Genomic DNA, 55,669 nt, shown 5'->3' with positions numbered 1-55,669 from the left:
GTTCTACGACATCGAGGCGGTGGAAGTGCTGCGCGGGCCGCAGGGCACGCTGAGCGGCCAGAACTCCACGGCCGGCGCGATCTACATGCGCACGCCCAAGCCGCGCTTCGAGGAGCTGTCGGGCTATATCGACCAGACCCTCGGCGATCATAACTGGCGGCGCACCATCGCGGCGGCCAACGTGCCGCTCTACGGCGAGATGGCGGCCCTGCGCATCGCCGGCGTCCGCGACCAGCGCGACAGCTACACCAACAACATCGGCGGCCCGGCCCATCCCGGCGACGTCAACTACACCGGCTACCGCGCCGACCTGCGGCTGAAGCCGCTGGAGCGGCTCGAGGCCGACCTCCGCTACGAGCACTTCCTGAGCGACACCGGGTTCAACGCGGTCAAGAACCGCGCCGACAAGGTGACCAGCGACCCCTTCACGATCGAGGAGGACGCCCTCGGCAACTCGCACATCAACGGCCACCGGGCGGACATCGAGGTCAACTACGACCTGACCGACGCCATGCGCCTGCGCTGGGTGTCGAGCGAGCAGAACTCGACGGTCACCGACCTCTCGGACGGCGACCGCTCGGCCACCGCCCTGCCACGGCCGCCGGCCAGCAACACCGGGCGCCTGGCCTACACCTACACCGGCATCAAGACCCTGACCCACGAGGTCAACCTGCTCTCCACCGGCGATGGTCCGGTGCAGTGGGTCGTGGGCGTCTTCTACATGCGGGATAAGCTTCCCGTGGTGCTCTACACCTACAACAACGACGTCATCACGCGGGCCCACCCGCCGACCTCGACCACCGGCATCGTCACCCACAACCGCTCGGAGTCGGTGTTCGGCCAGGTGAGCTGGCGCATCGATCCGCAATGGCAGATCGTCGCCGGCGCCCGCTATTCCAAGGACCGCCAGGAGTTCGACAAGTTCGCCGGCGTGCCGGCCGGCGTGGGCATCGAGACCTCCAAGGTCCCGACCGGCCGCGTCGCCCTGAACTACAATCCGACGACGAACACCCTGCTCTATGCCTCGGTGGCGCGCGGCTACAAGTCGGGCGGCAACAACCTCTTCCCCGGCGACCCGCCTTATCGGCCCGAGATCAACGTGGTGGAGGAGCTGGGCGCCAAGACGACCCTCCTCGACGGTCACCTGCGCCTGAACGGCGACGTCTTCGCCTCGCAGTACAAGGACCTGCAGCTCCAGACCCTGACGCCCACCCGCTTCCCCTCGACCCAGAACGTCGGCAAGTCGAAGATCTACGGCGCCGAGCTGGAAGGCATGGGCGCCTGGGGCGACCTGCGGCTGAACTTCGGCCTGGCCTATCTGAACGCCAAGACCGACGTCGACGCCAACCTGCTGGACGGAACGGTCTCGCCGTCCGTCCTGCGGCTGGTGACGAGCGGCGCACGCCTGCCGTTCTCGCCGGAGTGGACCGCCAACGCCGGGATCGAATACGACCTGCACCTGGCGGGGACGACCCTGACGCCGCGCCTGCAGTGGTCGCACACCGACACCCAGTACGCGTCGATCTTCCAGAGCTCGACGAGCATCATCCCCAAGCACGACCTGCTGGACGCGCGCCTGACCTGGGCGCCGACCGAGCGTTGGTCGCTCGAGGGCTTCGTCACCAACCTGACCGACAAGACCTATGTGGCCTCGCAGTTCTTCGGCAGCTCCAGCGCCGACGGCGGCACCATCTACGGCGCCCGCCGCCAGGTGGGGATGCGCGTGAAGGTCAACCTCGGCGGTCCGAACTAAGTCCTGGGGAGCGTCGCGGGCCCGCGCCGATCCGGCGCGGGCCTGTTTTCTTTTTGAGCGAGGGCGCCGATGGCGGCTGTGGCGGCGAGCGGGTCTGGAACGAGAGGCCTGGCGGCCTGGCCGATCGAGGCGGTGAGCGTCCTCTATCTCCTCGCCTACCTGCCCTACATGGTGATTACCCGGGCGCTGGCGACGACGCCGGACCATGCGCTGGGCCGCCCCCTCACGGGCCTCGAGACCCTGCCGGCGGTGATGATCATGGGCGGGGCGATGGTCGCCCTGTTCATCTGGCTGTCGGGCTGGTGGCGCGCCGCGCACCGCGCCGGCCGCGGCCTGCCCCGGCCCACCGCGTGGACCCTCCTGGCCGGGATCGGCACGGCCTTCCTGCTCTTCACCGTGCCGCTGTCGCTGACCTTCCCGGGCGTCTCGATCCCCTTCATGCAGCTTCTCATGCGCGGGGACGTGCTGCTGGTGGCGCCGCTCGTCGACCTGATCGCCGGCCGCAAGGTGCGCTGGTATTCGTGGACCGCGCTGGGACTGGTGGCGGTGGGCCTCGGGATCACGCTGAAGGCGCGCGGCGGGCTTCACCTGCCGCCCCTCGCGATCGCCACGGTCGTTGCCTACACCCTCGGCTACTTCGTGCGGCTGGCGGCCATGACCAAGGTCGCCAAGGACGGCTCCGAGCAGTCGCTGAGGGGCTACTTCGTCGAGGAGAAGCTGGTGGCGCTGCCGCTGTCGGTCCTCGCCCTGGCGCTGATCGGGATCTCGCCGCTGGCGGCGCAGGGCCAGCAGCTCGCCTGGGGGTTCCTGAAGGTGTGGACCAGCGACGCCATGCCCCTGCTGATCGCCCTGTCGGTCGCCTATTTCGCGGTGACCGTGTTCTCGGCCCTCATCCTGCTCAATCCGCGGGAGAACACCTTCTGCGTCCCGTTCGAGCGGGCGGCCAGCATCATCGCCGGCCTGCTCGCCGCCTACCTGCTGAGCGCGGCGGCCGGCCAGCCGGCGCCGACCGGGCCGGAGCTCGTCGGCGCCCTGCTGCTGATCGGCGCCATCGCCCTCCTGGCGCTCGCCCCGCGGCTCGGCCGCCGGGCGAGGGACGCGTGACGTGACCGCGCTCAGCCGCCGCATCGCCGAGCACGTGGCGGGTGCGCGATTCGAGGCGCTGCCGGCTGCGGCCGTGGAGGCGACCAAGCGCTCGCTGCTGGACGCCCTGGGCGTCACCCTCGGCGCGAGCCGCATGGGCGAGGGCTGCCAGGCCTTCGTCGACCTGGCGCGCTCGGCCGGGGCCGGCCGGCCGGAGAGCACCATCCTCGGCTTCGGCGACAAGGTGGCCGCGCCCCTGGCGGCGCTGGCCAACGGGGCCATGGCCCACGCCCTCGACTACGAGGACGCCTACGACGAGGCCCCGCTGCACCCCAACGCCATCGCCGTGCCGGCCGTGCTGGCCGAGGCCGAGGCGATGGGCGGGGTCCCCGGCGCGCGGCTGCTGACCGCCCTGGCGGTCGGCTGCGACCTCACCTGCCGGATGGGGCTGGCGCTCACCTCGGACCCCGCCGACTTCGGCTGGTATCCGCCGCCGATCCTCGGCGCCTATGGCGCGACCGCCGCGGTGGCGCACCTGCGCGGCCTGTCCGCCGACCAGGTGCTGGACGCCCTGTCGCTGACCCTCTGCCAGGCGACCACGCCGGGCGAGATCAAGTACAGCCCGGGGTCCACCGTGCGGGCCGTGCGCGACGCCTTCGGCGCTCAGGCGGCGGTGCAGTCGGTGCGGCTGGCGGCGGCGGGGATCAAGGGCTTCGAGGCGCCGCTGGAGGGCCGGGCCGGGTTCTTCGAGCTCTATGCGCGCGGCGGCTACGACCCGGCCGTGCTGACCGATGGCCTCGGCGAGCGGTTCCTGAGCGAGCGCGTGAGTTTCAAGGTCTGGCCGAGCTGCCGCGGCACCCATGCCTACATCGAGGCGGCGTTGGGGCTGATGGCGGCGCATGGCTTCGGCGCCGACGAGGTGGCGGCGGTGGATCTCGGCATCGGCCCGATCCAGCGCATGCTGGTCGAGCCGGCGGCGCAGAAGCGGGCGCCGGTCTCGCCGATCAATGCCAAGTTCAGCCTGCCCTACACGGTGGCCTGCGCCCTGGTGCGGGGGCGCGTGGGGCTGGACGACTTCGGACCGGAATCACTGGCCGACCCGGCGATCCTCGCCATGGCGGGACGGGTGAGCTGGCGCGAGGTCGAGGGCTGGGGCGCGGCCGAGGCCGCCTCGGGCGAACTGACGCTGCGGCTGACGAGCGGCCAGGCGCTGAAGGGGCGCATCGAGCGGGCGCGCGGCGCGCCGGACAATCCGGTGTCGCGCGAGGAGCTGATCGCCAAGTTCGAGGACTGCGCCGGCCGCGCGGTGAACCCGCTCAGCCGGTCGGAGGCCCGGGGCTGGGTGGAGGCCGTCTTCGCGCTGGAAGCGGCGCCCGACGCCGCCCGCGCGATCCTCGGCTAGGCCCGGACCAGCGTCACCGGCACCGAGAGCGCGCCGATCTCCGGCATGCGCGTCGGCCGGATGGGGCCGCAGACCTCGAAGGACGCGGTGCGGGCGAGCAGTTCCTCGAGCGCGATGCGGAGCTGAAGGCGGCCGAGCGCGGCGCCCGGGCAGTTGTGCGGCCCGCGCCCGAAGGCGAGGCTGTCGCCGAGGTTCGGCCGGTCGAGGATGAACTCGTCGGCGCGCTCGAACACCGACTCGTCGCGGTTGGCCGAGGCGTAGAGCAGGGCGATCGGCTCGTCCCTGGCGATGGTGCGGCCGCAGATCTCCACGTCGCGGTTGGCGGTGCGGGCGAAGCCCCGGTACGGCGTGTAGAGCCGCAGGAACTCCTCGACCGCAGGCGCGATCAGGGCCGGCTCGGCGCGCAGCTTGTGCTGCAGGTCCGGATGGCGGCTGAGATGAACCCCGATGGAGCCGATCACCACGGTCGGGGCGATGATGCCGACCACCAGCACCTGGCGCACGCAGCCGATGATCAGGTCGTCGGGCAGTGGCTGGCCCTCGTGGCGGGCGGCCAGGAGGGCGCTGGTCGGATCGACCTCCGGGTCCATGGGCTCGGCGCGGCGCAGGGCGATGAGGTCGCGGGCCATGGCGTAGAGCGCCAGGCTCGTCTCCTTGACCACCTCCTCGATGTTGGACTGGACGGCGACGTTGAAGGCGCGGCCCGCCTGGCGCAGCGGCTCGGCCATGTCCGGGGGGATGCGCATCCACTCAGCGAACACATGGACCGGCAGATGGCTGGAGAAGTCCTCGCAGAGGTCGCCCTGGCCGCGGGCGATCATCGGCTCCAGCAGCTCGCCGCAGATGCGGCGGATGGCCGGCTCCAGGGCCGCGACACGGCGCTCGGAGAGCAGGGGGTTGAGCGCGGCGCGGTAGGGCGTGTGCTCGGGCGGATCGAGGTGCAGCGGCGGCCGGCGGCCGGTGAAGGCGACCTTGGGCACCACGTTCTGCACGGAGTTGACGAAGGTCCTGTAGTCGGTGGCGGTGCGAGCGACGTCGGCGTGGCGGGCCAGCGCCCAAAAGCCGCCGAAGGCGCTGGTCCAGGCCACCGGGCACTCGGCGCGCAGGCGCTCATAGACCGGATAGGGGCTGTCGAAGGTTTCCGGCGCCAGGGGATCGAAGTCGTCGGAACGGGCCGCACGGGGGGCGTCGGCGCTGTGTTCGGTCATGGCGGACCTCAGGCGGGCAGGGGGACGACTTCGTCGCCCCGGACTTCGAAACGGGCGCCGAGGCCGGCCGCCCGGGTGATCTTGTCGAGATAGGCCAGCACCTCGCCGAAGCGCGGATCGTCGGCCGAAAGGATCGCCGGCTGGGCGTCCTTGTTGACGTAGGCCGGCAGCAGGCTGAGCGCGGCGACCTTGCCGTCCTCGATCACCGCCTTGGCGACCAGGGTCATCCGGCTGTCCTGCGGGAAATTGTAGAGGCTGTCGAAGTCGGGGATCCAGCTGGCGTTGAGCGTCTGGATCTCCTTGAAGGAGGCCGAATTGGCGTGCGCCTCGTCCATCCTCAGGTCGACCGCGAAGTTGCACAGGCTGTAGAGGATCGGCACGCCCTTGTAGATCTCGACGCCCTTCAGGATGTGGGCGTGATGGCCGAGGATCAGGTCGGCGCCGGCGTCGATCGCCGCATAGGCCACGTCGCGCTGGTAGTCGGCGATGGTCGCCTCGACGAAGTGGATGCCCCAATGCAGGGAGACGGCGACGACGTCGGCCTCCGCCTTGGCCTTGCGCACGTCCTCTTCGAGGGCCGCGAGGTCGCCGCGATGCGGGAAGGTGTGGATGCGCGCCGGGGTGCCCGGCTGATCGTGCTCGATCTGCTCGTAGAGGGTGTGGGCGCGCATGGGCGCGCAGCCCGGCCGCCGCTCATCGGCCCAGTAGCTCATCGGCAGGATTGAGCTGTAGGCGAGGAAGGCCACGCGGCAGCCGTTGGCCTCGACGAAGAGCGGCTTGCGGGCCTCCAGGATGTCGGCTCCGACCCCGACCACCCCGAGGTCCTGGGCCCTGAGGTTGTCGATGGTGTCGAAGAAGCCTTCCTGGCCCCAGTCCATGCAGTGATTGCCGGCGAAGGAGACGACGTTGAAGCCGGCGTCCTTGATGGCTGCGGCGATGGCCGGGGCGGCGCGGACCGTGTGGCGGGCCTGGGGCAGGCGGGAGCCGCGCTCGGTGAGGTTCACCTCGAGCTGGCAGAAGGCGATGTCGGCCTCGCGGATGCGGTCGCGGACGAGATCGAAGGACTGGCGCGGGTCCTCGCGGTCCGGGGCGATGTCGCCCACCGCATAGAGCACCGCCCGAGCCTTGCCGGCCGCCATCCGCGCCTCCTCCCGCATCGCCGCTGCGGGCGATCCTCGGAATCTGTTTTGGCGCAAATAGTACGTAATGCCAACGATTATCGGCGCGAACGCTAGAGGACCTCGAAGATCTCCAGGTGGACGCCGCGCTGCGCGCGGGCGCCGTACGCGACGGCGAGCATTCCGTTGAGGTGCGCCAGCTCCGGCGCCTGAGTGCGGAAGCGGATCGCGGTGCGGAAATAGTATCGGGAGGCGTCGACGCTCTCGCCCCGGGCGAGCTGGGCCAGCACCTCGGGCGAGCCGGTGCGCACGCCGTCGGAGTGGATCTCGACGAGGGCGCCGTCGATCTGGACGATGTAGTGGGCCGAGATGTCGAGCCGGCCGTCGGGCCAGACCACCTGCCAGTCGCCGCCGCCTTCGAGGACGCGTCCCGCGTAGCCGCCGCTGACCTCGCCGCCGGTGATCGGGATGAAGCGGCGGCCGTGGCCGGGAGTCGTGTCGACGTCCACCGGACGTCCGACCTGGACGTCGAAGACCATCAGGGGCTTGAGGCCGGCTTGCATCAGGCGTCCGCCTTTTCGGAATCGTTCGTCGCCGCCAGGGCTTCCTTGCTGAAGCCGGCGACCTGCTTGTAGCGGGCGGCGATGGCCTCGAGCTCGGCGCGGGGGATGACGTCCTCGATGTCGGCGAAGCCGTCGGGCGCGCGCTCGTGGGCGAGTTGCATGCACTGCTCCGGACCGTTGCCGCGGTTGGCGAGCACGATCGCGGCGGTGGGCGGGCGGCGCGCGGCGTCATAGGCGGCGAGCGCGGACCCGACATCGGCATCGGCTCGCAGCGCCTCGGCCAGGGCGCGGGCGTCGAGGATGCCCTGGCTCGCCCCGTTGGAGCCGATCGGATACATCGGGTGGGCGGCGTCGCCGACCAGGGTCACGCGGCCATGGGTCCAGCGCTCCAGCGGGTCGCGGTCCACCAGCGGATATTCGAACACCGACTGGGCGTCGCGGATCAGGGCCGCCGCGTCGAGCCAGCCGAAGTTCCAATCGGCGAACTGGGGCGCGAAGTCCTCCAGCCGGCCCGGCCGGTTCCAGTCCTCGCGGTTGGGCATCTGGGGCTCGGCCAGCTCGGCGATCCAGTTGATCGGCTGCAGGCCGTCGGCGCCGGGCGCCTCTAGGGGATAGCAAACGAACTTCTGGTTCTGGTGGCCGGCCATGATCATGGTCGCGCCGGTGAGGAAGGGCCGGGCGCGGGTCACGCCGCGCCACAGGATGCGCCCGCCGTAGACTGGCGGGCCTTCGGCCGGATTGAGGATCCGGCGGGCGGCCGAGTGGATGCCGTCGCAGGCCAGCAGCATGTCGCCGCGGACGCGGGTCTCGCCGCCGGCGGCGTCGGTGAAGGCGGCTTCGACCTCATCGCCCTCCTGGCGGAAGCCGGTCAGCCGGCGGTCGAGGCGGACGATGTCCGCGCCTAGACGCTCGCGGGCGGCCTCCAGAAGGGTCATCTGCAGGGCGCCGCGGTGAAGCGAGATCTGCGGCCAGGGATAGCCGGCGAAGCGCCCGCGCGGCTCGCCCCAGATGCGCTGTCCGAAGCGGTTGAAATAGACGAGCTCGCCGGTGGCGACGCCCTTGCCGAGCAGGCGGTCCTGCAGGCCGAGGTCGGCCAGGATGCGCACCGAGTGGGGCAGGAGGTTGATGCCGACGCCGAGCGGGCTGATCTCGGGCGCCGCCTCGTAGACCGCCACCTCCACCCCGATGCGCGACAGCTCCAGCGCCGTCGTCAGGCCGGCGATGCCGCCGCCCGCGATGATCGCTCTCATCGTTCCTCACCCCAACTGTTTGCGGGGCGTATAGCAGAGTGGGCCAACGAGGCCATGCGGCATCGTCATTCGTTCGTCGCGAAAATAGGTTGGCAGACAAACAATTTGTTGTAACATCGATTTGCGGTGGCGAACCGCGTAGGGCGCGCGAAACGAAAACGACGCGCCCTCGGGAGGGAGACTCGGGGATGACGATGAAGGTTCTGTTCGCGCGTGCGTCGGTTCTGGCGCTCGCCGGCGCCCTGGCCAGCGGCGCGAGCGCCATGGCCCAAACCAAGCCGGCCAGCGAGGCCAACAGCGTCGAAGAAGTGGTGGTCACGGGCACCAACATCCGCGGTGCGGCCCCGGTCGGCTCGACGGTGGTGAGCGTCAGCCGCGAGGACATCCAGGCCTCCGGCGCGGTGACCACGGCGCAGCTGCTGCAGGAGACCCCGCAGGTGTTCAACCTGGGCGTCTCGGAAACCTCGCGCGGCCAGTCCGGCGGCTCGGGCAACATCACCTACGGCACCAGCGTCAACCTGCGCGGCATCGGCCCCTACGCCACCCTGGCGATCGTCGACGGCCGGCGCGTGATCCCGCAGGGCACCAGCGGCCAGTCGGTCGATCCCTCGGTGCTGCCGACCATCATGCTCGAGCGGGTCGAGATCGTCGCCGACGGCGCCTCGGCCGTGTACGGCTCGGACGCCGTGGCCGGCGTCGTGAACATGATCCTGCGCCGCAACTTCGACGGCGTAGAGATGAGCGCCCGCTACGGCGCGGGCGACAACTACAATGAGCGCCAGATCGGCGTGATCGCCGGCCACAAGTGGGATGGCGGCCAGCTCACCATCGGCTACGAGAACGGCTACCACTCCGCGCTCAGCGGCCTCGACCGCGACTTCTACCGCGGCGACCTGTCGGCGGCCGGCGGCGGCGACTTCCGCGTCACCCAGTGCAACCCCGCGACCCTGACCATCAACGGCGTCAACTACGCCGTGCCGGCGACCGGCGTCACCAAGACGACCGCCGGCGGCCTCGTCGCGAACACCACCAACAAGTGCGACAACCTGAAGTACCAGGACCTGCTGCCCAAGCAGGAGCACGACAGCGTCGCCTTCACCCTCGACCAGCAGGTCGGCTCGGCGGTGCACCTGTTCGCCGACGGCTTCGCGGCGCGGCGCAAGTTCGCCCTGCGCTCGGCGCCGGCGACGGGCGCCTTCACCATCCGCAGCACCAGCCCTGACTTCGTGCTGCCGACGGGCGTCACCGCCACCTCCGAGACCGCCAACTATTCGTTCGCCGGCCAGCTGCCCCTGAACGTCTCGTCCGGCTACTCGAAGGCCTACAACTTCTCGGTCGGCGGCGACGTGAAGCTGCCGCGCGACTTCCGGCTGACGGCGACCTACGGCTACGGCCTCGACACCGACCTCAGCCTCAGCACCCAGGGCATCAACTCGACGGCGGTGAACAACGCCATCGCCAGCGGCGCCTTCAATCCGTTGATCCCCAACAACCCCGCCAGCAGCCTCGCGGGCTTCAGCAACGCGGTGTTCTTCGCGCCGGGCTGGACGATCCTGCAGACCTGGGACGCCAAGCTGGACGGGCCGCTGCTGCACCTCCCGGGCGGCGACCTGCGCGTCGCCGTGGGCTACGAGGGGCAGCGGTTCACCACCCAGATCGGCATCTTCCAGGGCAATCCGGCGGCCGACGGCAGCTACACCTCCAGCTACCGCCGCTTCGCGCGCAATGTGAACTCCGCCTACGCCGAGCTGCTGGTGCCGATCGTCGGCCCGGACAACGCCATGCCGGGGATCCAGAAGCTCGAGCTCGACCTCGCCGGCCGCTTCGACGAGTACAGCGACATCGGCGCCAAGACCCGCAACCCGAAGGTCGGGATCAACTGGCAGCCGATGGACGGGCTGATGCTGCGGGCGAGCTACGGCAAATCCTTCCGAGCCCCGGGCTTCGCCCAGATCTACGGCAACAGCTCGGCCCTGTTCGTGCAGAACTACCAGGACCCGACCTGCAACTGCACGATCACCGGAGTCGCCATGTCGGGCGGCAACCTGAACCTGCAGCCGGAGAAGGCGCGGACCTACACCTTCGGCGTCGACTACCAGCCCGCCTTCCTGCCGCGCACCAAGATCAGCCTCAGCTACTTCGACATCGACTACCGCAACCAGATCCTGGCGGTGCTGAGCGACCTGTCGCTGCTGGGCCGGGAGTCGCAGTATGCCGGCACCGGGATCATCGTGCGCAACCCGTCGGCGGCGTTTATCAATTCGCTGACCGCCGCGCCGCCGGCCGGCCTCGGCCTCGCCGTCCGCGGCGTGCTGCCGAACCCGGTGCCGCTGTTCGTCGACGGCCGCTCGCAGAACCTCGGGGTGACGCTGGCCAAGGGCGTCGACTTCCAGCTCAGCTATCTGCAGCCCACCGACCGCTACGGCGACTTCGGCTTCGGCCTGAACGGCACCTACTTCACCGAATACAAGGTGGGGGTGACGCCGAGCGCGCCGCTGGTGGAGCAGCGCAACACCATCTTCAATCCGCTGAAGCTGCGCGCCCGCGGCAGCGTCAACTGGCGCAAGGACGACTGGGCGGCCTACGTCTTCGTCAACTACGAGAACAGCTACACGAACACGGTGCCGAAGGTTCAGCAGAAGGTCGACGCCTACACCACGGTGGACGCCCACCTGGCCTACACCTTCTTCAAGGACGGCCCGAACACCTGGACCAAGGACCTGACGGTCGCCCTGGACGCCACCAACCTGTTCGACACCAAGCCGCCGTTCGTGAACATCGGCGAAAGCGTCAACGGCGGCGGCGGCTTCGATCCGACCACCACCAGCCCCGTGGGCCGCGTCGTGGCGATCTCGATCGACAAGCGCTGGTGATCCTCTGAGCCAGTTTCCTCCCCGGAACTGAAAAGGGCGTCGGCGTTCGCGTCGGCGCCTCCTTCTTGCGAGGCGAGTATGAGCGTACGGTCCAAGGTCCTGATGGTCGCGGCGGCGGCCTGGTCGCTCGCCGGGGCGGCCGGCGCGGCGGAGTTCGGGGCCTACAAGCCGGCGCCGCAGTACGACCAGGAGGTCGTCAGCTCGTTCTACCTGCCGATGCGCGACGGGGTGAAGATCGCCGTCGCCGTCCACCGCCCGGCCGTGAACGGACATGCGGCGGAGGGGCGGATGGCGGTGGTCTGGCAGGCGGGCCTGGCCATCGACAAGGCCGGAGTCGGCACGCCCAAGGGGATCAACGCCCTGACCCGCTACGGCTACGTGGTGGTGCAGACCGCGCGGCGCGGCAACGGCGCCTCGTTCGGCACGCGCCGCGGCTACGAGGACATGACGGAGTCCTTCGACTCCTACGAGATCACCGAATGGGCGGCGGCCCAGCCCTGGTCGGACGGCCAGGTCGGCATGTTCGGCTGCTCCAACACCGGCGAGGCGGTGATGCACGCGATCAGTGCGCGCCCGCCGCACCTGAAGGCCGCCTGGGCCGGCTGCTTCGCCTGGGACCGCTTCGACGGCCACACCCGCGGCGGCATCATCGCCCAGTTCGGCACCGGACCGACCCGCTCGATCGCCGAGGACATGAACACCCCGGCCGTCGAGGGCGACGAGACCAAGGCCGAGCTGCGTAAGGCGGTGGAGGAGCACCAGGCCTCCACCAACCTCTTCGACCTGATGAAGAGCATGCCCTATCGCGACAGCTGGTCGCCGCTGGTGATGAGCCGCTTCTGGTCCGAGGTTTCCATGGGCGGGGTGGCCGACCAGGTCCGCCGCTCTGGCGTCGCGCTCTACATCCAGGGCGGCTGGAGCGACGACTTCCGCACCCAGGGCCTGATCGCCCTGGCCAACCTGCCGGGCCAGGCGCGGATGCTGATCGGTCCCTGGCGGCACTGCCGCTACGGCGATTTCGACATCCTGTCCGAGCAGCTGCGCTTCTTCGACCATTACCTGAAGGGCGAGACGACCGGCATCGAGGACGACGCCCCGCTCCACTACTTCCGCATGGAAGGCCCGCACGGCGGGAGCTGGCAGGCGACGCGGGCCTGGCCATCCCCGGCGCAGAACACCGCCACCCGCTACCTGCGCGCCGGCCGGCTCGAAGCGAGGGCCGGGAACGGCAAGGGCGACAGCCTCACGGTCGACTATGGCGTGACCTGCCCACCGGATCCGGAGTCCTCCATCTCGCTCGCCCTGGCGGTCTCCTGCCATCCGACGACGGGAGCGAAGTCGTTCGCAGGGCCGGTGCTGACGCACGACCAGGAGATCACCGGCCACCCGCTGGCCGACCTCTGGATCACCTCCACCGCCCCCGAGGCCGACGTGTTCGCCTATCTGGAGGACGTGGCGCCGGACGGGACCGTGACCGTCATCACCGACGGCCGCCAGCGGGCCTCGCTGCGCAAGCTCGGCGACGCGCCGTGGAACAACCTCGGCCTGCCGTGGCGGCGCAGCTACGGCGAGGACGCCGAACCCCTGAAGCCGGGCGAGGCCGCGCGGGTGCGGTTCGACTTCCTGGCCTGCTCCTACGTTGTGAAGAAGGGCCATCGCCTTCAGGTGACCGTGGCCGGCTCGGACTATCGCCAGCGGGGCGCGCCGCGCGTCTCGCCCGCGCCGACCCTGACCGTCCTGGAAGACGCCGCTCACGCCTCTTCGGTCTCGCTGCCGCTCGTCGGCGGCGCGGGCTGAGGGCTCAAGGGGAAGGACAAGCCATGTTCATCCGCAATCGCTGGTACGTCGCGGCCTGGGACAAGGAGGTCGGCCGAAAGCCGCTCGCCCGGACGATCTGCGGCGAACAGGTGGTGCTCTACCGGCGGGCCGACGCCACGGCGGTCGCCCTGCACGACGCCTGCCCGCACCGCCTGCTGCCGCTCTCGATGGGCGCGGTGGAAGGCGATGGGATCCGCTGCAGCTATCACGGCCTGCTGGTCGGCGATGACGGACGGTGCCTGGAGATGCCGGGTCACGAGCCGGGCGCCCAGAAGCTGTCGGCCCGGGCCTATCCGGTGGTCGAGCGCTACCGCTTCGTCTGGGTGTGGATCGGGGAACCGGCCCTGGCGGACCCCGCCAAGGTTCCCGACCTGTGGTTCTGTGAGGATCCGGCCTGGACCTTCGACGGCGACCGCTACCACGTGGCCTGCGACTACCGGCTGCTTGTCGACAACCTGATGGACCTCAGCCACGAGACCTTCGTCCACCCCTCGTCGATCGGCCAGAAGGAGATCGTCGAGTCGCCGATCGAGACGCGGCTGGAGGGCGAGCAGGTGGTGGTCGAGCGCTGGATGCGCGGCATCGACGCGCCACCCTTCTGGCGCACCTTCCTGAAGCGGCCGGACCCCGTCGACCGCTGGCAGATCTGCCACTTCAGCCTGCCGGCCAACGTGATGATCGAGGTCGGGGTGGCGGTGGCGGGGACCGGCGCGCCGGAGGGCGACCGCTCGCAGGGCGTTCAGGGCGTGGTGGTTAACTGCATGACGCCGGAGACCGAGGACGCCTGCTGGTACTACTGGGGCATGGCCCGCGCCTTCGACATCGGCGACCTCGGTCTCAGCGAACGGATGAAGGCCAGCCAGGCCCAGGTGTTCGCCGAGGACACGGTGGTGCTGGAGGCCCAGCAGGAGTCGATCCGCCGCAATCCGGGGGCGCGCCTCATCACCCTGGGTATCGACGCCGGCGGCGCGCACGCGCGGCGGCTGATCGAGGCTGCGGTGCAGGCTTCGAGGTGACGAGGGGTTGACGCCCGCCCCAGTCTCTTGAACGAGAGGTCATGACGGGGGGCAGGATGGGGAAGCCACGCATGGCCAAGGCCGACGGCCCGGCGCAGGAGCCGGATCCCGACACGGGCGAGATCGACCTGGGCGTCCTGAAGGACGTCATCGGTTTCCGCATCCGGCGCATCCAGAACCATCTGTCGCGCGCGTTCGCCGAGCGGATCGACCGCAAAGACGTGCGGCCCGGCGTGTTCAGCGCCCTGGCGCTGATCTCGGCCAACCCGGGCCTGTCGCAGACGGCGCTGTCGCGGGAGGTGGGCTTCGACAAGGCGACGGTGGTGGCCATGCTCGACAGCCTCGAGCGGCTGGGCTGGGCCGAGCGGCGGCGATCCAAGCACGACCGGCGGCGCAGCGCCCTGCACATCACCGCGGACGGCAAGAAGGCGCTCAAGGGGCTGCGGGCGACGGCCGTTGCCAACGAGGCGGCGATCCACGCCGCTCTGACCGAGGACGAGCAGGCGCGCCTCTTCGAACTCCTCGACAAGGTCTACGCGGTCTGTTTCGCAGACCCGGAGTGATGCGGCCTCAGATCGCGCCGGCGTCTCTCAGGCCGGCGATCCGGTCGGCGGAATAGCCGAGCTCGGCGAGGATCGTCTCGGTGTGCTCTCCGAGCCGCGGGGGCGGTGGCACGCGGTCGCCTTCCGGACGGCCCAGGGCGAACCCCAGATTGAGCGTGGCGGCGGTGCGGTCGGTCCCCGGCAGGTCGAAGGCGGCCGAGAGCCCGCGCTGCGCGACGTGGGGGTGGTCGGTGATCTGGGGCACGGTGCGGACCGCCCCGGCCGGCACGTCGGCGGCGTTGAGCACCTGTTCCCATTCCTCCGCCGACCTCGCCGCGAACAGCGGCCGCAGCGCGGCGAGCAGGGGGGCGGCATTGTCGATGCGGGTGTCGGGATCGGCGAAGCGCGGGTCGGCCGCGAGCTGCGGCGCGCCGAGGGCGCGGCAGAGGTTCTCGAACTGCTTCTGGGTGTTGGCCCCGACCAGCAGCGGCCCGTCGGCGCAGGCGAAGGTGGCGGCCGTGGGACTGGCGTTGAAGCCGCGGTTGCCGACCCGCTGCGGCACGTCGCCGGCGATCAGATAGGGCCCGACCATCGAAATCATCAGCAGCAGGGAGGCGTCGAGCATGGAAAGGTCGATGCGCTGGCCGGGGCCCCCGAAGCGGGCCTGCTGCAGGACCGCCGAGACGCAGGCGAGCGCCCCGGCATAGCCGGTGAAGGTGTCGACCATCGGGAAGCCGACCTTGAAGGGCGGGCCGTCCGGATCGCCGGTCAGGGACATGACCCCGCAGACCGCCTGGATGATGTGGTCGTAGGCCGGGTTGTCGCGCAGCGGCCCGGCCTGGCCGAAGCCGGAGAGCGAGCAGTAGATGAGGCTGGGCTTCGCCGCCGCCAGGGCCTCGTAGCCGAGGCCGAGCTTGGCGAGTACGCCGGGACGGTAGTTCTCGACGAGGACGTCGGCGTCGCGGACGAGGTCCTTGACCACCTCGATGGCCTCCGGACGCTTCAGGTCGAGGGCGATGGACCGCTTGCCGACGTTGATCGCCTGGAACGAGGGAGCCATCTCGCGGAACTCGGGCCGGCGGTCGTAGTGGCGGAAGACGTCACCCTCGCCGCGGCGCTCCACCTTGATCACCTCGGCGCCCAGCATACCCAGCACATGGGTGCAGAACGGACCCGCCATCACGTGGGTCAGGTCGACCACCCTTATGCCCGTCAGAGGCCGCTGATTGCCCACGCCCAACTCCCTGGTTACTGCGCCCAAGCAGTAGGCAAAAATAGTTTATAAGACAAATCATTTTGAGTCCGAACGGATTGCCCCGACTGAAGGCGGTGGGGGCCGGTGAGGCGCGATTAGGGAGCGACACAAACAAACGTTTCACGTTTGACGCGACGCAGATATGCTGCGCTGCGACATGTCGAACACGGACACCCTTCCCAGCGGCGCGGCCGCCAGCACCGGCCGCTCGCTCGACCTCGGCGATCTCCGCACGCTCCTCGGCTTCCACCTGCGCATGGCGCATGTGGCGATGTACCGGGACTTCACCGCCAGCCTGGCCGAGCTCGACCTGACCCAGAAGCAGTGTGCGACGCTCGAGCTGATCGACACCAACAGGGGCGTCTCGCAGGTGGACCTGGCCAACACCCTGGGCACCGACCGGGCCACGATGATGGCCATGATCGACCGGCTGGAGAACCGCGACCTCGTCGAGCGTCGCCGCTCGCAGGAAGACCGCCGCCGCCAGGAGCTCTACCTGACGGACAAGGGCGACGACGTCCTGAAGAAGGCCAAGGCCGCAATCGCGGCGCACGAGAAGCGGTTCACCTCGCGCTTCTCCGACGCCGAGCTGAAGGCCCTGGTGAAGGCCCTGCGCCGGATCAACGAGCCCGCCTAAGCGGGCGTTTTCGGCGCCTCGAACGCGCGCCGCAGCACATCCTTCTGCAGCTTGCCCGAGGCCGTGCGCGGCAGGCTCGGCACGATGCGCACGTGCTGGGGCCGCTTGTAGCGGGCGAGGCGTTCGTCGCACCAGGCGAGGACCCGCGCGGTGTCGAGCTCGGCGCCCGGGCGCAGCACGAGGTAGGCGCAGCCGGTCTCCCCCCAGCGCGGATCGTCGACGCCGAACACCGCAGCCTCCGCAACGCCCTCGATCTGCAGCAGCACGTTCTCGACCTCGGCCGGGTAAACGTTCTCGCCGCCGGTGATGTACATGTCCTTCCAGCGGTCGACGATGAAGTAGAAGCCGTCGCTGTCGCGGCGGGCGGCGTCGCCGGTGCGGAACCAGCCATCCGAGAAGGCCTTGGCGTTCGCCTCGGGCTGGCCCCAGTAGCCGGGGGTGATGCTCGGGCCGCGCAGCCAGATCTCGCCGGTTTCGCCCTCCGCCACGTCGCGGCCGTCGGCGCCCACCAGGCGCACCTCGATCGCCGGGGCGGCGAGGCCGGCCGAGCCGACCTTGCGGCGGGCGGTGTCGAGGTCGAGGGGCACCCCGAGCACCGTGCCGTTCTCGCTCATACCGTAGCCGTTCGAGGCGCGGATCTGCTTGTCGAGAAGGGCCAGGGTCAGGCCCGCCGGCATCGGCGCGCCGCCGGTGAAGAGCTTCAGTCCGGCGAGGTCGGCGGCGGCGAACAGCGGATGGTCGGTGAGCGCCTGGGCCATCTGCGGCACGCAGAAATAGTGGCTGATGCGCAGCGCCGGATCGTTGAGGGCGGCGAGGGTCGCGTCCGGGCTGAAGCGATCGTTGAGGTGGACGGCGGCGCCGGCCAGCAGGCTGGCGTGGAGGATGGCGAGCAGGCCGACGACGTGGAACAGGGGCACGTCGCAGAGCTGGGCGTGCCCGGCGGTCAGCTCGCCGACGAAGGTGAAGTTGGTCGCGCCGAAGAAGGCGCTCTTCGGCGTCACGATCACACCCTTCGGCCGGCCCGTGGTGCCGGAGGTGTAGAGCAGCATCATCGGCGCGGTGACGTCGATGTCGGGGCAGGGCGCGGGCGCGCAGCCGGCGATCGCTCCGGCGAAGGCGTCGGTCTCGAGGACATGCCGCGGCTGGCCGGCGGCCATCGCTGTGCGGGCCTGGTCCTCGAATTCGGCGGCGTGGATCAGCACCTGCGGCTGGGCGTCTTCGAGCAGGACGGCGAGCTCGGGACCTGAGAGGCGCCAGTTGAGCGGCTGAAAGATCGCCCCGGCCCGGGCGCAGGCGTAGAACAGGATGGCGTGGGCCGAGCCGTTGCGCGCCAGGAGCGCCACCCGCGCGCCGCTCTCCAGCTTCAGGCCGCGCAGCCAGGCGGCGGCGCGGCGGATGTCGGCCTCCAGCTCGGCATAGGTCCAGCGGCGGCCGGTGGCGATTTCGTGCAGAGCGAGGTCGGCGGGACGGATCCCCGCCTGGCGCTCGACCACGTCGCGCCTCAGCCAGCCCAGGCTGTCAGCCTCTTCCATCGTGTCTCCACCCGAGCCGTCGTGCGTCCGGCGTTCCTCGTAGGGAACGGCGCATATTGTTTGTTGGACATACTACTTCGCTGCGGGCCGCACAACCGGACGGAAGCTGGGGGGCTTGTGGGTTTGGCCGCGCAATCGTACGACTCACTTACAAAACCGGGACCCATCCCGGTGTTCGGGAGGACAGGATGTCGGGGGACTCTCGCGGCCACGCCAAGGCGGGCCTCATCGTAGCCTTGTGCTTCGTCGTCGCGGCCCTCGAGGGTTACGACATCCAGGCGTTCGGCGTGGCGGCGCCGAAGCTCGCGCCGGCGCTCGGCCTGGCCGCGGCCCAGCAGGGATGGGCGGCCAGCGCGGCGATGATCGGCCTTGTCATCGGGGCCCTGTTCGGCGGCGCGGCGGCCGACCGCGTCGGCCGCAAGCCGGTGCTGATCGTCTCGGTCCTGTTGTTTGGCGCCTTCTCGGTCGTGACCGGCCTCGTCGCCAGCTATCCGATGCTGATGGCTGTGCGGATCGCCACGGGCCTCGGCCTCGGCGGCGCCATGCCCAACCTCATCGCCATCGCCACCGAGATCAGCCCGCCCAATCGCCGGGCGGCGACGGTGACCACCATGTTCTGCGGCATGCCGGCCGGCGGGGCGGTGGTCGCCCTGATGGCGCGGACCTTCGGACCGGCGCTCGGCTGGCGCGAGATCTTCGTGATCGGCGGCGTCCTGCCGCTGCTGATCGTGCCGGCGGTCGCCCTGCTGCTCGAAGAGACGCGGCCTGCCCAGGAAGAGGGCGTCCGTCCCAGCGCGCTGCCGGCCCTGTTCGGCGCGCCTCGACGGGCGGCGGCCACCTTGCTGCTGTGGACCGTCTTCATGCTGACGCTGGTGGTGCTCTACCTCATGCTGAACTGGCTGCCGACGCTGGTGGTCGCCAAGGGCCTGACGCCGGCCGACGGGGCGGCCGCGTCGCTGTCGTTCAACCTGACCAGCATCGTCGGCGCCCTGCTGCTGGGCGTGATCGCCGACCGCTTCGGGTTCCGCTGGCCGCTGCTCGTCACCTATGTGGCGCTGGGCGTTGCCATGGAGGGGCTGTCGAACGCCAGCGGCGTCGGGCCGATCCTCATCCTGTCGGGTCTCGCCGGCTTCCTGGTGATCGGCGCCCAGTACGCGCTCTACGCCCTCGCCCCGGTCTACTACGGCCCGCAGGTGCGCGCGGCGGGCGCCGGCGCGGCGGTGGGCGTCGGCCGGCTCGGCTCGATCGCCGGGCCGCTGATCGCCGGCCAGTTGCGGGCCTCGGGCGCCACGGCGGACCAGGTGCTGGCGGCAATGCTGCCGGTAGTGGTGGTGGCCGGCGCGGCGGCCTTCCTGCTGACCTTCGTCGGCCAGGCGCACGAGGACTGAGATGCGCCGCCGTCCCACCCTGGCGCTCGGCCTGGCGCTCGCCGCCGCGACGGTGGGGGCCGGCGCCCTGGCGGCGGCCAAGCGGAGCGCCATGCCCGGCCATGTGCCGGCCCAGCGCGCCCAGGCCCAGACCGCGCTGCGCCGCGAGGCGGACGAGGTCACGACCTCGCAGCGGGATGCGCTCTATGCCGCCGCCTCGACCTGGCGGGCGCCGGGGGACGAGACGCCGCTGCCGGCCTTCGCCGGCTTCGCCAACGCGGCGGGGAGCTTCGCCCTGGTCAACGCCGGCGGGCCGGTGGAGACCCGCGGCCACCCCTTTTTCCAGGCGATCGGCGCCAACGGCCGCGCCTGCGTGACCTGCCACCAGCCGGCCGACGGCATGAGCGTCTCGACCGCCAGCATCCAGGCGCGCTGGCAGGCGCTGGGCGCGAAGGACCCGCTGTTCGCCGCCATCGACGGCTCCAACTGCCCGAGCCTGCCGCAGGCGAAGGCGAGCTCGCATTCGCTGCTGCTGAACCGCGGCCTCTTCCGCATCTTCCTGCCCTGGCCGCCGCGGGCCAAGAACGGCACGAAGGTGGAGCCGGAGTTCACCATCGAGGTCGTCCGCGACCCGACCGGCTGCAACCTCGATGCGACCTATGGCCTGAAGAGCGCCAATCCGATGGTCTCGGTGTTCCGCCGGCCGCGGCCGGTGATGAACTTCAAGTACGTGACCTCGGTCGACGGCTTCGTGAACGTGAAGACGGGTATGCCCTTCGACCGCGATCCGGAGACCGGCCAGCGGGTCAGCATGGAGCTGATGGCTGACGCCCGCGAGCCCACGCTGAAGTCCCAGGCCATCGAGGCGGCGATCACCCACCTGCAGGCGCCGGCGCCGCCGAGCCCGGCCGAGCTGGCCGCCATCGTCGCCTTCGAGCAGGGCCTCTACGGCGCCCAGGGCGTCAGCACCGGCGCAGGCGTGCTCGACGAGGCGGGGCTCGACGGCCTCGGGCCGCATGCGCTGGAGAAGGCGCCGGCCGGCCGGCTCGGCGACAACACCCACGAGCCGGTGTTCGGCCGCTTCGAGGCCTGGCGCGACGGCGGGGCCGGTGGGACGGCGGCGCAGCGCGCGTTCCGCGCCTCGGTGGCCCGCGGCGCGGACATCTACATGAACCGCACGTTCTGGATTTCCGACGTCTCGAACCTCAATTCGGTCGGCCTCGGCAATCCGCTGAAGCGCACCTGCTCGACCTGCCACAACGCCGCGATGACCGGTATGGACCTGGCGCCGGGATGGATGGACCTGGGCGTCGCCAACAAGCCGTGGGCCGATCCCAGGCCCGACCTGCCGCTGTTCCGCATCGTCTGCCGGCCGGACGCCGACCCGCATCCCTATCTCGGCCGGGTGATCCTGACGCACGATCCGGGGCGGGCGCTGATCACCGGCAAGTGCGCCGACGTGGGCTCGATCACCATGCAGCAGATGCGCGGGCTTGCTGCGCGCGCGCCCTACTTCTCCAACGGCTCGGCGCGCTCGCTGGCCGAGCTGGTGGAGTTCTACAACCGCCGCTTCCAGATCCGCTTCACCGCCCGGGAGAAGCAGGACCTGGTCAACTTCCTGGGCGTGCTGTGATGCGAAGCCTGATCGTGGCCGGCCTCGCTGTTGCGCTCGTCGCGGCCAGCGCGCCGCCCAAACCCGGCGAGACGCTGAACGTCGTCGCCTGTCCCATCGTGCGCGACACCGAGCCGGCGCCCTGCTGGCTGGTGCGCTCGGGCGGGCGGCTGTTCTATCTCGGCACCCAGACGGACCTCAGCGGCAGCTTCTATCCGCCCCAGCAGGGCCACGAGGCGCTCGTCGAGGGCGTGGTCACCGAGCGCACGCGCTGCGGCGGGATCGTGCTGGATCCGGTGAAGGTCTCGGTGCTGAAGCCGCTGACGGGCGCCTGCCGCGAGCGGCTGCCGGCGGCGGGTTTCAGCACACCCTGGGTGGAGCGCGGCTCGGGCCCCTCGACGCGCAAGCCGGGGCCGCGGCCGCCGCAGGTGATGCCCGATCCGCCGCCGCCCTATGCGGCGCGGACTTTCAGCCTGGAGTTCGATTTCGACAGCGACTTCGTCGCGCTGCGGAGCGCCCTGGCGCTGGCGCAGGCGGCGGCCCTGGCGCGCGCCTCGCACGCCCATGTGAGCGTCGTGGGAAGCCGCTCGGCGACCCGGCTGTCGAATGGGCGGGAGATGGTCGAGAGCGCCGAGATGGCGCAGCGTCGGGCGCGGAAGGCGGTGCTGTTCCTGAAGGATCAAGGCGTCGCGCCCGCGGCGATCACGGTCAGTTGGCAGGGGACCGGGGCGAGGGCGGTCACCGTCGAGGTGACGCCCCCGCCCGGGCCTTAGTCACCGGCGGTAGGAGGACAGGCCGGGCTTGTAGCTCTTCTCGTCGATGAACTGGCGGATGCCTTCCTTGCGGCCTTCCGTCTTGTCGAGGAAGTTCGCCGCCTCCTGGCGGACCACCAGATAGTCCTCGGCGTTGTCGTAGGTCATGTCGATGACCCGCTTGAAGGCGTCCTTGGCGGCCTTCACGGTCACCGGGTTCTTCTCCAGCAGGACGTCGGCGATCTGGCGCACGCGGGTCTTCAGCTCGGCGAGCGGCACGGACTCGTTGACGAGGCCGAGCTCGGCGGCCTTCTTGCCGCCCATCATCTCGCCGGTGAGGATGTAGTACATCGCCTGGCGCTGGGTCATCAGCTGCTCGACGATCTTGGTCGCGCCGCCGCCCGGCAGGATGCCCCAGTTGATCTCGGAGAGGCCGAACTGGGCCTCGTCCGCGGCCACCGCGAGGTCGCAGGCGTAGAGCGGCGCGAAGGCGCCGCCGAAGCACCAGCCGTTGACCATGGCGATGGTCGGCTTCTCCAGCCAGCGCAGGCGCCGCCACCAGCCGTAGGAGTCGCGCTGGGCGCGGCGAACGGCGAGCGGGCCCTTGGCCTCGGTCTCGCGGAAGTACTCCTTCAGGTCCATGCCGGCGGAGAAGGCCGAGCCTTCCCCGGTCAGCACCACCACGCCGCAGCGGTCGTCGGCCTCGACCTCGTCCAGCGCGTCGTGCATGCGCGCGTTGAGGGTCGGGTTCATGCAGTTGCGCTTGTCGGGGCGGTTCAACGACAGCCAGGCGACGCCGTTGTCATACTCGATCTTGTACACGTCGTCGGACGCGCTGGTGGTCTGTTGGTCCATACTGGAAGGTTCCGTCTTGGGAGGTTTGCGAGAGTGGCTCAGATCGGGAAGTGGCCCGGCTGGGTCTCGATGGTGATCCAGCGCAGGTCGGTGAACTCGGCGATGCCGGCCTTGCCGCCGAAGCGGCCGTAGCCGGAGCCCTTGACCCCGCCGAACGGCATCTGGGCCTCGTCGTGAACGGTCGGGCCGTTGATGTGGCACATGCCCGACTGGATCTGCTGGGCGACGCGCAGGCCGCGGGCGATGTCCTTGGTGAAGACCGCCGCAGAGAGGCCGTACTCGGTGTCGTTGGCGACGCGGATCGCCTCGGCCTCGTCCTTGACGCGCAGCACGCCGACGACCGGGCCGAAGGACTCCTCGCCGTAGATGCGCATCTGCGGCTTCACGCCGTCGAGCACGGCGGCGGAGAGCAGCACGCCTTCGCCCTCGCCGCCGGCCGCGCAGATCGCGCCCTTGGCCACGGCGTCGTCGATCAGCGCCTTCACGTGGGCGGCGGAGGCCTGGTCGACCACGGCCCCGAGCGGGGTGGTCCCCTCGCGCGGATCGCCGGCCTTGAGCGTCGCGGCCTTGGCGGCGAAGCGCTTCACGAACTCGTCGGCCACCGCCTCGAGCACGATGATCCGCTCGGTCGACATGCAGATCTGGCCCTGGTTCATGAACGCGCCGAAGGCGGCGGCCTTCACCGCCTCGTCGAGGTCGGCGTCGTCGAGCACGATCAGCGGCGCCTTGCCGCCGAGTTCGAGCAGCACCGGCTTGAGCTGGCGGGCGGCGCGCTCGGCGATCACCTTGCCCACCCGGGTGGAGCCGGTGAAGTTGATGCGCTTCACCGCCGGATGGTCGATCAGGGCGCCGACCACCGCGCCGGCGTCGGACGGGGCGTTGGTGACGACGTTGACGACGCCCGGCGGCAGGCCGGCGTCCTGGAACGCCTGGCCGATCAGGAGGTGGGTGCGCGGGCAGGTCTCGGAGGCCTTCAGCACCACGGTGTTGCCGCACGCGAGCGGGGTGGCGACGGCGCGGACGCCGAGGATCACCGGCGCGTTCCAGGGGGCGATGCCCAGCACCACGCCGGCGGCCTGGCGCACGGCCAGGGCCATGCAGCCCGGCTTGTCGGAGGGGATGACCTCGCCGGCCACCTGGGTCGTGAGGGAGGCGGCCTCGCGGATCATGCCCACCGCCAGCATGATGTTGAACCGGGCCCAACCCTCGGTGGCCCCGATCTCTTCCTTCATGGCGGCGACCAGGTCTTCGCTGCGCGCGGCCAGGGCGTCGGCGGCCTTGGACAGGAATTCGCGCCGGGCGTTGGGGCCGAGCGCCGACCAGGCCGGGAAGGCGCGGGCGGCGGCGTCGGCCGCGGCGATTGCGTCCTTCTCCGTGGCGGCGGCGGCGCGGGTCGCCAGGTCGCCGGTCACCGGATTCTTACGTTCGAAGGTCCGCGCGCCTTCCGCGGGCGCGGCCTTTCCTTCGATCAGCATCTGCACGTCCATCAGGATCCTCCCACCGTCCGCGCCCCGTCTGAACTGTGAGCGCCAAACTGTTTGTAACACATACAACCTGAGCGCCAGGAACGCAATCGGCGCGGCGCCGGCTTGCCAAGATAGTATGTGAGACATACAAGATAGATGACAAACAAAAGGGAGGCCTCCCGTGCGGAGCCAGGTCGCGATCATCGGCGCGGGGCCATCGGGCCTGTTGCTGGCCCATCTGCTGCAGCAGGCGGGCGTGGATGCGGTGGTGCTGGAGCATCGCGACCGGGAGTACGTGGAAGGCCGCGTGCGGGCCGGCGTGCTGGAGCAGATCGCCGTCGACCTGATGGATCGCATCGGCCTGGGCGCGCGCATGCACCGCGAGGGGCTGGTGCACGAGGGCACCAACATCGCCCACGAGGGCGAGATGTTCCGCATCGACATGAAGGCGCTGACCGGCGGCTCGACGGTCATGGTCTATGGCCAGCAGGAGGTGATGAAGGACCTCTTCGACGCGGCCGAGGACCGGCAGCTGAAGATCGTCTTCGGCGCCGAGGACGTGCAACTGCACGACGTCACCGGCCCGCCCTATGTGACCTGGCGCTCGGGCGGCGAGGCGCATCGGCTGGACTGCGATTTCATCGCCGGCTGCGACGGCTACCACGGCGTCTCGCGCGGCAGCATCCCGGAGGATGTGCTGCGCCACTATGAGCGGGTGTATCCGTTCGGCTGGCTGGGCGTGCTCGCCGAGGTGCCGCCGGCCGCTCACGAGCTGATCTACTGCAACCACGAGCGCGGCTTTGCGCTCGCCAGCATGCGGTCGCAGACCCGCAGCCGCTACTACATCCAGTGCCGCCTCGACGACCGGATCGAGGACTGGAGCGACGAGCGATTCTGGGACGAGCTGTGCGTGCGGCTCGGCGACAAGGCCGCCGCCGGCGTGGTGCGCGGCCCCTCGTTCGAGAAGAGCATCGCGCCGCTGCGCTCGTTCGTGGCCGAGCCGATGCGCTACGGGAAACTGTTCCTGGCCGGCGACGCCGCCCACATCGTGCCGCCGACCGGGGCCAAGGGCCTGAACCTCGCCGTCTCCGACGTGATCTTCCTCTCCGAGGCGATCGAGGAGTTCTACCGCGAGCGCTCAACGGCCGGGATCGACCACTATTCGGCGCGGGCCCTGGCGCGGGTCTGGAAGGCCGAACGGTTCTCCTGGTGGTTCACCGGCCTGACTCACCGGTTCCCGGACACCGGGGCGATCGAGCGCCGCCTGCAGGTGGCCGAGCTCGACTACATCCGCGAGTCCAAGGCGGCGCAGACGGTGCTCGCCGAGAACTACGTCGGTCTTCCGATCTAGGGCGGGGAGCGCCGCGTCCTAGCGGCGCTTCGCCAGCACCTCGGCCTCGATGAAGTCGCCGACCCGGGCGCGGATGGCGTCCTCGTCCCAGGAGCGCGCATCGACGTTGTCGACGCCAAGGCTGAGGTAGGGGATGCCGGCGTCCTCGAACCCCTTGCGCAGCAGGTGGGTGTAGCCGAACACCTCGCGGCAGCCCTCGCCGCCTTCGCCCTCGCCGAGCGAGACGATCGCATCGACGCCGGCCTTCTTCGCCTCGGCCACGTACCAGGCCACGTTGAACGGCGGGGTGTGCATGATGCGGGCGATCTTCGTCATCCGGCCGGCCAGGGCCCGCAGCGGATCATCGCCGTAGGTGGCGTAGGCGTCGGCCGCGATCGACAGGTAGATCGACCAGACGAAGACCGCGCCGTAGCGCTCCTGGAAGTGGGCGTAGAAGTCGAGGTTGTACCAGAGGCCGGTGCCGATCCACATCAGGCGCACCTGCTCGTTGGGCGCGGCGGCCTCGCCGGCGGCGGCCTTGCGCTCCAGCTCCTCGTAGAAGAGGCGGGCGCGGTCGCGCGCCCACTCCGTGCCGCGATGCCACTGCGGGATCATTGTGGCCGGCATCTGGTCGGCGATGTTCACCGGCGCCGGGCGGGTCGCCGAGATCAGCTCGCGGGCCTTGAAGTAGTACTCCTCCTGCTCGTTCACGAGGTCGTTGATCCGCCGCAGCCGCTCCGCGTCGAAGGTGCGGCCGGTCAGCTTCTCCAGCGTGGCGATCAACTCGCGGTACTGGTCGGTGAGGAGATCGATGGCCCGCGCGCCGAAGACGCTTTCCCAGTCGCGCCGCGCGCGGCTCGTCCAGTCGGCGCTGTCGGGCGCCTCGATGGTGGCGGTCTCGAGCAGGACGAAGGGGATGTCGAACTTGCGCGCCCAGAGCTCGAAGATCTTCTGCAGGGCGTTGCACTCGTTGCCGGAGACGACGATCGAGGGTGTCGGCAGCCCGCCCCAGGGCGCCTCTTCGGGGTTCGGCTCGAGGGTCGCGGCGAAGCCGAGCGCGCAGTACTTGCAGAGGTTCTGGCGATAGCCGAGGGCGTTGAGCGCGCCGAGGTACTGGGCCGACTTCTGCTTGGCGGCGATGACCGAGGACCACCACTGGTTCACGACCACGGGGATGTCCATGGCCTTGAAGATCTCGGTGGGCACGTCGGCGTTGACGAAGGCGATGGGCTCGCCGGCGGCGGCGCGCCGCTGGAGGTCCTCGAACCAGGCCTTGTTGTAGGCGCTGTTCTCGCGCGCGAAGGAGAGGTTCTTCTCGCGGGTCGAGGTGAAGGTCTGTGGGGTCCGCGGCTCAGCCATGGGCGGTCTTCTTCAGGAGGGGGGCGAGAGCCTCGCCGAGGGGCCCGCTCGCGACGGCGGCGGGCGGCAGCTGGACCACGGCGACGCCGATGTCCTCAAGGGCGGCGATCTGGCTCGGCGCGTCCCAGGCCGCCGGATGGTCGAGGCCGCGGACCGCGAAGATCACCCCGTCGGCGTCGGTCCGGCGGACGAGGTCCAGCAGATAGGCGATGCGCGCCTCGGTGCTCGACTTGGCCGGCGCGGGGGCCATGAAGTGGTAGCGCTCGACGATGGCCTGCAGCGGATCGCCGTCGCCCGCCACGGGGCGTTCGGCGACGCGCGAGCCCCAGCCCTGGTCGTCGGCAACGATGGTCAGGCCCTCCGCCTCGATGCGGCGGTAGAGGTCCGGGGTCTCGGTCTCGCTGCCGCTGAACACGACACGAGGGCCGGGGCGGACGGCGCGGCCCGCGAGCTCGCCCACGGCGGCGGCGAGCTTCGCCGCATACTCCGCTCGCGGCAGCATGGCGCCGGCGCCGATCAGGGCGAGGGCCTCGGCGCCGCTGATACGGCCAGCAAGGCGCAGGTCCTGCAGCCGCGCGACGGCGGCGCGGGCGGCGTTGCTGTCGGCGATCGCGCGGGCGAGGTCGTCGTCGGCGATGGCGCGTCCTGACCAGGTCTCCGCCGCCGCCTTCAGACGATCGGCGCTCTCGCGGTTGAAGCGGCGGGTGACGGGGCTGGCGGAATGGTGGAAGTCGAAGAGCTGCAGCGGCAGGCGGGGGAAGCGCGCGTCCTGGCGCTGGATCTCGCGCAGGAAGGTGAAGAGCGCGCCGAGGTAGCTCGGCGTGGTGGCGACCACGAGGTGGTCCACATAGTCGTAGGAGCCGTCCAGCAGGCGGGCCACGAAGGCGCGGATCACCGCGTTGCCGCCGCCTTCGCCGTAGCGGTCGGCGGGCGCGTCGGAGGCGCCGGTCTCGGCCCGCAGGCGCACGGGCAGCAGGCCGGCCGCGGCGATGATCTCCTCCGGCACGTCCGAGCCGATCAGCCCGACCACCTGGCCGCCCCTGGCCTTGAAGGCGAGCGCCGCGGCGCGCGGATCGGCATAGGCGGACAGGAGCTCGTCCACGGCGCTCATGGCTGCTCCTTGGGGCAGGCGACCGGCTGGCCGGCGGGGGTGTTGGCGATCAGCGTCTGGGCGTAGGCCAGCATGGCCGCGCCGCTCGCGCCGTAGCGGTCGAGCCGGCTCGCATCGCGCCGGGTCACGTCGATGTAGGCGGCGTCGAACGCCTGCTGAGCCTCAGGGCTGACGGCGATCATGGTCATGCCGTGGCCCTTGCCGTAGGCGAGGCCCTTCTTGGCGGCGGCGCCGAGGTTCTTCGACAGCGAGCCCTCCCAGACCGCCTCGGAGTCGAGGAGCACCTTCTGCAGGTCGGGCGGGAGGCTGCGGAAGCGGGCCTCCGACATGGCCCGCGCCGGATAGGCGCCGCGGGGCGTGTGCAGGTCGCTGTAGTAGTGGGCCACCTCGGCCAGGTGCAGGGCGCCGAGCGCGTCGGGGGCGACCAGAACGCCGTCGATGACGCCCTTGGCCATGGCCGGATAGACCTCGCTCATCGGCATGCTGACCGGATCGCCGCCGAGCGCGCGGACGAGGCCGACGTTCTCCTCGGGCACCCGCAGGCGCAGGCCCCTGATGTCGGCCGGCGAGCGGACCGGCCGGTCGCGGGTGATGACGCCGGGCAGGTTGCCGCCCTGGACCATCAGGACGCGCAGGCCGTCGAGCTCGCGCTGCAACGGCGGGAAGGCCTGCGCGAGGCACTTGTAGACCGCCACCTGGTCGTCGATGGAGCGGGCGCCGGCGTAGAAGGCGGTCTGGGCGCTGGTCAGGTGGGCGCCGCCCAGCACGTAGATCGGCGTGATCAGGCCGATGTCGGCGACCCCGTGGCGGATCTCCAGCATGCTCTGGTCGGCGCTCAGCAGGGAGCCGGACCAGTAGGGCTTGATCTTCAGCCGTCCGTGCGAGGCGGTCTCGACGTAGCGGATCCAGTCGGTGTCGGCGCGGCTGAACGGATGGGTCGGGCTGTAGCTCGTCGCATAGGTGAGCACGATCGGGCCGTCCGCGCGCGGGGCGCAGGCGGCGAGGCCCAGCGACAGGGCCGCCGAAGCGGCGAGGGCGGCGAGGCGCCTCATCAGCCGACCCCCAGGGCGCCCGGCAGCCAGAGCGCGGTCGCCGGGACGAGGATCAGCAGCGCCAGGTGCAGGAAGTCGGTGATCAGGAACGGAATGATGCCGCGGAAGATGGTGCCCAGCGGGATGTCCTTGGCGAGGCCGTGGATGACGTAGACGTTCATCCCCACCGGCGGATGGACGAAGCCGATCTCCATGGTCCGCACCAGGAAGATGCCGAACCAGATCGGGCTGAGGCCCAGGTGCTGGACGATGGGCAGGAAGATCGGTGTCGCCAGCAGCATCAGGGCCATTCCGTCGAGGAACGAGCCGAGGACCAGCAGGGCCACGGCCATGGCGGCCACGACCGCCAGCCGGTCGGCGCCCATCGAGGCCACCCAGCCGGCCACGAGGTCGGCGAGGCCGCTGACCGTGATGAAGGTGGAGAAGACGATGGCGGCGATGATAATCGCGTAGATCATTCCGGTGGTGCGCAGGGTCTCGATCATCGCCTGCGCCAGGGTCTTCAAGGTCAGCTTGCCGCGCGCCGCGCAGATGACGAGCGCCAGGGCAGCGCCGATGGAGGCCGCCTCCGAGGGGGTGAACCAGCCGAAGGTGATGCCGCTGATCACCGCCACCACCAGGAGGCCGACGTCGAGCACCCCGCCGAGCGCCTTCAGACGCTCGCGCCAGGGGGCGCGCTCGCCCGCCGGACCGAGCGCGGGGTTCAAACGGCAGATCACCGCGATGGCCAGCATGTAGAAGGCCATCTGCAGGAAGGCCGGGATAATCGCCGCGGTGAACAGCTTGGCGATGCTCTCCTCGGCGATGACGCCGAAGACGATCAGGGCGCCGGAGGGCGGGATCAGCGCGCCCAGGGTGCCGCCCGCGGCAAGGGCGCCGGTGGCGAGCGCCGGGTCGTAGCGGTGACGGCGCATCTCCGGCAGGGCGACCATGCCGACGGTCGCGGCCGTGGCGAGGCTGGAGCCCGAGATGGCGCCGAAGCCGGCGCAGCCGCCGATCGAGGCGAGCGCCAGGCCGCCGCGCCGATGGCCGAGGAACTTGGCGGCCACGTCGAAGAAGTTCCGCGTCGCTCCGGCGGCGAAGCAGATGTGGGCCATGAACAGGAAGAGCGGCAGGACGCCGAGCTCGTAACGGCTCACCGTCTCGAAGGCGACGACGCCGGACTTGATGAGCGCCGCCTCAGGGGAGATCAGGATCGCCAGGCCCGCGACGCCGACGACGCCCATGGCGACGCCGATCGGAACGCCGAGCGCCAGCACGCCCAGCATGGTCACGACACCGAGAAGGCCGAGAAGCTCCGGGCTCATCGCCGCCGTCCGAGCGCCCAAGCGAGGAACAGGGCCGCCGTCAGGGCCGCGGCGGCGCACCAGTAGGCGCGGAGCGGGGCGATCGGCAGGCCGAGCAGCTGGGTGCGCTCGTCGCCCGGCCAGATCTCCGCGGCTATCCAGATGGAGCCGGCGGCGAAGACGGCGAAGATGACGGCGGAGACGAGAGCGCCCAGCCGCGCGAGGCGGGCGCGGGATGTCTCGCTCAGGCGCTCGGTGAGCAGGTGGACGCTGGCGTGGGCCTTCAGCGCCGTGGCGGCGACGATGGCCGAGGAGGTGGCCAGCACGACGCAGGCGCGGACGATCTCGATGGAGCCGACGAGCGGGCGGCCGGTGTGGCGGCCGATCACCGCCAGCACCTCGACGCTCATGGCGGCGAGCAGGGCGCAGGTCCCGGCGGCGACCGCGATGCGGAAGATCCAGCCGACGGGGCCCTGCGGCAGCGGGCGCGCGGCCTCCCCGGCGCCGCTCATCCGAGCACGCCCTGGGCGCGCAGGGCTTCGGCCTCGAAGCCGAGCCCGGCGAGGACCGCCTCGGTGTCGGTTCCGGCCGGCGGGGCGAGCCGCGCGGCGGCGGGATGCACGCCCTGAAGCTTCACGGGCGAGCCGAGCTGGCGCACCGTCTCGCCGGCCTCGGTCTTGAGCTCCACCACCATGCCGCGGGCCCGGTTGTGCGGGTCGTCCAGGGCGGCGGCGACGTCGAGGATCGGCGCGAACTGGGTCTCGGCGGCGCCCAGGATCTCCAGCCATTCGTCTAGCGTGCGGGTGGCGAAGATGGCCTCCAGCGCCTCGCGGATCGCCGGGCGGGCGGCGGCGTCGAGCTGCAGGGGGATGAAGTCGGGCCGGCCGACTGCCTCGCAGAACCGCGCCCAATAGGCCGGCTCCATGTCGGTGGTGGTCAGGTAGGCGCCGTCGCGGGTCTTCCAGATGCCGCTGTCGGCGCGCCGCTGGCCGCGCGGCGGGATGGCCGAGAGGTCGGGATTGCGGGCGATGAGGTTGCCGATCAGGGCCATGGCGCTGTCGGACATGGCGATGTCAACGTGCTGGCCCCGGCCGCTGGCGTTGCGGGCGATCACCGCGGCCAGCACGCCGATGACGGCGTTGGAGCCGGTGAGCAGGTCGGCGGCGGGAATGCCGGGAAAGCTCGGGCGCTCGGGGTCTTCGCCGCTGCGCGACAGGGCGCCGGAAATGGCCAGGGCCACCGGATCGTGGCCCGGCTTGCTGCGGTAGGGTCCGGTCTGGCCGCAGAGCGTCACCGAGCAATAGACGAGCCGCGGGTTGATCGCCGCCATGGCCGCGTAGCCGAGGCCCATCTTCTCCATGACGCCGGGCCGGTAGTCCTCCACCAGGATGTCGGCGCTCTTGACCAGGGCCTCGATCACCGGGCGCGCGGCGGCGTGGCCGGGGTCGATGACCACGGTCTTCTTGTTGCGGGCGAAGAGGTCCTGGGCCCGCATGCGCCGGCGCGCTGCGTCGCCGAGCTTGTCCCAGCCGAACACCGCCGCCTGCTTCTTCAGCTCGCGCGGGTTCTCCAGGCGGATGACCTCGGCGCCGAGGTCGCCCAACATCCAGGTGCAGTAGGGGCCGGGCAGGAACTTGGAGAAGTCGACGACCCGCAGGCCCGCCAGCGGCCCGCCCATCAGCGCGCCTCCAGCGGGGCGAAGCCATAATCGGCGTTGGCCTCGCCGAGGCGCGGCGCGCGGGCCGGCGGCGCGTCGAAGGCTTCGGAGCTGCGGAACAGCGGTCCGGGCAGCCGGTAGCCGCCGTCCTCGACCTCGCGCCACAGGCCGCGGGCGGCGTGCTGGTCGGCGGCGAGCACGTCGTCGGCGGTGTCGATGCGCGACAGGCCCAGACCCAGCTCGGCGGAAAGCGACATCAGCTCGTCGGCGCCATGGGTCAGGAACCAGGCCTGCAGGATCTTCTCCCAGGCCTCGATCTGGGCCTGGGGCGCTTCGGCCAGCAGCAGGTTGTCCCAGTCCACGTCGGCCATCCCCTGGTCGGCGCCCTCGCGCCGCATCGCCCCCGTCAGACCCTTGAGCATGCCAGGATTATCGACGAGGCCCCAGGTCACGAACCCGTCGCGGCAGGCGAAGACCTGCTTCACCGCCGAGGAGCCGCGCACAAGCTGGTTGCCGGTGCGGGCGCCGATGCGGCCGGTCCACTCCCAGACGATCGGGTCGCGGTAGCCGGCGAGGGTCGCCGACTGGAAGGCCGAGACCTCCACCTTCTGGCCGCGGCCGGTGAGGTGGCGCGCGTTCAGCGCCATCAGCGCCGCGATGGCGCCCTGGATGCCGGCGAGGGCGTAGGCCTGCTCGCCCGGCAGCCGCAGGGGCGCGCGGTCGGGGTCGCCGCCGATGTTGAGCAGGCCCGAGGCGGCCAGCAGGGTGAGGTCGGTGGCGGGACGGTCGACGTAGGGCCCGCCCGCGGTGTGCGGCGTCACGGCGACGCGGATCAGCCGGTCGCTGGCGGCTGCGAGCTCGGCGTCGGCGATCGGCGCCTCGGGTCCGCTGATGGCGATGTCGGCGCGGGCCGCGAGGGCGATCAGCGCCGTGCGTTCGGCCGGGTCGGCGAAGTCGACGGCGAGGCTGCGCTTGCCGAGGTCCCAGACCTGGCGCTTGAGGCCGCCGGCCGGGGCGGCGCGATCCTCGACCTTGACCACGTCAGCGCCCAACTCGGCCAGCATGCGACCGGCGAAGGCGCCGAGGTCGCGGGTGAAGTCGAGGACGAGGACCCCTTGCAGCATCCCGTTCACGCCAGCACCCCCGCCTGTTCGTCGGCCGCCACCTCTTCGGAGTCGAGGCCCAGCATATCCACGAAGACGGCGCGGTTGTGCTCGCCGAGCAGGGGCGAGCGGGTCACCGCCCACGGCGTCTCGGAGAACCGCATCGGCGGCGCGGGCATGTCGTGGGCGCCGAGCACCGGGTGCTCGAGCCGCACATAGTGGCCGGCGGCGGCGAGCTCGGGGTCGGCGAACACGTCGCGGCCGTCTTGCACGGCGGCGGCCGGGACGCCGGCGGCGGTGAGGGTCTCGGCGACCGCCTGCTTGTTGCGGGTGGCGCACCAGGCGGCGAGGGCGGCGTCGATCTCCTCGGCGTGGGCCATGCGGCCGGCGAGGTCGGCGAAGCGCGGGTCCGGCGCGAGGCCCGTGCAGGCGCACAGAGCCTGCCACTGGGCGTCGGTCTCGACGGCGATGGCGCACCACTGGTCGTAGCCGCGGCAGCGATAGACCCCGTGCGGCGCGGCCTCGGCCGAGCCGTTGCCGAGCCGGACCTCCTGTCCCTGCTGGTGGCGGGCGAACTCGTCGGCCAGGACGTGGACGAGGGGCTCGACCTGGGAAACGTCGACGTGCTGCCCGCGGCCGGTGCGGCGCCTGTGCTCCAGGGCGGCGAGCACGGCGACCGTGGCGAACATCGGCGCGACCACGTCGCCATAGGCGAAGGGCGCCATGTGCGGCGGCCGGTCGGGCCAGCCCGACATGGCCGCGAGGCCCGACTGGGCGGCGGCGGAGTTGCCGTAGCCGCGGAACCTGGCGAGCGGGCCCGAGCGCCCGGCGACGCTGACGCTGACCAGGATGATGTCCGGCTTGATGGCCTGGAGTTCGCTCCAGGAGAGGCCGATGCGCTCCATGAAGCCGGCGGCGAAGTTCTCGACCACCACGTCGGCCCAGGCGACCAGCTTGCGGGCGTAGGCCTGGCCCTTGGGGTCGCCGAGGTTGATCGCGACGCCCTTCTTGGAGGTGTTGGTCTGGGCGAAGAAAGCCGAGCCGTCGTGATGCTTGCGGCCGTCCTTGAACGGCGGGCTGAGACGCCCGAGGTCGAGCCGGTTGCGCGACTCGATCTTGATCACCTCGGCGCCGTTGTCGGCGAGATCCTTCGTGGCCCGTGGGCCCGCGCCGACCCAGCTGAAGTCGGCCACCTTCAAGCCTTGCAGAGCGCCGCCCATCAGCCGCGCTTCGGCCACGAGAGCCGTCCCATAATCACGCCCGAACGCTTCCTCATTATGTTTGCAACACTAACAGTTGAGAATCTGAACTACAAGGCCCGCCCGCTGCTCCGATGCGAGGGATTTCGGCTTGACGTCGTTTGTCTGACCAACCTTTTCTAGGGCGAACAATAACGTAAGGGGAGGCGAGCCGATGAAGCTCCATCGACGGTCCGTTCTGGGCTTTGGCGCGGCGAGCGCGGGGCTGCTGCTCATGGGGCGGACGGCCGAGGCCGCGCCTGGCCTCGAGGGCCCGCTGCCGGACCCCGTCGAGAAGGGCCTGCAGGTCTGGGATCCCCGCGACCAGGGCTATGTGGCCGAGGAGTACCTGCTGAGCGGGACCGCGCCGGTCTACGAGTCGGTGTCCATGGCCGACGCGGTCGACACCAACACCCGCGACAGCGTCGCCGACCAGGCGCGTCGGACCTTCTCGCGCAAGCGGACCGGCCCTGACCAGCCCTATGTCACCCGCCTGATCGTCTATCGGCCGCGCGATGCGGCGCGGTTCAGCGGCAACGTGATCCTCGAATGCGTCCACCCGGGCGGCGGCGGCCACGCCATCGTCTGGAGCGCGATCAACCGCTTCTTCATGGACCGCGGCGACGCCTATGTGGCGGTCCAGCATCCCTCCACCTTCGAGGGGCTGAAGAAGACCGAGGCCCAGCGCTACGCCCGCCTCGGCGCCGCCCACCCGACCCAGCTCTGGGGCATGATCGCGGACAGCGCCCGGCGGCTGAAGGACGGCCGCGGGATCGGCGGCCTGAAGGCCCGGCGGCTCTACATGACCGGCTACTCCTTCACCGGCGTGGCGACGGCCACCTTCGCCAACTTCCACCACGACGAGACGCGGCTGGCCGGCGGCAAGCCGGTGTTCGACGCCTACCTGCCGATGGCCAACGCCACCTATGTGCGGCCGCTGGACGTGCCGGTGATGCGGATGAACACCGAGAGCGACTTCGGCCACTTCGGCGGGATGAACAACCGGGGCGAGGAGGGGCCGCGCTACCGGATCTACGAGCTCGCCGGCTGCGCCCACGTCGCCACCCCGCATCCGCAGGCCGGCGCCGCCAAGCCGCCGCGGCCGGTGGCGACTCCCGAGGCGCCCGGCCAGCCGCACACCACGCCACAGGCCTGCTACGCCAGCTTCCCGAAGGGCTCGCGGCCGAACGAGTATCCGACACGCCTCGTCGAGGCGGCCCTGTTCCGCAACCTCTACGCCTGGGTGGACGAGGGGCGAGCCCCGCCCAGGAGCCGCTTCATCGAGACGGATGCGGACGGCGCGCCGCTGCGCGACGCCTTCGGAAACGCCAGGGGCGGCGTGCGCCTGCCGACCGTGGAGGCGCCCAACGCCACCTACGAGGCGAGCCGCGCCGAGGACTGCTTCCTGTTCGGCTACACCCTGCCGTTCACCCCCGACCGCATGCGCGAGCTCTACGGCGACAAGGCCGGCTACGTGGCCAAGGTCGCCGCCGCCTCCGACCGGGCGATCGCCGACGGCTTCCTGCTGCCCGAAGGGGCGGCGGAGCTGAAGGCCTGGGCCGCCGCGGCCGAGAACATCTGAGGATCCGCGCGATGACCGCCTCTCCCGCCGCCCGCACCCTCGCGGCCCTGCTGGCGCTGGCGCCCGGCGCGACCGCCGCCGGCGCGCCCGCCAAGGTCTCGCGGCCCGGCGTCTACCAGGGCTACGCCCAGGCCACCTACGATGGGGCGGAGCGCTCGTCGTTCTACATCCCGATGCGCGACGGCGTGCGGCTGGCCGCCGACCTCTTCCGCCCGACCACGGGCGGCAAGCTCGCCGCCGAGCGCCTGCCGGTGATCTGGATGCACACGCCGTACAACCGGCGGGACTATCGCGGCCAGCCGACGGTGGAGCGCTATCCCGGCTACGCCATGCAGCTCGTGAAGTACGGCTACAACGTCGCCGTGGTCGACTTCCGCGGGCTCTACGCGTCGGAGGGGCGGAACGTCGGCTACAATCGCGGCGAGTGGAGGGGGGCGGCGCGCACCGACGCCTACGATGTGACCGAGTGGTTCGCGCGCCAGCCGTGGAGCAGCGGGCGGATCGGCATGTGGGGCTGCTCGGCGACGGGCGGCAGCCAGATGCAGGCGGCCACCACCCGTCCGCCCTCGCTGAAGGCGATCATGCCGATGAGCGCCGAGTTCGACGCCTATCCCTTCGTCCAGCTCGGCGGGGTGCAGAGCCCGCCGCGCAGCACCGCGTCCGCCGCCCAGGCCAACGCCGAACGCGACGCCCAGGCCGCGCCCGTCGACGGTGCGGACGGCGCCGCCGAGCTGAAGGCGGCCGTCGCCGGCCATGCCCGCAACGTCGAGCAGGTCGGGTCCGCGCCGTTCCGCGACAGCATCGCCCCGGGGGTCGGCGAGGCGTGGTGGATGCGCTCCAGCCCGAGCACCTATCTCGCGGCGCTGCGCAACGGCGAGTTCGGCGTGTACGCCGTCGCCAACTGGGAGGAGGCGGGCACCCGCCACGGCGCCTTCCGCACCTTCCGCAACCTGCCGAACACCAAGCTGCTGGTCGGGCCCGGGACCCACTGCGACTGGTCCGGTGTGAAGGCCGACACCGGCTTCGACATCACCATCGAGGAGCTGCGCTTCTTCGACCACTGGCTGAAGGGCGTCGACAACGGGGTGATGCGCGAGCCGCGGGTCACCTACTACACCTACAACCGTCCGGCCGACGCGCCCTGGCGCACCGCCGCCAGCTGGCCGCCCAGGGAAGCCGTCGCGCAGACCTTCCGCCTCGGCGCCGGCGCGCTGGACAAGGGCCTTCAGGGCGAAAGCGCTGCCGGCGAGGACCATGCCCTCACCGCCGCCCCGGCGCCGTCCTCCAGCACCTTCATCGAGACCCCGGCCGGCGGACTCTCCTACGAAACCGCGCCCCTGGCGGCCGACCTCGAGATCACCGGCGATCCGCTGCTGCGCCTGTGGGTCTCGACCGAAGGCTCGGACGTGGACGTGCTGGCCACGCTCGAGGACGTCGCCCCGGACGGCGCGGCGGTGACGCGCCAGATGGTCGGCCGGCTGCGCGCCTCGCACCGGGCCCTGGCGCCGGCGCCGTACGACAACCTCGGCCTGCCGTGGCATTCGCACCGCCAGGCGGACGCCCGGCCCATGCCCAGGGGCGAGCCCCAGGAACTCGCCTTCGACCTCCTGCCGATGTCGTACCTGTTCAAGGCCGGCCACAGGGTGCGACTGCGCCTGACCTTCGCCGACCCGCAGGGGCGGGTGGGCCTGCCGGTGAGCGTGCACCGCGGGGGCGAGACGGCTTCGTTCATCAGCCTGCCGGTCGCGGCGCGCTGAGACGATCATCGTGCCGGGGGTTCGCTGGCGGCCCGGGAGGGAGTATATAAACATAGATAAATCAATGACTTTGGCAGTCAAGCGCCCTTAAGGCGGCCCCGTGCGTTTCAATGGCTTATACGGCTTCTGTCAAACCGAATGTCGCCTTGCCGTCGCGAACCCAAATGGCGCTTTCGACCCTTAGGCGAAGTTCGATCGCTAGGAGGCGCGCCTACATTGCATCGTCGTCCGGCTGTGTCCGCCGCGCGGAGGCGGGGGCCGATGCTCGACTGACCATGTCGCATTTGCGTCCAGCCGGAGCACTGCGGCGCATGTGAGTACGTCCGGAGCCTCTTCGCCCAACACAGTCGCGACACCACCATCCCGCACCAGGGCGAAGGTGCAGCGATACGCTTCGGCTTTCCTGCGGCAGTCTAAATCCCGGATGTGAAGGTCGGGCGTCGTAGGGTTCTTCGCACCGGCGCTGTACCAGAGCGACGCGATGTGGCTGCCGTTCCCGATCATCGCGTTGAGCTGGAGGTCGTTCCAGATCGCTGCCTGTGCATCGGCCGGCGTGAAGGGTACTACCGCAGAGGCCACCACGATAAGCAGAGAAGCTGCGATCATGACGTGAGGGTGCACGCGGAGCGCGCGGGGTCAACGCCCGCTCACCACCCGTGGCAGATCTTCCGCGGGTCCGGGTTTCGTCTCGGCCTCCCCAGCTCAGAAGGGTTCGAGTCCGGTTTGTGGCCGACGCCATCTAAATCTTTGATCTGAAACGAGAGTTACGATCTTTATTGCGACCAGCTAACGCTGGCCACGACGATCCGAGTGAGGCTCGCGCCTGCGCAAGTTGAGGGCCAACCCTGACAAGCTAACACTGGCCCCAATATGGCGGGGACAGCCAAAGCGTGGCCAACGCTCACGCTTCGCCCAGGACGGCGCAATATCGGTAACGGCTGGATCGAAATACGCCCTTCGATCGGCGGCCATGTCGGCTCCGCACGGGAGATGCGATTAGTTCCGCGGCGCCTTAGAATGGCGCTCCGCGGTCAGAGCCCGGCTTGAATATCAGAAGCTCGTCGAGCTCTCGACGCCGACACCGATCCGCGAACTCGCTCGCTGCCGGCGGGTCGTGTCGGAACGCATCGAATTGCGCCGGCGTGATCGAATAATATTCGTCGTAGTTCACCAGTCGGTTGGCGACCGGGATCGCAAGATAGTAGCCGCCGGTCTGGCAGTCCCGGCCGAGCGCGTAGAAGTGCTCCGCTGAGACCTGGACATCCTCAAACCTCATTCGATCCTCCCGAGGCCGGTGCAACCTCGGCTGCGGGTCGCAACGTACTGGGCCAGGGGCGGCATGCCGGCCTTCGCGCGCCAGGCGTTGGTCGCGCTGCCGTCTTCCACGGGGTCCGGCGTCCAGACGCCGGGGGCCGTGCAGCGGCCCGTGACGCCGAAGCGGCCAGGCCGGCCCTGATAGTGGGCGGTCTGGTCGTAGAGCAGGGCGTAGTTCTCGCCCCGCGTCTCGCCGGACTGCCAGAGCGGCTCAAGCATGGCGAGCGCCTCCTCCTGGAAGGCCAGGTCGTGGCGCGCGTGCTGGACGATGGCCCAAGCGGCGCGGTCCGCGTCGGGGCCGTAGACCGAGATCCTGTACCAGCCATGAGCCCGCAGGTCGGCCTTCAGCCAGGCGGCGTTGGCGTGGTCCATGGGGCACCATTCGCCGCCGATGGTCGCGTCCACATAGGCGAGCGCCGCCTCGTCCAACCCCTTTTCCCACTCGGTGTGCACGCCCGGCCCGGCGAAGGGGCGCAAGGTCATGCTGTCGATCCGCGAGAACTGATCCTCGGCCATCCGGCCATAGAGCTGCGCCAGCCGGGGGTTGGGCTCGGCCTTCGCCCGGGCGGCCATCCGGCTCACGAGGCCGTAGGGCGGCGGCGCCTTTGCGCCGCCGAGGTAGAGCGCCCGCAGCTCCCGACGCCGAGCCAAGGCGGCTTCGGCCGCGGCCCGCGACTTGGAGAAGGCTTGCGGATCGGGGGTGCGGCGGACGAGTTCCATCTGGGCCGCGGCGGCTGTTTCGGCGGACGTTGCGCAGCGGCCCGTGGCCTCATTACGGGTCCAAAGCTGCTTGACGGCGGCGTCCACCTCAGAGGCAAACGTCACTTCGCCCAGGGTCGCCTTGAGCCGGAAGGCCTGCTCGACTGGGATCGGCCCGTTTTCCAGCCTGATCGGGTGCGCCGCGGTCGCCGTCGGGGTGGCGGCCAAGGACAGGACCGCGAAGGCGGCCGAGATGAGGCAGTTGAGCAGAGTTCGCATCGACCTGAACGCTCCCTGCTGAAGAGCCTATCCTGCGGGGGAATGTCTGCAACGGGTGGAAGCGGACGTTGAGACTTCGACGCCGCCATGATTGGTACGCGCCATGGTTGGCGCTCGGATATCCCCTGAGAAGCACTCGCACACGGTTCCCGGTGGCCGAGGCTATTGGCTAACAGAGAAGTTATGGGCGGCAGCGGCGAACCTCCCACCGAAGCGGGTCAGGATCGAAGACATTCCCGAGTTCGACCGCGATTGCTGGTTTGGCGAGCGACACTCTCCGACCATCCGCAATGTCGCCGAACACGTCCGCAGGATCGATGAAGCCGACCTCTCGTATCCCGTCCTCCTCGGCAGCGACGGACGGCTTCTTGATGGGGGTCATCGGATCGCCAAAGCTTACCTGAGCGGAGCGGTCGACGTGCTTGCAGTCCAGTTTGAGAAGGACCCTGAACCGGACTGGGTAGATTTCGACTAGGGTTGGATGGCGGAAGTTGCGCCCGTTTCGCTGCCGAGCAACGGTAGAGGCGATGCTCCGTCCGTTAGCCCTGCTGATGTGCGTCTGCGCCTCCCTCGTTGCACCGGGAGCAGCGCGCGCCGACGCCCCCCACTCCCTCTGCGGCATGAGTTTCCACAGCCGATCTGAGTTGCAGAAGAAGCTGCGGGCCGAAAATGCGCGGCTCTTCGCGGGCGACGGCGTGACGTCCGCTTTGACCAACTCGGCGAGTGACTTGACTTTGTGGTGGCTGACCGGGCCGAAGTCTCGCGCCTACCCGGCCATCGCGTGCGTACAGAAGAAAGCCACGGCTGGGCAGGGGTTCGAACTCAAACCTGCCGAAGCGTATTGCGGCGGCGCGAGCTCTCCTGAGTGCAATCGGCTAAGACGCGCCATCCACCGCGCCAAGTTCTAGCTAGAAGGTCCACGCAGGGCCGCTCTCGTCCGTTGAGGCTTGAGCCCTCGGCGTGAATGTCGCGTTTCCGGAGGCGAGCCAACTTCTCCTTCTGGCGCTAGTCGGACCCACGTGGGTGCCTGGGCCGGACGATCGGAACGGACCTCGGCAATGGCAGGGTAGGGGGCTGACCTTCACCACCCGCAAACGTTCACTGATGCGGCCGGCCGCAAACTGCCGCTCTTCGCGTCACTAGTTTCGAGGGTGTACGGCGGGCGCGGTCTACGCGCCAAACTCTCGGCCCAGAGCCGGGCCGACCTGAATTTCCCCTCGACGATCGTCGTTCATCTGGGCGACGAGTTCGCTGAGGCGATAGCGCTTGCGCTGGCGCGAGTCCTTCACCGTGGCGTCTGGCTGGTTCTGGGGACGCTCAGGCGTGTCGGCTTGCATGGTCGGCTCCAGCGGGCCCCCTCGCCCGCTAAGGGCGCACATCACACGCCAGAAGGTTCGCGACAAGATACCAACTTTGGACCTGCGCATCATGGCGCCCAAATGGGGTTCCGCGCCCAAGGTTGCCGTCCTCACAGCGTCAAGGTTGTGGCGCGTCCGTGATCTGGCTCAGTTTGCCGCCGGTGCGGCCCGGCGCGAAGCGCCCCGCCTCTCGCTCTTTCATGAAGCCCCTGAACGCCGCCGCCGGCCCTGAACCCGTTGACCCGGGCCAACCGAGCCCACACGGCCAGAGGCTCTGAACTCGGCCTGCCGGTTCGGCCCGGGAAGGTCACGCGAGGGTGGGATCGCGACTATCGGGCACGAGCGCCACAAAGCGGATGCTGCGACAGTCAGCGAAGGGTGGGGAGCGGACATTCATGGCTGCCACGCTATGGTGCAGCCATGCAGGCCGACGCCGAACTGAGGGCTTCTTGGCGAGCGCGGTGGCTCGCTGCGATCCGCGAAATCGCGGACCTGGGAGAGCAACGCGGAGCGTGGCTCAACCCCGATGCAGACAACTCGCATCACTCGTTCGTCGAGTGCATGTGCTGCTACTTCGACGACCTGAGCCTTGATGGAGAAGATAGCTACCGCATTCGTCTTGAGGAGGGCCTCCTGACCATCAACGAGGTCGCCGCTGTCTCCCCTTTACACGCGATGCTGTTGGCCTACTCCGCTCCGGCGGGAGATGATTACGACCACGAGGCGATCCTAAGTGATCCCGCATGGTGGGCTGTCGCTGCCGAGGCAAAGCGCACGATTGAACGATTGCGCGACCTCCTACGCGAGCCGGAAGAGGTGAGGACGCTGTTGCGCCCGAGCGTCGAAGGGCTCCGCGCGAGGCAAAATCAAGGGACCGCTTAGAGCGAGCAACGTCTGAGATGGGTGGATAGCTGCCATCCAACATGCTCGGATGTGTCTCGCGAAATGCGATGCGGTGATCTCGGTGGATTGGGCCACGGCCAGTTTCTTTGAGCGCGTCATTCACGGCCTGTGGCTCGACCCTGATGAGGTTCGGGCCAAATTTGATGTTGCTGAAATCAGCACGCGCCACCGCGCATTGAACTCAGCGCTCGTCACCACCTGGCGCAGGATCGCTCCTGGCTCAGACGCAGCGGTCATCGAGTTCGACTTCAGCGCGGTTGGGAATGCGAAGCGGAAGCTCCTGCGCCGCCTAGAACTGAACGGTCACATGCTGAAGCGCAGAGGTGGCGTGAGACTTCGGAGTTCCCTGTCGCTCAAGTGGCTCAATGATTATTCGGCGGCTTACGAGATCGTCGCGCGACAGTGCGGAGGCGAGCTGCTCGGCTGGTGTTTTGTGCCTTCGCCTCTACGTGAATGAATGTCCGCCATGGGTCTAAAGCGGCGGTTGGAACTCCCGCCGCATGAGGACTCTCCCGCAAGGTCGCCTTTCGGGGCCTCAGCCAAAGGCTGCCTTCGACCCATTGCAGGCCTATTCGGCGAGGGTAATCTGTTGGCATGGCAAAGGCGGACCGTGAGCTATACGAGGAACTCCTCGGCGCAAGAGCGGGCCTGGAACGCCAGCTGCATCTCCTTCGCAACCCGATGAACAGCAAGGACTACAACGCCCCGCTAATTGCGAGCCTTGCGACACAGCTGTCGGAGGTCGAGCGAGCGCTCAAGGAACTCGACGACGAACGCTAGGTGGCTCCAACCCGAGCGACTGCTTTCCACCCATCCCTGAAGTCCAGAACGGCCGCTTCCGGCCAATGCTGTCCCTGAGCGCTAATTCGGGCGGCCTTGCGGGAAGATGCGAGCAAGGTGGTCCATCACCCTCTCCCGCGGCCAGAACGGGCCCAGTTCGCGCTGGATGCCGTGCTCGGACTGGAGGCCGTCTCTCAACTCCGGAGAGATGCGCCATCGCCAGGCGATCTCGCGTGAGCTGATCAAGCGGAGGCCTAGCTCCTCCACTTGCTCCGGCGAGAAGCTGCGTCTGTCGCTGCCCGCGCGCAGATGGCCGTGCTCGATCAGCCAGCTCACGTCGCGCGGATAGCAATTAAGATGCCGCTCCACCTCGAGCCGGCTCATGTTCAGTCTGGGCCCGAGCGCCGGCGAGCGTTCTGGGAGTTCCAAGAGGTCAGGGTGTCGCCCGCACGCGATATCGCGTGCGAGGTCGTCGGCGATGAGCAGGTCTTCGATCTTCAGGACCTCCTCGGGCTCCCATGCAAGGGCCGTCGGCAGGCGGCGGTCCAGCGCGGCCTTCAGCACGGCCGCCCAAGGCTTCGGGCGCGCGCCAACCGCCGTGAATGCGTCCTGTAGCGACACCATCCGATCGTTGGTTCGGGCCGCGAGCGAGGACTTCAGGGCATCGATGAATTCCAAGGCGCTGCGCCGCTGCAGCTGGAGCCCAGGATGTACCAAGCCTATGGCGTCATCAGCCAAGACCGAAAGGGCGCCGGCGCTGACCAGTTGCTCCACCCCCTCGTATGGCAGCCCGAATTCCCGGTGGAATTCGACGGCGGACAGGCGAGACGAGAACCTGAGATCCAGAGCCTCGACGCTCTCCGGCGACAGCCATTGATGGCACCTTTGGTCTCCGCGGCCAGGAGACGTCTCAAGCGCTCCGGCGGTGATCAACTTGCGAACGGTGGCGTTGTCGACGCGCAGCGTTTTCGCCGCCGAGCTCAGGGAGACGCGCCCTGATTGCTCCCGAAGCGCCTTCAGGCGGGCGGGCCCATGGCGAAGCGGCTCATGTTCGTCCACGAGCGCCGTGGCGAATGCTCGAAGGTCGGGATCGAAGTTGAGGGATTCGCCCCGGGCGATCCTGCAGAAGAACGGGGCGATCACCTGGTTGTCGGTGTGAGCCGCGGCAAAATTAGCGAACGAACTCGGGTACTCGATCGCGATCCTGCAGCCGCGGGCTAGATCTTCTACGGGAAGGTTCCGAGCCGGGCTGGTTTGCCTGCGGGATCCTTCGATTGAGGATCGGGCGAACAGCACAATGAGTTCGAACAGGGAGGTCGGCGACAAGTCGCGGAAGACGGGTGGGAACTCTGTCGCGGCAGCCTGTCTGACATCGGGATCATGGCTCAGCAGGCTGGCGACGATCGCGAGCTCAGAACGCAAGGCCGAGGCGACGGGAGGCGCCTCCGCGCGGCGAAGGTCGAACCCGCATCGGCTGCATGTGTGGATGCCTGCTGCCCCAAACCACAACAAGCGCGCGCAGCAGCTTGGGCAGCGGTCGATGAGAGACTGCCAAGTCTCCGCGCAACACGGCAACGCGGTGATGTTCCAGATCAACCGATGATGGGGAGACTTGCGGAGCGCTGCCGGCGAGACCCGAAGCTCGCGGCAATTCACGTGCTTGGACTGCATGATCTGATCGAAGATGCGGATTGGCCCTCTGCGCCCCGCTAGCGGCGTAGGCAGACGGCTTTGAAGATCTCGCAGTGGGACCCCTAAGCAGGCCGCGAGCTCTTCGCTCTTCGCAGCCAGCGCGACCGGTCCGGCTTTCGTGTCGAGCCCAACCGTGCGCAACAGGTCAGCGGGGCTCAGGTGATTCCACTCTGCCGTACGGCAGATGAGGCCCACGGCGCTCTCATCGGCGAACGGCGTGAGGGGAAACAAGACGCGCGGAGGTGATCCTCCGCCCGTGAGTGCTTTGTCCGTCATCAGATGTTCGGACGGTTGGTTCTGAAGGGATTTGTGGTGGCGAAGCCTTGCGCCACCGCCCATCGGTCGGTGGCCTCCGCAAGGTCGTGCGCTTCGATCATCTCTGCATCGCGGCGCAGCGAAATCTCGAATGCGACCGCGAGTAGCCGGGAGATCCGCCCGATGACGCCATCCGACACTTCGTGCAGGCATGCCCGGACCCACGGGTGTGAGAGCGGCGATGACCGGGAGGTGAGGCCTTCTTCGACAAGCTTGGCGTCGAGCTTCTTCACGAAACCCATCAGGAGTCCGCGATCGCGCTCGTCATCGCGCTGAAGCCTCCTGAGGTCCGCCGGCGGGTGTAGCCGGCTGCTGAGCTGCACGTTGCGCGTGAAGAGGTCTTCGGCCTCCTCGGTGCCTAGAAAGACGATCGGCACCACGCCGCTGTCGAGCATACGCTTGAGCGCGTCCGTCGCGTCGCTAGTGGTCCGCTTCACGCCAGGTCTGAGATGCTGAACCTCGTCGATGAAGAGGACCTGGGTCCCGAACCGTTCGAAGCATGCATAGGCCCGATCTTTCAGAGTGATTTCCGTGCCTCGCAGGGCGAAGGGGTCGCCGAACGCCTGGAGAATCTCGATCATCAGTTTCTTGGGCGTCGTGTCGCGTTCGAGCGGGACATAGAGCGCCGGAATGAACGTCTCTGTCCGAGGCGTCAGACTTTCGATCCGCCGGATGACGGCCTTGGCCGTGGCCGTCTTGCCCGAGCCGGACGGGGCAAGCACGCGCAGGCCCTTCTGGGGTTGTCCGCGCGTGAGTTGTCCCAGCTTCAGGACGTAGTCGATGCGTCCGTGCAGCTCGGTGTGCGGTGGATAGGGCAGATAGAGGGAGTGGAAGGTGGCGACTTTCGCCGCCACCTCCGCATTGATCTCGCCGCTGACGCGCTCGATGCGCTGACCCGTCGCCGGGCGGGCGGGGTCCAGCCCTTCGGGAAGGTCGGAGGTCATCATTCGAACTCCTTCCAATCGTCGATGTCGCTGGCGTCCTCAGCCCTCTCAGGGGACGGCGTCGGCGGGGCCTGGCCAGCGTCCACGTCGGTTACGCGGCGGCGCCGGCGCTTCCCCCGAGGCGGCCTGGTGGGGGGCGTGCTGCCATCGGTTCGTTCGCTAGCGAGCGTGTCATGAGGGACGACCGGCGCCATGCCGTCGTGACGGGACGGCGCGTGGGCGACGACCACGCCGCGACCTTGCAGGCGATCCTGAACAACTGGCGAAGAAAGCAGCCGCGCCATCGCTCGCCGCTGCCGAACCTTGAGCTCGGGAGCCAGGCGCTCGATGTTGGCGATCAAGGCGGCGCGAGCGCGATTCCGATCATCCTCGCTGCTGAACTCCAGCCCTTTCTGCTCCGCCCACTCGCTGAGCCGTTCATGCTGCCACAGGGATATGCCGTCCGCATATCCGTCGTGAGTACAGGGTAGGGTGACGTAGAGCTTCCGGCGCTCGTTCCAGACATGGATGCGGCCAAGGTCGGCCGGGTTGAACTTGATCTTCACCCTCGCCGTGGCGGAGCCCTTGCGTTGCTCCCGGATCGGCGAAGTGCTGATCAGGTCCTGCAGAAGCGCTGCGGTAGCGGCCTCGTCGTGAAACTGGAGACCGAAGACCTGGACGCCCGACTTGGTGAGCGTGCAGGGATATTTCATCTGCCCCGCCATCTTCTCGAGCTGGCGCACGTCGGCGATCACATCGATGCCGAAGGCCTCCATGTCTTGCCGCCACAAGTCGGCGGGCGGCCGGCCCACTCCATCGTGGACCTCGATGTGGTAGAGCTTCAGTACATCCCAGATCAGGCCTTCGAGTTCAGCGCGAGTGAGGGCGGCGTCCTGGTAGGGATCGTACCCCATCTCGCGCAGGAGCTCGGGGTTGAGCACGCCCCCCGGCGCCTTGCGGATTTGTCCGTTCAAGGTGCGGAAGAAGCGCTCAACAATGGCCTTGTAGGTAGGGCTCCTGACCGGAGCCCACCGCACTGAGGTCCCGGCATCGCCGAGAGCGTCCTCGTAGGAGGAGCCTGCAAGCTCCCAGCCATTATCGATCACGATCTCGTCGAAGCGGCCGAAGATCTGCGCCAGGACGGGGAAGTCTGGATACCTCTCGGCGAGGTCCGCCTTAGGTTGGTTCGCGCGCTTCACACACTCGAGCGCCTGATAGAGGGATGGCGGCTCGAAGCAGAGAACGAAGCCGACGACGCAGCGCGTTCGCACGTCGATGAGGACGGTGAGGTAGGGCCGGCCGAGTGGAAGTAGGGCGTCGTTGTCGAAAACGGCGACATTGTCGAGGAGGGTATGATCGAGGCAGCCAAGTTGGAGGAAGCGGGAAGCCGCCAGCCCCCTTCCGTCTGCCTTGAACCTCAGCTCTGCCTTCCGCTCGCCCCACCTCTCGGCATAGGTCTCAAGGCATTCAAACTCTCTCACCAGGAGGCGCAGGGCCTCTCGGGAAGGCCGCTTCAGAGCGGGCACGTTCGCCGAGGATGCAGCGCGGATCCTGTTCAGCCGCTCGATCCTGACGGCCATCCGCGCATAGGCGTCCTTGACGTGGATGCGCGGGCACGACCAGTAGAAGAGAGCCGCCTTGACCAGCGCCTTCTGCGCGAGCGTCTCGAGCCGAGATCTCCGCTTCACCCGGCCCGCCATGGAGATCATTTGGCGAAGGGCTCTGCTGCCCGGGCTGCCCCTTTCCGCGAGCCAGCGCCGCACAGTCCTTGCGGCGGGCTTGCCTTCGAACTGGGCGGTCTTGTTGGGCTGCTCATCCCAGAGCCGGTCGACGGCGGCCTGGATCTTCGCGTCACCGCCTGACGTGACGCCCATCTTGTCCAGGCCTTGGACGACAAACCTCCGCAGGCGAGCTTGCTTATCGATGGCGGCCGCGTCCTCGGACGCGTATTCGCGCTCGGCAGCTGCGCGCCTCGCCGCCAGCCGCGTTTCCTCGGTTGGAAGGCGGCGAAGGGAGCCGTTGGCCAGCGATGAAGTGGCCCAGTTCCAGTCGGGCGCCACGAGCATCCCGGAGGGCTGCTCGACCTGGAACGGCGCGAGCGTGCGCTTGACCGAGAACTGCAGGAGCTTGTCGCCCAGCTCTCGCTCGAAGATCAGCTCGGCCCCTTTGAATTCCCAGCGATCGCCGGGTGTGAAGCGGATCGGGCAGCCCATCAGCGTACCTCCCGAAGAGAGGCCCGAGGCGTGTTGACCAAGGTGACCCAGCTCGCTGGGGAGAGCGGCTTTGACAGGTCGATGCGCAGTATCCGCGCGACCATCATCGCCATGGCGCGGGACATTCCAAGCCGCGGATCGCCGAGCGCCGAGCACACGGCGCCAAGGGGCGTAGGACCTCCGGCGCTCTCCAGCACATTGGTGGCGGCATAGACGTCGGTCGTGTCGAAGTGGACCAATCGCCTGGATTGGATGAGCTGAATGTTCGCCCGCCGGACCTTCGGCTCCAGGAGCTGTTCCTTGGTGACGGTTCGGAACCGCCAGCCCAGGCGCCGGCACATCTCTCCGACCAAGCGAAGCTTCTCCGCGTAGGCCGGGTCGCGAAGGTGCCGGTAGTCGGACTTGACCTCCACCACCTCTGGCGGGGCGTTCGAGAGGATGCGGAAGCAGTCGGCGATGTAGGCGGTGCGACGTCCGTCCAGCAGGAACTCGAACCGGAACGGCTGAGCGCGATAGTCGAGCACGTCGACATCGACCTCGCTCTCGTGGAAGAGCGCGAGCTCGTTCATGCTCTCGTGGGGCTGGGTGCGCCTGGCCTTTCGGCTCGCATAGCTGCCGGTGACGATCACGCGCCGGCCCGTGATCGCCGAGCGGATGGGACGGCCATCCGGCGTCACCACCAGCGTTCCGATGGAGTTGATGGCATCCCACGAGCCGGGCGCCTTCGGAGATCCGAGTTCAGAGATCGCCTGTTGGACCGTCTTGGGTCCGTAGTAGGGCGCCCCACCAGTGCCGAGGGCATGGGGGAGCGGTCGCTGCGCCACAGGCGCACCGTGTTGGATAGGCATTGCCTCTTCCTTCTTTGAAAATGTCAGTTGAGGCGGAGCGCGCGCACGTCTTCAGGACCGCCGCGGCAGCAGTCGGTTGACATCGGAGCGGTGCGGGGGGAGAGTCAAAGCATCGATTGGATTCGATCTTCGGGCTCCGCCCAACGAACGCTCAGGTGGCAGCCTGAGCGTTTGTCGTTTCCGCCGTTCGGCGTGTGAGCAGTTCTAGTCAGGGCGACATTTTCACTCCTTCCCATGGGCGCGATACGCACGGCCGCGCTTATCGCGGCTGAGCGCGGCCATGATTCCGATGGAGGTGAAGAGTCGGCAAGAAAATTCTACTTCTAGAGATCTTGCGAGATGAACTTAGAGCGCTATAGGTCGTGCAGATTGCTTGATTTTATGCCATCTGATGGATGTATATAGATACAGGTAACCTGTTCCGTATGTGAAATCTGTTTATCGCGGTCTCGTTTTCTAAATTTGTATCATGGAATTCGCGCCGAATTCGATCCGTGCTCGTGATCCGGGGCCCCATGCTTTGCGATCCAGCAGGGTGGCATGAGGGCGTCCGCTTCCGAGGTGGTCCCGGTGGCCTTCTGTTGGGCTTCAGAGCCGGATGGCGCGTATACATCGCGGGCGGGGAGGCTGCTCCGCCTCCGATGGGCTGGAGCCGTCGTGGCGAGCCTCGCCTTCCTGCGCTATATTTCCAAGCGCGCCCCCAAGGGGGCCATGCCCATGCTTCAAGGCTTGATCAATTTCGCGATGACGCTGCCCCGGGGCGGCGATCGTAGTCGGCGTGGCCTGGGCGATACATCGCCGCCAAAGGCATCACGGCTCACGCCACACGCCATCGGCCGAATAGGTACTTCGGCCGTTCTGGGCGGCCCATCGGGTCGGTTGGGCGCAAGAGGTGGACCTCCGCCCGGACAACGGCCGGCTTGCTGGCGGCGGGTTCGGTCCTGAACTAACCTTCCTGGGCCAAAGGGTCGGTTCGAAGATCGGCCCAGCATTGATTGCTGGTGCGCTCGTCACCTTCTTGGTTCGAAGGCGGCGGCGGCGGCCAACTCGCGAGCATCGTTTGAAGCGCGATGCCCTAGCCGTCAGGCGTCTGCAGGGTCGTTCATTTCCGCTCTCGGCATAGGCCGGGCGGATTCCTTTAAGACGGGCAACGGACCTAGTAGCAGGCCAGCTTGGCTGGTGAGTTCGGCAAAATGTGAGCGGAAGTAGGGGTAGGCGGCGAAAACGCCAACTCGGCCGAAGAAGGTTTCCGCCGCCGTATCGGTCGGGCTCCCCTTGATCGCATAGTCCACCAAATAGCGGCACTTGGCCACCACGATGCGCTTACGTCCTGTGCGGCAGACGACTTCGGCTACGACAGAGCCGGAGAGGCGGTCCCGCTTCGCGTTAAACGCCACACCTTGGGCCTCGCATCCGTAACTGCGTTTCCAGCTCGACTTGTCACGCTGATAGGCTTCCGCCTCCACCGTGAACTCGGAGTGGATGAGCCGAACCGACAGCAACTCCGCTGCGTCCACGGCTGCGCTGTATTCCTCAGGTGCCGGCTCGGCGCTGGTCGTGCTCCCGCCCTTACTCCTCACGCGGCGATTTCCTCCGCAGCCGGAGGCGGATCGTTGGAGGCAGCGGCTTCGAACTGGGAGCCGATCACTCCGTCGGCTGCCGAGGGCGTGTAGCTCTTAACCTTCGAGGGTGGCGCGGCTTCCGTGATTTCATATCGCCAAGCTTCTTCAACTTCGTCGCTAAGGCTGAAGCAGGGGCGCAGTCCGAGGACGTAGCCAATCCGGGCGATTGTGCGAGCTGTGATGTTGCTGCCGTTACCGCCAAGCATTTGGCTGATCCTGGCAGGGGAAACGTGAAGCCTACGGGCAAGCTCAGTCTGCGATACCCGCTGCACCTTCAGGGCCGCCCCGATCTCAACCTGCAGATCGTGAATGAAACGATGCGCGGCGAGGAGTTCCTCGAAGTCTTCGGTGTCGCTGGATATGTGCAACGGCTTCACGGCTTTCTCCTTCATCGATCCAGGAGACCCTTCACTCGAAGCGCCTCGAGGCCCGCTGCCTCTAGTAACTCGGGGCGGGCATTGTCGTTTTTGCGGACAAGGTCAACTCCGGTAAACACCAGAGTAGGTCGTTCGGTCGCCTCGAAGACGACCCCGAACAAGTGGGCGGCGGTCGCGCGAAACGTGAGCACCGGCGGCTCACCGCGACGCACTCCATCCCGACGCCACCCCACTTTCCGAGACAGCTTGCGAGGCGGCGTTTCGGCCGAACCATGACGGGCATAACGCCTGACCAGATCGTACAGCTCGGCGCAGTCGTCCCAGCTCAGTGCTGCTTCCAGCTCCGCCCTCGCCTCGGTCCGAACGACCACGTCCATTCTGTCGGACAGCTTCCGACATCGCTCGTACCCCGCAGGCAGCCCCTCGCGAGGGCCGCTCAAGATGTGCCCCCAACGTTTAACATAGACCTTAAGTTCCGCCCCCGGAAGCTCACTTGTGAATCGGACCTCGTTCCCCGTGGCCGATCTCGCCCCATGCGCCGGGCAATATCAAGCGTCGAAAGGCGGCCGCCCATCGCCTCGTAGTTGCACTCCCAGTCGTGGGCGGCGGCGCGGGGCCCATTGAAATTAATGTCTACATTAAAAATCCGCTTGAAACGCGCATGAGTCTCGCTCATATCGCGAACGGGACGGGTGCGGTGACCGTCGTCTCAGTTCCGCCGCGACACCAACCATGGAGATCGAAATAATGAGCCAGCCCGACGACGTTCCGCACCACCCGAAGCCGAAGACCTACGAGTACTTCGTCGACAACGTGCGCTACACGACCGACCAGCCGGCCCTCACCGGCGCGCAAATCAAGGCCAAGGTGCCGGACTGGCCCGCCGGTTACGGCCTGCTCCTGGACCCTCCTGGGGAGCACGGCGAGGAGCGCCTGATCGCCGATGACGAAGTGGTGCGCTTCGACGAGGGCCACGGGCACCTGCACTTCACCCGCGTCCCCCCCGCCAGCTACGGCGGCTAAGCGATGTTCGAGGCGCAGCTTCAGGCGCTCGTGGCCCGCTATCCGGGCACGAGCGCCACGCCGCTCTCGGGAGGCGGCCACCTGGTGACCGTGCCGGACGTGGTCACCGGGGCCGGGTGGTCCAAGCCGCGCGTTACCGTGCGGTTCGTTGCCCCGCAGGGGTTCCCCTACGCCAATCCGGACAGCTTCTGGGTGGACGAGGACCTGCGCCTAGCCGGCGGAGGGCATCCCCAGAATGTGCAGTTCACGCCCATGCCTGACGGAGCGGCGACGCTGATGTGGTTCAGCTGGCACCTCTGCCAGCCCTGGGACCCAAACCGCGACACCCTCCTCACCTGGATGGCCGTGGTCGGCGAGCGCTTCCGGGCTGCGCGATGAACGAGATTCGGATTCCGGCGCCGCAGTGGGAAGACGTCGCTACGCCAGCTCTTCTCGAGCAGAAGGAGACCTGCATGTCCTTCTTCACCCGGACGGGCTTCGGCGGACGCGCCCTCTCGGTCCTGGCGGAAAGGGCGCCCGCCGGCGCGTATCTGCGCCGCACAGACGTGGCCGCGGAGCTGGCTCCGGCATATCTCGTCGAGCTCACCGCGCGCGCCCGCCGAATGGGGGCGGGCTTGGTGATGGCCCATACCCACCCCTTCGATCACGGGATGCCGGAGTTTTCCGATGTAGATAACGCCGGCGAGGAGCCCCTGCGGGCCTTCCTGGAGGCGCGACTGCCCACGCAACCTCATGCGGCGATGGTCATCTCGCAGGGGGGGGTGCGGGCCAGGGTTCTAGGCGGTGCGGCCGCGGTCAAGGTAGTGCGGGTTGGCGCGGAGGTCCGCACCCTCTTCGATCCCGACTTGAGTGCCTCATCTTTTTCGCACGACGTCTACGACCGTCAGGTTCGTGCCTTTGGTCGCGCTGGCCAGACGGCCATCGCTAGCACCGAAGTCGCGCTGGTGGGCCTGGGTGGCACCGGCTCGGTGGTCGCCCAGGAGCTGGCGCATCTAGGAGTACGGCGCTTCCTGCTGATCGATCCGGATAAGCTCGAGACGAGCAACCGGAACCGGGTGTTTGGCGCCCAACCTGAGCTGATCGGCCGTCACAAGGTCGAGATCGCCGCCGAGAATATCCTGAAGGTAAACCCCCAGGCTCAGATCGAGACGCGGGTCGAAGACGTGCTCACTCGCGCCGCGGCCGATCGCCTGGCGGAATCCGACTTCATCTTTCTGTGCACTGACAGCCATGCCAGCCGAGCGATGGTCTCCCAGCTGGCCTACCAGCACCTGGTGCCGGCTATCGACATGGGCGTTTCCATCGGCGTCGGGGATGCGGGCGAGGTGCGCGAGATCACGGGACGGGCTCAGATGCTCGCCCCAGGCCTCGGTTGCCTCCTTTGCGCCGGAGCCATCAGCTCCGAGGTGGTGCGCATTGAGATGATGACGGAGGTGCAACGAGCCCAGGATCCTTATTTCCGCGGGCAGGGTGAGCCTCAGCCGGCGGTCGTTTCGCTCAACGCCACCATGTCGTCCCTCGCCGTCAGCATGTTCATGGGCGCGGTCACCTCCGCGCCCTTCCGCGCGCGCTATCAATGGTACGACGGTGTAACCGGCCGACTGCGGACACCGACGGTGGGACGAAATCCTGGGTGCCTTGTCTGTTCATCATCGGGCGTGATTGGCCACGGCCCCTCGGCGACCAACCCGCTGAGAGGCGCACGATGATCGTCCCCCGCAGACTTCTCCGGCCAGAGCGGGACGTCGTCCTGGTCCTCGGCGACGCAATCTCGGATGCGGCGCGCGCCGAATTCGAAAATCGCGGCCTGCGTCTCGCGCTGTTGTCGGCTGCCCCGACCATCAGCGATCTGAATCGCGCCCGTGGCGTCCTCATCCATCTGGACACTGGTCGAGCCATCACTGAATTGCTGCCGCGAGCAGGGGCCAGTTGGATCGACCACGGGCTTCTGATCTGCGTGAGCACCGCGGATGACGCCAGTCAGCTCGTGGCCAGCGACCTGCTGAGGGGTCTGCCGCCCGATCAGGTGGAGCGCAAAGTCCTTCCCCCGGCCTACGTCTTCCCTGAACTGCTCGCGCGGCATGATCCGGGGCCAGCGGCCGACGGGGCTTTCACCCCAGAGTACGTGGGCAACGTGGAGCCTCTCGACGATGAGGACCACCTGCTGATGAGCCGCGCGCTTGCCGGGTACGGGCAAGTCCGGCTCGAAGAACTAAGCCCGGGTTTATCGGGTGCGCGCGTTTTCACCGTTCACACGACGCGTGGCAACTCCTTCGGCAACTGGGGGCAACCCTTGTTCGCCAAGTTCGACAGACGCTCCAAGATCCTCCAGGAGGCAGATGGCTATCGGGCGGCAAAGCCCTTCATCCCCTTCGGTATGTGTCCGGAGATCGAGCAGGTTCGGCTGGGAGCCCGGCGCGGCCTTCTGGTCGGCAGCCTCGTGGACCAGTCTGAAGCGCTCTGGGACGTGGCGCGGCGGGGCTTGGCCGCCACAGCTATCTTCAACCTATTCGATATGACACTGGGCGCCTGGCGCGCGCAAGGGCTGCGGGTTCAGCCGTCCAACGGTTCGATGTGGCAAGCGTTGGAAGGCGCTCGGATCATTCGAGCGGACAAGATCAGGTCCGAATATTACGAGACGGCGTGCGGGCGCGGCGAGGCTCTGACACCTGAGGAAATCGTCGAGCTGCTACGGCCGCTCAACCGGCCGCACCGCGTCGGCCCCATCCACGGCGATCTACATGCCGACAACGTGCGGGTGCGTCGGGGGGAAGCGATCCTCATCGACATGGCTTCTGTCTGCAACGGGCCACTGGCGGCCGACGTGGCCCTGCTCGAAACCTGGTTCGCGATCGCCCTCAAGGACGATGAGCACAACGACAACTATCACGACCCGGAATGGGAGGAGGTGGTCGAGGCTCTCTATGCGCCAAACGCCTTTATCCTGAGCCCTCCGCCGAGCGAGGCTGGCATGAAGTATCGCTGGATGTGGGATGTCATCCGTCAGCTGCGCACCATCGGTATCGCGAACCAGTGCAGTTCAGATGAATATCGGCTCGCCGTCGTCGCGGGCCTTCTGCGTCGATGCATGTTCCCGGCGACCTGCCGCCGAGACAAGGGCCGGCGAAGGACGGCATACCGCCTCGCATCGCGCTTGGTCGAGGCCTTGAGTGCTCACGAGGAGACTACGCTTGCGACCCTCTGAACCTGTACGTCGACTGACGCTGCGGGGAACGGTAACCCGGCGGCACGAAGCCGATCCGCTCGCGACCGCGCCGGGTGACACTGTCCTTGTGCACCGCGACCGGCCTCGCGCGCTTGTCATCGCCTGCCCGGACGGCTGCGGCGAGAAACTCACCGTCAACCTTGATCCGGCGCTCGGGCCTCCATGGAGACTTTACCACACGAAGCGGGGGTTGACCCTTTACCCTTCTGTCTGGCGGGACAGCGGATGTGGTAGTCACTTCATTGTCTGGAACAACACTGTTCAGTGGTGCGACCGTTGGGAAGCCGGCAATCGGGAGCCAGAGCCCGAGCAGGCCTTCCCGGACCTCGTCCGCGAGGTAGCAGCTCGTCTTGATGAAAGATTGCGTCCCTACGTCACCGTCGCCGGTGAACTCGACGAAGTGCCCTGGGAGGTTCTGCGCGCCTGCCGCGCCCTTGCCCGTGCCGGACGGGCGGTGGAAGGCACCGGGAAACAGAGCGGGTGGTTTCGCCGAAGTGTCTAATCGCACGGGCCTTGAGAG

At 68.9% G+C, this 55,669-nt stretch carries 50 protein-coding genes (1 of these 50 only partly in view); 23 read left to right on the top strand and 27 right to left on the bottom strand.

Annotated elements, in window-relative coordinates:
• The 3 genes from DJ017_RS18405 to DJ017_RS18395 form a co-directional block, all read left to right on the top strand.
• A protein-coding gene (locus DJ017_RS18405; protein ID WP_111530355.1) for a TonB-dependent receptor crosses the window boundary here: on the top strand, positions 1-1,753 show its 3' portion. Its footprint begins 398 nt before the window's first position; 1,753 of the gene's 2,151 nt are visible here — the last part of the coding sequence; the start codon falls outside the window, past its left edge; its stop codon occupies positions 1,751-1,753.
• A 69-nt stretch (positions 1,754-1,822) separates the two neighbouring features.
• Positions 1,823-2,857 carry a hypothetical protein gene (locus DJ017_RS18400; protein ID WP_111530354.1) on the top strand — a complete coding sequence of 345 codons (1,035 nt, stop codon included), beginning with the start codon at positions 1,823-1,825 and terminating at the stop codon, positions 2,855-2,857.
• A 1-nt stretch (position 2,858) separates the two neighbouring features.
• Entirely contained in the window at positions 2,859-4,238 is a 1,380-nt protein-coding gene (locus tag DJ017_RS18395) for an MmgE/PrpD family protein (protein WP_111530353.1), read from the top strand.
• On the opposite strand, the gene DJ017_RS18390 is transcribed toward DJ017_RS18395, so the two are convergent.
• The 4 genes from DJ017_RS18390 to DJ017_RS18375 form a co-directional block, all read right to left on the bottom strand.
• On the bottom strand, positions 4,235-5,446 hold the full coding sequence (locus DJ017_RS18390; RefSeq protein WP_111530352.1) for a cytochrome P450: 1,212 nt from the start codon (positions 5,444-5,446) through the stop codon (positions 4,235-4,237). The two genes, DJ017_RS18395 and DJ017_RS18390, sit on opposite strands and share 4 nt — an antisense overlap.
• 8 nt (positions 5,447-5,454) lie before the next feature.
• Positions 5,455-6,585: a CapA family protein gene (locus tag DJ017_RS18385; RefSeq protein ID WP_111530351.1), complete on the bottom strand. Its 1,131-nt coding sequence runs from the start codon at positions 6,583-6,585 to the stop codon at positions 5,455-5,457.
• 92 nt (positions 6,586-6,677) lie between these two features.
• Complete coding sequence (locus DJ017_RS18380) at positions 6,678-7,127, bottom strand: DUF3237 family protein (protein WP_227000244.1); 450 nt, start codon at positions 7,125-7,127, stop codon at positions 6,678-6,680.
• Positions 7,127-8,377, bottom strand: coding sequence for a flavin-dependent oxidoreductase (locus DJ017_RS18375; RefSeq protein ID WP_111530350.1), 1,251 nt, complete (start codon positions 8,375-8,377; stop codon positions 7,127-7,129). Before DJ017_RS18375 ends, DJ017_RS18380 begins: the two co-directional genes overlap by 1 nt.
• A 188-nt stretch (positions 8,378-8,565) precedes the next feature.
• Between DJ017_RS18375 and DJ017_RS18370 the strand changes: the two genes are divergently transcribed.
• From DJ017_RS18370 to DJ017_RS18355, 4 genes are all read left to right on the top strand, one after another.
• On the top strand, positions 8,566-11,250 hold the full coding sequence (locus tag DJ017_RS18370; protein ID WP_111530349.1) for a TonB-dependent receptor: 2,685 nt from the start codon (positions 8,566-8,568) through the stop codon (positions 11,248-11,250).
• Between the two features lie 78 nt (positions 11,251-11,328).
• Positions 11,329-13,047, top strand: a complete 1,719-nt coding sequence (locus tag DJ017_RS18365) for a CocE/NonD family hydrolase (RefSeq protein WP_111530348.1) — start codon at positions 11,329-11,331, stop codon at positions 13,045-13,047.
• 23 nt (positions 13,048-13,070) lie between these two features.
• Positions 13,071-14,084 carry an aromatic ring-hydroxylating dioxygenase subunit alpha gene (locus DJ017_RS18360; protein WP_111530347.1) on the top strand — a complete coding sequence of 338 codons (1,014 nt, stop codon included), beginning with the start codon at positions 13,071-13,073 and terminating at the stop codon, positions 14,082-14,084.
• Between the two features lie 71 nt (positions 14,085-14,155).
• Positions 14,156-14,647, top strand: coding sequence for a MarR family winged helix-turn-helix transcriptional regulator (locus DJ017_RS18355; RefSeq protein WP_111530346.1), 492 nt, complete (start codon positions 14,156-14,158; stop codon positions 14,645-14,647).
• A 7-nt stretch (positions 14,648-14,654) separates the two neighbouring features.
• On the opposite strand, the gene DJ017_RS18350 is transcribed toward DJ017_RS18355, so the two are convergent.
• Entirely contained in the window at positions 14,655-15,860 is a 1,206-nt protein-coding gene (locus DJ017_RS18350) for a CaiB/BaiF CoA transferase family protein (RefSeq protein WP_264371505.1), read from the bottom strand.
• Positions 15,861-16,038: 178 nt separating this feature from the next.
• Here DJ017_RS18350 and DJ017_RS18345 point away from each other — a divergent pair, with 178 nt between their 5' ends.
• Positions 16,039-16,518: a MarR family winged helix-turn-helix transcriptional regulator gene (locus tag DJ017_RS18345; RefSeq protein ID WP_111530532.1), complete on the top strand. Its 480-nt coding sequence runs from the start codon at positions 16,039-16,041 to the stop codon at positions 16,516-16,518.
• Here the strand turns inward: DJ017_RS18345 and DJ017_RS18340 are convergent.
• Positions 16,515-18,050 (bottom strand): AMP-binding protein, encoded by a 1,536-nt coding sequence (locus DJ017_RS18340; protein WP_111530345.1) that lies wholly within the window; start codon positions 18,048-18,050, stop codon positions 16,515-16,517. The two genes, DJ017_RS18345 and DJ017_RS18340, sit on opposite strands and share 4 nt — an antisense overlap.
• Positions 18,051-18,238: 188 nt before the next feature.
• Between DJ017_RS18340 and DJ017_RS18335 the strand changes: the two genes are divergently transcribed.
• The 3 genes from DJ017_RS18335 to DJ017_RS18325 are packed head-to-tail and all read left to right on the top strand — an operon-like array spanning position 18,239 to position 21,802.
• A complete protein-coding gene (locus DJ017_RS18335) occupies positions 18,239-19,438 on the top strand; it encodes an MFS transporter (RefSeq protein ID WP_111530344.1) in 1,200 nt (399 codons plus the stop codon).
• A 1-nt stretch (position 19,439) separates the two neighbouring features.
• Positions 19,440-21,050 carry a hypothetical protein gene (locus tag DJ017_RS18330; RefSeq protein WP_111530343.1) on the top strand — a complete coding sequence of 537 codons (1,611 nt, stop codon included), beginning with the start codon at positions 19,440-19,442 and terminating at the stop codon, positions 21,048-21,050.
• Entirely contained in the window at positions 21,050-21,802 is a 753-nt protein-coding gene (locus DJ017_RS18325) for a hypothetical protein (protein WP_111530342.1), read from the top strand. Before DJ017_RS18330 ends, DJ017_RS18325 begins: the two co-directional genes overlap by 1 nt.
• Here DJ017_RS18325 and DJ017_RS18320 read toward each other — a convergent pair whose 3' ends face one another.
• Complete coding sequence (locus DJ017_RS18320) at positions 21,803-22,636, bottom strand: p-hydroxycinnamoyl CoA hydratase/lyase (protein WP_111530341.1); 834 nt, start codon at positions 22,634-22,636, stop codon at positions 21,803-21,805.
• Between the two features lie 38 nt (positions 22,637-22,674).
• Entirely contained in the window at positions 22,675-24,123 is a 1,449-nt protein-coding gene (locus DJ017_RS18315) for an aldehyde dehydrogenase (RefSeq protein ID WP_193540011.1), read from the bottom strand.
• 160 nt (positions 24,124-24,283) lie between these two features.
• On the opposite strand from DJ017_RS18315, the gene pobA reads away from it, so the two are divergent.
• Positions 24,284-25,453, top strand: coding sequence for a 4-hydroxybenzoate 3-monooxygenase (gene pobA, locus DJ017_RS18310; RefSeq protein ID WP_111530340.1), 1,170 nt, complete (start codon positions 24,284-24,286; stop codon positions 25,451-25,453).
• Positions 25,454-25,471: 18 nt separating this feature from the next.
• Here the strand turns inward: pobA and DJ017_RS18305 are convergent, their stop codons facing one another.
• The 8 genes from DJ017_RS18305 to DJ017_RS18270 are packed head-to-tail and all read right to left on the bottom strand — an operon-like array spanning position 25,472 to position 34,238.
• A complete protein-coding gene (locus tag DJ017_RS18305; protein WP_111530339.1) occupies positions 25,472-26,791 on the bottom strand; it encodes a 2-hydroxyacyl-CoA dehydratase subunit D in 1,320 nt (439 codons plus the stop codon).
• Positions 26,784-27,902, bottom strand: coding sequence for a 2-hydroxyacyl-CoA dehydratase subunit D (locus DJ017_RS18300; RefSeq protein ID WP_111530338.1), 1,119 nt, complete (start codon positions 27,900-27,902; stop codon positions 26,784-26,786). Before DJ017_RS18300 ends, DJ017_RS18305 begins: the two co-directional genes overlap by 8 nt.
• Positions 27,899-28,954: a TRAP transporter substrate-binding protein DctP gene (gene dctP, locus DJ017_RS18295; protein WP_111530337.1), complete on the bottom strand. Its 1,056-nt coding sequence runs from the start codon at positions 28,952-28,954 to the stop codon at positions 27,899-27,901. Before dctP ends, DJ017_RS18300 begins: the two co-directional genes overlap by 4 nt.
• Complete coding sequence (locus DJ017_RS18290; protein ID WP_111530336.1) at positions 28,954-30,261, bottom strand: TRAP transporter large permease; 1,308 nt, start codon at positions 30,259-30,261, stop codon at positions 28,954-28,956. Before DJ017_RS18290 ends, dctP begins: the two co-directional genes overlap by 1 nt.
• Positions 30,258-30,752 (bottom strand): TRAP transporter small permease, encoded by a 495-nt coding sequence (locus DJ017_RS18285; protein WP_111530335.1) that lies wholly within the window; start codon positions 30,750-30,752, stop codon positions 30,258-30,260. The genes DJ017_RS18290 and DJ017_RS18285 overlap by 4 nt, the downstream gene beginning before the upstream one ends.
• A complete protein-coding gene (locus DJ017_RS18280) occupies positions 30,749-31,918 on the bottom strand; it encodes a CaiB/BaiF CoA transferase family protein (protein ID WP_111530334.1) in 1,170 nt (389 codons plus the stop codon). Before DJ017_RS18280 ends, DJ017_RS18285 begins: the two co-directional genes overlap by 4 nt.
• A complete protein-coding gene (locus DJ017_RS18275; protein ID WP_111530530.1) occupies positions 31,918-33,021 on the bottom strand; it encodes a CoA transferase in 1,104 nt (367 codons plus the stop codon). Before DJ017_RS18275 ends, DJ017_RS18280 begins: the two co-directional genes overlap by 1 nt.
• 5 nt (positions 33,022-33,026) lie before the next feature.
• A complete protein-coding gene (locus tag DJ017_RS18270; protein WP_227000242.1) occupies positions 33,027-34,238 on the bottom strand; it encodes a CaiB/BaiF CoA transferase family protein in 1,212 nt (403 codons plus the stop codon).
• Positions 34,239-34,413: 175 nt separating this feature from the next.
• Between DJ017_RS18270 and DJ017_RS20555 the strand changes: the two genes are divergently transcribed.
• Positions 34,414-35,820 (top strand): alpha/beta hydrolase domain-containing protein, encoded by a 1,407-nt coding sequence (locus tag DJ017_RS20555; protein WP_165830719.1) that lies wholly within the window; start codon positions 34,414-34,416, stop codon positions 35,818-35,820.
• Between the two features lie 11 nt (positions 35,821-35,831).
• On the top strand, positions 35,832-37,577 hold the full coding sequence (locus DJ017_RS18260) for a CocE/NonD family hydrolase (protein WP_111530528.1): 1,746 nt from the start codon (positions 35,832-35,834) through the stop codon (positions 37,575-37,577).
• Positions 37,578-38,589: 1,012 nt separating this feature from the next.
• Here the strand turns inward: DJ017_RS18260 and DJ017_RS18255 are convergent.
• The 3 genes from DJ017_RS18255 to DJ017_RS20550 all read right to left on the bottom strand — a co-directional run bounded on the left by DJ017_RS18255 (position 38,590) and on the right by DJ017_RS20550 (position 40,251).
• Positions 38,590-38,853 carry a hypothetical protein gene (locus tag DJ017_RS18255; RefSeq protein WP_111530333.1) on the bottom strand — a complete coding sequence of 88 codons (264 nt, stop codon included), beginning with the start codon at positions 38,851-38,853 and terminating at the stop codon, positions 38,590-38,592.
• Positions 38,850-39,869, bottom strand: a complete 1,020-nt coding sequence (locus DJ017_RS18250; protein WP_111530332.1) for a DUF6624 domain-containing protein — start codon at positions 39,867-39,869, stop codon at positions 38,850-38,852. Before DJ017_RS18250 ends, DJ017_RS18255 begins: the two co-directional genes overlap by 4 nt.
• A gap of 181 nt (positions 39,870-40,050) precedes the next feature.
• Positions 40,051-40,251: a hypothetical protein gene (locus tag DJ017_RS20550; protein WP_165830718.1), complete on the bottom strand. Its 201-nt coding sequence runs from the start codon at positions 40,249-40,251 to the stop codon at positions 40,051-40,053.
• 238 nt (positions 40,252-40,489) lie between these two features.
• Here DJ017_RS20550 and DJ017_RS20185 point away from each other — a divergent pair, with 238 nt between their 5' ends.
• On the top strand, positions 40,490-40,777 hold the full coding sequence (locus DJ017_RS20185) for a hypothetical protein (RefSeq protein ID WP_165830717.1): 288 nt from the start codon (positions 40,490-40,492) through the stop codon (positions 40,775-40,777).
• A 261-nt stretch (positions 40,778-41,038) separates the two neighbouring features.
• On the opposite strand, the gene DJ017_RS20545 is transcribed toward DJ017_RS20185, so the two are convergent.
• Positions 41,039-41,206: a hypothetical protein gene (locus DJ017_RS20545; RefSeq protein WP_165830716.1), complete on the bottom strand. Its 168-nt coding sequence runs from the start codon at positions 41,204-41,206 to the stop codon at positions 41,039-41,041.
• Between the two features lie 441 nt (positions 41,207-41,647).
• Here DJ017_RS20545 and DJ017_RS18235 point away from each other — a divergent pair, with 441 nt between their 5' ends.
• The 3 genes from DJ017_RS18235 to DJ017_RS18230 all read left to right on the top strand — a co-directional run bounded on the left by DJ017_RS18235 (position 41,648) and on the right by DJ017_RS18230 (position 42,910).
• Entirely contained in the window at positions 41,648-42,109 is a 462-nt protein-coding gene (locus DJ017_RS18235; protein ID WP_111530330.1) for a hypothetical protein, read from the top strand.
• 49 nt (positions 42,110-42,158) lie between these two features.
• Positions 42,159-42,587 (top strand): hypothetical protein, encoded by a 429-nt coding sequence (locus tag DJ017_RS20180; RefSeq protein ID WP_133255503.1) that lies wholly within the window; start codon positions 42,159-42,161, stop codon positions 42,585-42,587.
• Positions 42,588-42,724: 137 nt separating this feature from the next.
• Positions 42,725-42,910: a hypothetical protein gene (locus tag DJ017_RS18230; protein WP_111530329.1), complete on the top strand. Its 186-nt coding sequence runs from the start codon at positions 42,725-42,727 to the stop codon at positions 42,908-42,910.
• Between the two features lie 81 nt (positions 42,911-42,991).
• On the opposite strand, the gene DJ017_RS18225 is transcribed toward DJ017_RS18230, so the two are convergent.
• From DJ017_RS18225 to DJ017_RS20175, 7 genes are all read right to left on the bottom strand, one after another.
• Positions 42,992-44,878: a TniQ family protein gene (locus tag DJ017_RS18225; RefSeq protein ID WP_165830715.1), complete on the bottom strand. Its 1,887-nt coding sequence runs from the start codon at positions 44,876-44,878 to the stop codon at positions 42,992-42,994.
• Positions 44,878-45,861: a TniB family NTP-binding protein gene (locus DJ017_RS18220; protein ID WP_111530526.1), complete on the bottom strand. Its 984-nt coding sequence runs from the start codon at positions 45,859-45,861 to the stop codon at positions 44,878-44,880. The genes DJ017_RS18225 and DJ017_RS18220 overlap by 1 nt, the downstream gene beginning before the upstream one ends.
• A complete protein-coding gene (locus DJ017_RS18215; protein WP_111530327.1) occupies positions 45,861-48,053 on the bottom strand; it encodes a Mu transposase C-terminal domain-containing protein in 2,193 nt (730 codons plus the stop codon). Before DJ017_RS18215 ends, DJ017_RS18220 begins: the two co-directional genes overlap by 1 nt.
• Positions 48,053-48,733: a TnsA endonuclease N-terminal domain-containing protein gene (locus DJ017_RS18210; RefSeq protein WP_165830714.1), complete on the bottom strand. Its 681-nt coding sequence runs from the start codon at positions 48,731-48,733 to the stop codon at positions 48,053-48,055. Before DJ017_RS18210 ends, DJ017_RS18215 begins: the two co-directional genes overlap by 1 nt.
• A gap of 1,250 nt (positions 48,734-49,983) precedes the next feature.
• A complete protein-coding gene (locus DJ017_RS18205; RefSeq protein ID WP_133255502.1) occupies positions 49,984-50,418 on the bottom strand; it encodes a hypothetical protein in 435 nt (144 codons plus the stop codon).
• Positions 50,419-50,477: 59 nt separating this feature from the next.
• Complete coding sequence (locus DJ017_RS18200) at positions 50,478-50,915, bottom strand: helix-turn-helix transcriptional regulator (RefSeq protein WP_111530324.1); 438 nt, start codon at positions 50,913-50,915, stop codon at positions 50,478-50,480.
• Positions 50,912-51,277: a hypothetical protein gene (locus DJ017_RS20175; protein ID WP_133255501.1), complete on the bottom strand. Its 366-nt coding sequence runs from the start codon at positions 51,275-51,277 to the stop codon at positions 50,912-50,914. The genes DJ017_RS18200 and DJ017_RS20175 overlap by 4 nt, the downstream gene beginning before the upstream one ends.
• 370 nt (positions 51,278-51,647) lie before the next feature.
• Here DJ017_RS20175 and DJ017_RS18195 point away from each other — a divergent pair, with 370 nt between their 5' ends.
• The 5 genes from DJ017_RS18195 (at position 51,648) to DJ017_RS21065 (ending at position 55,651) form a co-directional block, all read left to right on the top strand.
• On the top strand, positions 51,648-51,923 hold the full coding sequence (locus tag DJ017_RS18195) for a multiubiquitin domain-containing protein (RefSeq protein ID WP_165830713.1): 276 nt from the start codon (positions 51,648-51,650) through the stop codon (positions 51,921-51,923).
• Positions 51,924-51,926: 3 nt separating this feature from the next.
• Positions 51,927-52,301 (top strand): E2/UBC family protein, encoded by a 375-nt coding sequence (locus DJ017_RS18190; RefSeq protein WP_111530322.1) that lies wholly within the window; start codon positions 51,927-51,929, stop codon positions 52,299-52,301.
• Positions 52,302-52,375: 74 nt separating this feature from the next.
• Positions 52,376-53,632, top strand: a complete 1,257-nt coding sequence (locus DJ017_RS18185; protein WP_165830712.1) for a HesA/MoeB/ThiF family protein — start codon at positions 52,376-52,378, stop codon at positions 53,630-53,632.
• The gene (locus DJ017_RS18180) at positions 53,629-55,128 is read left to right on the top strand and encodes a phosphotransferase (protein WP_165830711.1); all 1,500 of its coding nucleotides are present in this window, start codon (positions 53,629-53,631) and stop codon (positions 55,126-55,128) included. The genes DJ017_RS18185 and DJ017_RS18180 overlap by 4 nt, the downstream gene beginning before the upstream one ends.
• Positions 55,094-55,651 carry a DUF6527 family protein gene (locus DJ017_RS21065; protein WP_227000241.1) on the top strand — a complete coding sequence of 186 codons (558 nt, stop codon included), beginning with the start codon at positions 55,094-55,096 and terminating at the stop codon, positions 55,649-55,651. The genes DJ017_RS18180 and DJ017_RS21065 overlap by 35 nt, the downstream gene beginning before the upstream one ends.
• Positions 55,652-55,669: the final 18 nt, after the last annotated feature.

This window comes from Phenylobacterium soli (genome assembly GCF_003254475.1).
GTDB lineage: Bacteria > Pseudomonadota > Alphaproteobacteria > Caulobacterales > Caulobacteraceae > Phenylobacterium > Phenylobacterium soli.
Note: the sequence above shows the minus strand (reverse complement) of the source record. Positions and strands in the feature narration are given on the sequence as shown.

What these genes read in the sequence shown, in the direction of transcription:
- DJ017_RS18400 (WP_111530354.1), top strand. Translation starts at nt 1,823, where the DNA reads ATGGCGGCTGTGGCGGCGAGCGGGTCTGGAACGAGAGGCCTGGCGGCC.
- DJ017_RS18390 (WP_111530352.1), bottom strand. Translation starts at nt 5,446, where the DNA reads ATGACCGAACACAGCGCCGACGCCCCCCGTGCGGCCCGTTCCGACGAC.
- DJ017_RS18385 (WP_111530351.1), bottom strand. Translation starts at nt 6,585, where the DNA reads ATGGCGGCCGGCAAGGCTCGGGCGGTGCTCTATGCGGTGGGCGACATC.
- DJ017_RS18380 (WP_227000244.1), bottom strand. Translation starts at nt 7,127, where the DNA reads ATGCAAGCCGGCCTCAAGCCCCTGATGGTCTTCGACGTCCAGGTCGGA.
- DJ017_RS18375 (WP_111530350.1), bottom strand. Translation starts at nt 8,377, where the DNA reads ATGAGAGCGATCATCGCGGGCGGCGGCATCGCCGGCCTGACGACGGCG.
- DJ017_RS18370 (WP_111530349.1), top strand. Translation starts at nt 8,566, where the DNA reads ATGACGATGAAGGTTCTGTTCGCGCGTGCGTCGGTTCTGGCGCTCGCC.
- DJ017_RS18365 (WP_111530348.1), top strand. Translation starts at nt 11,329, where the DNA reads ATGAGCGTACGGTCCAAGGTCCTGATGGTCGCGGCGGCGGCCTGGTCG.
- DJ017_RS18360 (WP_111530347.1), top strand. Translation starts at nt 13,071, where the DNA reads ATGTTCATCCGCAATCGCTGGTACGTCGCGGCCTGGGACAAGGAGGTC.
- DJ017_RS18355 (WP_111530346.1), top strand. Translation starts at nt 14,156, where the DNA reads ATGGCCAAGGCCGACGGCCCGGCGCAGGAGCCGGATCCCGACACGGGC.
- DJ017_RS18345 (WP_111530532.1), top strand. Translation starts at nt 16,039, where the DNA reads ATGTCGAACACGGACACCCTTCCCAGCGGCGCGGCCGCCAGCACCGGC.
- DJ017_RS18340 (WP_111530345.1), bottom strand. Translation starts at nt 18,050, where the DNA reads ATGGAAGAGGCTGACAGCCTGGGCTGGCTGAGGCGCGACGTGGTCGAG.
- DJ017_RS18335 (WP_111530344.1), top strand. Translation starts at nt 18,239, where the DNA reads ATGTCGGGGGACTCTCGCGGCCACGCCAAGGCGGGCCTCATCGTAGCC.
- DJ017_RS18330 (WP_111530343.1), top strand. Translation starts at nt 19,440, where the DNA reads ATGCGCCGCCGTCCCACCCTGGCGCTCGGCCTGGCGCTCGCCGCCGCG.
- DJ017_RS18325 (WP_111530342.1), top strand. Translation starts at nt 21,050, where the DNA reads ATGCGAAGCCTGATCGTGGCCGGCCTCGCTGTTGCGCTCGTCGCGGCC.
- DJ017_RS18320 (WP_111530341.1), bottom strand. Translation starts at nt 22,636, where the DNA reads ATGGACCAACAGACCACCAGCGCGTCCGACGACGTGTACAAGATCGAG.
- DJ017_RS18315 (WP_193540011.1), bottom strand. Translation starts at nt 24,123, where the DNA reads ATGGACGTGCAGATGCTGATCGAAGGAAAGGCCGCGCCCGCGGAAGGC.
- DJ017_RS18305 (WP_111530339.1), bottom strand. Translation starts at nt 26,791, where the DNA reads ATGGCTGAGCCGCGGACCCCACAGACCTTCACCTCGACCCGCGAGAAG.
- DJ017_RS18300 (WP_111530338.1), bottom strand. Translation starts at nt 27,902, where the DNA reads ATGAGCGCCGTGGACGAGCTCCTGTCCGCCTATGCCGATCCGCGCGCC.
- dctP (WP_111530337.1), bottom strand. Translation starts at nt 28,954, where the DNA reads ATGAGGCGCCTCGCCGCCCTCGCCGCTTCGGCGGCCCTGTCGCTGGGC.
- DJ017_RS18290 (WP_111530336.1), bottom strand. Translation starts at nt 30,261, where the DNA reads ATGAGCCCGGAGCTTCTCGGCCTTCTCGGTGTCGTGACCATGCTGGGC.
- DJ017_RS18285 (WP_111530335.1), bottom strand. Translation starts at nt 30,752, where the DNA reads ATGAGCGGCGCCGGGGAGGCCGCGCGCCCGCTGCCGCAGGGCCCCGTC.
- DJ017_RS18280 (WP_111530334.1), bottom strand. Translation starts at nt 31,918, where the DNA reads ATGGGCGGGCCGCTGGCGGGCCTGCGGGTCGTCGACTTCTCCAAGTTC.
- DJ017_RS18275 (WP_111530530.1), bottom strand. Translation starts at nt 33,021, where the DNA reads ATGCTGCAAGGGGTCCTCGTCCTCGACTTCACCCGCGACCTCGGCGCC.
- DJ017_RS20555 (WP_165830719.1), top strand. Translation starts at nt 34,414, where the DNA reads ATGAAGCTCCATCGACGGTCCGTTCTGGGCTTTGGCGCGGCGAGCGCG.
- DJ017_RS18260 (WP_111530528.1), top strand. Translation starts at nt 35,832, where the DNA reads ATGACCGCCTCTCCCGCCGCCCGCACCCTCGCGGCCCTGCTGGCGCTG.
- DJ017_RS18255 (WP_111530333.1), bottom strand. Translation starts at nt 38,853, where the DNA reads ATGAGGTTTGAGGATGTCCAGGTCTCAGCGGAGCACTTCTACGCGCTC.
- DJ017_RS18250 (WP_111530332.1), bottom strand. Translation starts at nt 39,869, where the DNA reads ATGCGAACTCTGCTCAACTGCCTCATCTCGGCCGCCTTCGCGGTCCTG.
- DJ017_RS20550 (WP_165830718.1), bottom strand. Translation starts at nt 40,251, where the DNA reads ATGACCCCCATCAAGAAGCCGTCCGTCGCTGCCGAGGAGGACGGGATA.
- DJ017_RS20185 (WP_165830717.1), top strand. Translation starts at nt 40,490, where the DNA reads ATGAGTTTCCACAGCCGATCTGAGTTGCAGAAGAAGCTGCGGGCCGAA.
- DJ017_RS20545 (WP_165830716.1), bottom strand. Translation starts at nt 41,206, where the DNA reads ATGCAAGCCGACACGCCTGAGCGTCCCCAGAACCAGCCAGACGCCACG.
- DJ017_RS18235 (WP_111530330.1), top strand. Translation starts at nt 41,648, where the DNA reads ATGCAGGCCGACGCCGAACTGAGGGCTTCTTGGCGAGCGCGGTGGCTC.
- DJ017_RS20180 (WP_133255503.1), top strand. Translation starts at nt 42,159, where the DNA reads ATGTGTCTCGCGAAATGCGATGCGGTGATCTCGGTGGATTGGGCCACG.
- DJ017_RS18230 (WP_111530329.1), top strand. Translation starts at nt 42,725, where the DNA reads ATGGCAAAGGCGGACCGTGAGCTATACGAGGAACTCCTCGGCGCAAGA.
- DJ017_RS18225 (WP_165830715.1), bottom strand. Translation starts at nt 44,878, where the DNA reads ATGACGGACAAAGCACTCACGGGCGGAGGATCACCTCCGCGCGTCTTG.
- DJ017_RS18220 (WP_111530526.1), bottom strand. Translation starts at nt 45,861, where the DNA reads ATGACCTCCGACCTTCCCGAAGGGCTGGACCCCGCCCGCCCGGCGACG.
- DJ017_RS18215 (WP_111530327.1), bottom strand. Translation starts at nt 48,053, where the DNA reads ATGGGCTGCCCGATCCGCTTCACACCCGGCGATCGCTGGGAATTCAAA.
- DJ017_RS18200 (WP_111530324.1), bottom strand. Translation starts at nt 50,915, where the DNA reads ATGAAGGAGAAAGCCGTGAAGCCGTTGCACATATCCAGCGACACCGAA.
- DJ017_RS20175 (WP_133255501.1), bottom strand. Translation starts at nt 51,277, where the DNA reads ATGGACGTGGTCGTTCGGACCGAGGCGAGGGCGGAGCTGGAAGCAGCA.
- DJ017_RS18195 (WP_165830713.1), top strand. Translation starts at nt 51,648, where the DNA reads ATGAGCCAGCCCGACGACGTTCCGCACCACCCGAAGCCGAAGACCTAC.
- DJ017_RS18190 (WP_111530322.1), top strand. Translation starts at nt 51,927, where the DNA reads ATGTTCGAGGCGCAGCTTCAGGCGCTCGTGGCCCGCTATCCGGGCACG.
- DJ017_RS18185 (WP_165830712.1), top strand. Translation starts at nt 52,376, where the DNA reads ATGTCCTTCTTCACCCGGACGGGCTTCGGCGGACGCGCCCTCTCGGTC.
- DJ017_RS18180 (WP_165830711.1), top strand. Translation starts at nt 53,629, where the DNA reads ATGATCGTCCCCCGCAGACTTCTCCGGCCAGAGCGGGACGTCGTCCTG.